Genomic DNA, 57671 nt, shown 5'->3' with positions numbered 1-57671 from the left:
AGCCTGGCCAGCGACGTGGCGATCATGTCAGGCAGCAGCGCTTGCGCACTTTCACCTTTCACATGTGCACGGTACAGCAGCCACTCGCCTTTATCGGTGGTCAGACGCTCAGCCTGATCGACGGTGATACCACAACCACGCGCCCAGCCTTCAGCCGCTTTGCTTGGCTTGCCTTCAGCATCAAACGCCTGAGCAATCGCCGGGCCACGTTTTTCAACTTCACGATCCGGCTGAGACGCCGCCAGGTTCGCCACTTTCAGCGCCAGACGACGCGGAGCAGCAAACCATTCAATTTTACCGTGTGCCAGGCCAGCGTTATCCAGCTCAGCAGTCACGTTCGCAGCAAAAGATTCAGCCAGGCTGCGCAGGGCTTTTGGTGGCAGCTCTTCGGTGCCAATTTCCACCAGGAAAGTTTTCTCAGACATGGCCGCCTCTTATTTGTTTCGGTTGCACATCGGGAAGCCAAGGGCTTCACGGGACGCATAGTACGCTTCTGCAACGGCTTTGGTCAGGGTACGAATACGCAGAATGTAGCGCTGACGTTCAGTCACGGAGATGGCTTTGCGGGCGTCCAGCAGGTTGAAGCTGTGGGCGGCCTTCAGAATACGCTCGTAAGCAGGCAGCGGCAGCGGAGACTCCAGCGCCAGCAACTGCTGCGCTTCTTTCTCGTACTGCTCGAAGCAGGTGAACAGGAAGTCCACATCCGCGTATTCGAAGTTATAAGTGGATTGCTCCACTTCGTTCTGATGGAACACGTCGCCGTAGGTGGTTTTACCCAGCGGGCCGTCGCTCCAGACCAGGTCGTAAACGCTGTCTACGCCCTGAATATACATGGCCAGACGTTCCAGACCGTAGGTGATTTCGCCGGTAATCGGTTTACATTCCAGACCGCCAACCTGCTGGAAGTAAGTGAACTGCGTCACTTCCATACCGTTCAGCCACACTTCCCAACCCAGACCCCAGGCACCGAGCGTTGGGTTCTCCCAGTTATCTTCCACGAAACGGATGTCGTGAATGGTTGGATCCATACCCAGCTCTTTCAGTGACCCGAGGTACAGTTCCTGAATGTTGTCTGGCGATGGCTTAATCACCACCTGGAACTGATAGTAATGCTGCAGACGGTTCGGGTTTTCGCCGTAACGGCCATCGGTCGGACGACGTGAAGGTTGCACATAAGCAGTCGCCATTGGCTCCGGCCCCAACGCGCGTAAGCTGGTCATTGGGTGTGAAGTGCCTGCGCCTACTTCCATGTCCAAAGGTTGAACAATGGTACAGCCCTGACGAGCCCAGTAATCCTGTAAGGTCAGGATCAGGCCCTGGAAGGTCTTGGTATCAAACTTTTGCATAGTATGTCGTGCTGGATACGTGTGGTTTTAAATGGAAGGGACCAGTATACCCGCTGCCTGCAAGATATACAGTACGAAACGGGTTTGTTTAGGGAAAATTGGGGAAATAAGCCACCACGCCAGGCAGCTGCCGGCGTCTGGCTGTTGATTAAGCGAGCGGCTTAGCGCATGGAGAGATGTAAAAACTGACCGTCTGCGTCAAACGAACAGACAAAGCCCTCTTTACGGGACGTATGGCCTTTCAGCTCATAACTCCCCTGGAATCGCTCAAATCCGGTGACATCAATGTTCTGCGCATCCGAGTTATAGCGGCGCGCAGCCTGATCCTTACAGAACTGCTCCATATTCAGGGAGCGTTCCGGGCTGATTTTTCCCTGCTGTGCTTTTTGCACGGGTGCAGAGGGTGGCGTACTGCATCCTGCCAGGATAAACAGCAGAAAGAGTGACGCCGCACGCTTCATCATCATTTTTATTACCGCCCTGTTCAGTGGCTGTTATTTTTAGTAGCAAAGCTTTTATAGATTATGCCCTGGCATTCTGCGAACCTCGCGGCTTTCAAACAAGGCTGCTCAATAAAACTCAGAATTTTCCAGAGAGAGGCTTCAATACAATCGCAGTCACACTGAATTTACAAGGGATGATGAGGAACTGATGTCGTCAAAAATTAGCTGGATTGATAATCTGCGAGGAATAGCGTGTCTGATGGTGGTCATGATCCACACGACGACCTGGTATGTCACCAATGCGCACAGTATCAGCCCTGTTAACTGGGATATAGCCAATATTCTTAACTCCGCGTCGCGGGTCAGTGTGCCGTTGTTCTTTATGATTTCCGGCTTTCTCTTTTTTGGCGATCGTAGCGCGCAACCGCGTCATTTTATCCGCATCGCCGCCTGCCTGGGCTTCTACAGCGCCGTGGCCTTGCTCTATATCACCCTGTTCACCTCGATTAACGCCGGGCTATCACTCAAATACCTTCTGCAAAAACCCGTCTTCTACCATCTGTGGTTTTTCTTCGCCATTATCGTTATCTATCTGGTTTCCCCACTGATTCAGGTGAAAACCGTGAGCGGGAAAATGCTGCTGGCGCTGATGGTGGTCATTGGCATCATAGCCAACCCGAATACGGTCTCGCAGAAAATTGATGGTTTTGAATGGTTACCGGTCAATCTCTATATCAACGGCGATACCTTTTACTACGTACTCTACGGCATGCTGGGGCGAGCTATCGGGATGATGGACACCCAAAAACGCGGCATGAACGGGCTATGTGCAGCGCTGTTTATCATCGGCGTGATCGTGATTTCGCGTGGGACGCTGCATGAACTGCAATGGCGCGGCAATTTTGCCGATACCTGGTACCTGTATTGCGGCCCGATGGTCTTCATCTGTGCCGTATCCCTGCTTACGCTCGTCAAAAACACCCTGAACGCACGCCCCCTTCCGGTGCTGAGCGTTATCTCCCGGCACTCGCTCGGAATATACGGTTTTCACGCGCTGGTGATCCACGCCCTGAGAACGAGAGGGGTCGAGTTCAAAAGCTGGCCGGTGCTGGATATCCTGTGGATTTTCACCGTCACGCTGATGGCGAGCCTGCTGCTGTCAATGCTGCTGCAGAAGGTCGACACCCGCCGCTTCGTCAGTTAACGCTGCGCTGTCGGGCACGATGATACTGGCGCGGGGAGGAAAACCCCGCAGCCAGTGAGGCCTGTTCCACGCCACGCCCTTGCAACAGCCACTGTTCAGCCACCGCCAGACGCAACTGCTCCAGATAGTCGCGAACGCTTATCCCTAAATGCGTCTGAAAAAGCCGCGTTAAATGGCGCGGGCTGACATGCGCCAGAGCGGCAATCTCGGGTAAAACCCAGGCTTTGTGCGGCTCGGTGGTAAGCGCGTCCTGCGCACGATGAATGGCCGGGTGAAGATGATTGCGGTAGCGTAACCATGGCGACAGCTGGGGATCGTCCCCGGAGCGACGAAACCAGACCACCATTTCGCGCGCCACGGCCAGCGCTTTTTCTGCGCCACACAGGCGGTTAATCATATGCAGCGCCAGGTCGATGCCCGAGGTGATGCCGGCGCTGGTCCAGATATTCTCATCCTGCACGAAGATCCGGTTTTCTTTGATGATTGCCGTCGGAGCCGCCGTACGCAAACGGCTTATAACGTCATGATGCGTTGTGCACTGCCGGTGGTTCAGCAAGCCCGATTTTGCCGCCAGCAACGCCCCTGAACAGACACACATGACGGTGATATCCTGACGATGAATTTTTGGCTGCAGGCGCATTAACCAGTGCTGGATCAGCTGCGCCTGCGGCGTTGAAAACTGAAAGCGGGAGTCGCTTACCCCCGGCAGTACCAGCAAACTGCCCTCAGGCAGGCTTTCCGGCAGCGGCTGAATACCGCCCATCATCAGACCAATCGACGTCGGAACCTCTGCCTGCGGACCAATGTAATGCAGGCGAAACGCGTCCCCGGCCAGCACAAAGGTCTCTGCCGGGCCCGTCATGTCTAATGACAGCACCCCGGGCAACATCACAAACCAGACGTCGATGCTCATTACAGTGACTCCAGCGTCTCCGCAACCGTTTTAATGTCGGCAAACCGCCCGGCCAGTACCGTCTCGGTACGATGACGCAGTTCCTCTGCGCTCAGGGTTATCCCCTTGTGCGTCATTGGAAACGTGAGCGTTGCCTCGCTAACAAAGGTCACAGCATAGCCCAGATCGGATGCCACCCGCGCAGTGGTTTCACAGCATTGTTCCGTGCGAATGCCGCACACGATGAGCTGATTAATGTCTCGCTCACGCAGCCAGCGGTCAAGCCCGGTATCCGTGAACGCATTATGGACGTGTTTCTGGAAGACCACGTCCGGCTGATGACGTAAAAAGGCCATCGGTTTGACATAGCCGCTTTGCAGTGTGAACGGACCGTCTTCATCTACATGGAAAATATCAACGACAGGAATGCCACGCGCCTGGCAGCCCTCAATCAGCCCCAGCATCGCCTGCTGAAAGGCAGGAATTTCGTCCTCCTGCCAGTAATGACGATGATGAAAAGACTGCTGAGTATCGATGTTGATTAATGCAGTACGTGACATGTTGAATCTCCTCGCCAGTGGGTATGACACCATACTGGCAAGGAAATGAAGGCCCGCACAGACCAAAAAAGGACAACCTCGTGCCTCTGACAGACAACCGTATTTACGACATCAGCGGCAGCAGCTGTTGGTAGATTTTGCGAAAGACCTCGCGTCTTTGCGCATAACGCGCATGACGTGCCGCGTCAGGCAGATGCGCCTGTTCCAGTTGAAGCTGCGGTAACAGCTGAGAAAGCGGCGTTTCCGGGTTCATGGCAATCTGTGCCAGTCGCGCTGCACCGAGCGCAGGCCCCACATCACCACCGGTACGAAAATCGAGCTGCAGTCCGCTGATATCAGACAGCATCTGGCGCCAGTAGCTGCTACGCGCACCGCCGCCAATCAGGGTGATACTCGCCGGCGTCACACCGCAGTCATGTACCACGTCCATTCCGTCCGCCAGGGCATATCCCACGCCTTCCAGAACGGCACGAGCCAGTTCCGCCGGGCCATGCTGATGGGTTAACCCAAAGAATACCCCTTTCGCTTCCGGGTTGTTATGCGGCGTGCGCTCGCCGGAAAGATAGGGTAAAAACCAGACGGTACCCGCACTTTCATCCGCCTGCTGTGCAGCAGCAATCAGTGCCGGAACATCAGCCATCCCGGTCAGTTTCGCGGCCCAGTCAAGGCAAGAGGCGGCGCTCAACATAACCGACATCAGATGCCATTTTCCCGGCAGCGCATGGCAGAAACTGTGAACGGCACTTTCAGGATTACTGCGATAACCCTCGCTGACCGCAAAATAGACGCCAGACGTTCCCAGCGAAAGCATCGCCTGCCCGGCGTCCACCATCCCGACCCCCACGGCACCCGCCGCGTTGTCACCGCCACCGGCCACCACCGGGACAGCAGGCATATTCCAGCGTTCTGCGACGGCAGGCTGTAAGGTACCCGTTATCTCACTGCCCTCATAGAGCGCTGGCATATGTTCGCGAGTCAGGTGGCAGGCATCGAGCATGGCCTCGCTCCAGTCACGTTTGGCCACGTCGAGCCACATCGTGCCGGCAGCGTCGGACATGTCGCTGGCGAAATCACCCGTCATGCGAAAACGCAGATAATCTTTTGGCAGTAAAACTTTCGCCACCTGACGGAAAATTTCCGGCTCATGGCGGTGTACCCACAGTAACTTTGGTGCGGTAAAACCGGGCATCATCAGGTTGCCGGTAATACTGCGGGAGGTGGGTACTCGCTCTTCAAGGAGTGCGCACTCTTCTGCACAGCGACCATCGTTCCAGAGAATGGCCGGTCGCAGAACGTGATGCTGACTGTCCAGTAACGTCGCGCCGTGCATTTGCCCGGCAATGCCGAGGGCTTTGACGTCACGCAGACTGTGCTGTTCACCTAGCGCTTTGATTGCACGATCCGTTGCCAGCCACCACTGCTCCGGATCCTGTTCCGACCATAGCGGATGCGGACGTGAGACCTGCAGCTTTTCTGTCTGCGTTGCTAACACGTCGCCCTGCTCGCTTAACAGGATGGCTTTCACACCCGATGTGCCAAGATCAATCCCGATATACATTCGGTGACTCCTTTAACAGAAATGCCCGGTGGCGCGACGCTTACCGGGCTTACGTGATTATCTACTCGCTGTTATTTATCAAACAGGTAGTGATTAACCAGGTTTTCCAGCAGCTCCTGATGCCCGCTCTGATGCTGCGGTGCCAGTTGATGTTGTTCAGCGTACTTCGCGACGTCCGCAAGCGATAACTGGCCTTTCAAAATTTGCTGACCCAGCTCACTGTTCCAGCCGCTATAACGCTTCGCGACACGTTTATCCAGTTCACCGTCTTCAATCATACGGGCGGCGACTTTGAGCGCCAGCGCCATGGTATCCATTGCGCCAATATGGCCATAGAACAGGTCGTATTTGTCGGTGCTCTGACGGCGCACTTTGGCATCGAAGTTCAGCCCGCCGGTGGTGAAACCACCCGCTTTGATAATTTCATACATCACCAGCGCATTCTCTTCCACGCTGTTCGGGAACTGGTCGGTATCCCAACCCAGTTGCGCATCGCCGCGGTTAGCATCAACAGAACCGAAGATACCCAGCGCGATAGCAGACGCAATCTCGTGATGGAAAGAGTGGCCGGCCAGCGTGGCATGGTTGGCTTCAATGTTAACTTTGATCTCTTTTTCCAGGCCGAACTGTTTCAGGAAGCCGTACACGGTAGCAACGTCGTAGTCGTACTGGTGCTTAGTAGGTTCCTGAGGCTTCGGTTCGATCAGCAGCGTACCGCGGAAACCGATTTTGTGTTTATGGTCGACCACCATCTGCATAAAGCGGCCAATCTGCTCGCGCTCCTGACGCAGGTCGGTGTTGAGCAGGGTTTCATAGCCTTCACGACCGCCCCACAGCACATAGTTTTCGCCGCCCAGCTGATGCGTGGCGTTCATTGCGGTAACCACCTGCGTTGCCGCCCAGCTAAACACTTCCGGATCAGGATTGGTTGCCGCACCCGCGCCATAGCGTGGGTTGGTAAAACAGTTGGCCGTGCCCCACAGCAGCTTCACGCCGCTTTGCTGCTGTTTAGCCGCCAGCACATCCACCATCTGCGCGAAATTGTTCAGATACTCTTTCAGTGAGGCGCCTTCCGGCGACACATCCACGTCATGGAAGCAGTAGTACGGCACGTTCAGCTTGTGGAAGAATTCAAAGGCGACATCGGCTTTACGCTTCGCCAACTCGATGGCCTCACCCGGCTGCTGCCATGGACGGTCAAAGGAACCCACGCCGAACATATCGGCTCCGTTCCAGCAGAAGGTATGCCAGTAACAGGCGGCAAAGCGCAAATGATCTTCCATGCGCTTACCCAGCACCAGCTCATCCGGGTTGTAGTGACGAAATGCTAAAGGATTGGTTGTTTTCGGGCCTTCGTAACGAACACGATCGAGTTGGTCGAAATAAGCTTGCATATTGAGCTCCATAATCAGGGTATGCGGCGAGTCGTTGATACAGGAGTAATAGTGAATAGACATTTTGGCTTGCTCAATTACGTTATTTCACACTGCTATTGAGAGAATGCACAACTGTGCGCTGGCTCGCAAAATAATGCGCAGGCAAACTATTTTTCGGTCCCTCTTCCATAATCAAATGTAATTAAGACGTTACGTATTTTAAAATTCGATCGCGGTCATAAATTCAGAAATAAACCAAATATCATAATGCGAAGATAAAAATCTGTAATTGCCAGCCCGCCTTTCCCCGTTAAAAATTTGCTGCGTCCCAGCAGTGAATGTTTCTTTTATCTCAGCAACACATACCCCTACAAAAAGGCCCTATAATTATGAAGATAAAGAACCTGTCCCTTACTCTCTGCACTACGCTCCTCCTTGCAAGCTTTGCCGGACATGCCAAGGAAGTCAAAATTGGCATGGCGATTGACGATCTGCGCCTTGAACGCTGGCAGAAAGATCGCGATATTTTTGTGAAAAAAGCGGAATCACTTGGCGCGAATGTGTTTGTGCAATCCGCGAACGGCAACGAAGAAACGCAAATGTCGCAAATTGAGAATATGATCAACCGCGGCGTCGATGTGCTGGTCATTATCCCTTATAACGGCCAGGTATTAAGTAACGTCGTTAAAGAAGCCAAACAAGAAGGCATAAAAGTCTTAGCCTATGACCGCATGATTAATAATGCGGATATCGATTATTATATTTCGTTCGACAATGAAAAAGTGGGTGAATTACAGGCTAAAAGCCTGATCGACAAAGTACCTCAGGGCAATTATTTCCTGATGGGCGGCTCGCCGGTTGATAACAACGCCAAGCTGTTCCGCGAAGGGCAAATGAAAGTCCTGAAGCCGTATATCGACAGCGGTAAGATTAAAGTGGTCGGCGATCAGTGGGCGGATGGCTGGCTGCCAGAAAACGCGCTGAAAATCATGGAAAACGCCTTAACCGCCAACAACAACAAAATCGATGCTGTCGTCGCATCCAACGATGCCACCGCAGGGGGCGCAATCCAGGCACTCAGCGCCCAGGGGCTGGCAGGAAAAGTGGCTATTTCGGGTCAGGATGCCGACCTCGCGGGCGTCAAACGCATCATGGCAGGCACACAAACCATGACCGTCTACAAACCGATTACCCAGCTTGCGAATACGGCGGCGGAAATTGCCGTGGAGCTGGGAAATGGTAAGCAACCTAAGGCAGACGCGACGCTGAATAACGGGCTTAAAGATGTTCCGGCTCGTCTGCTCACCCCCATTGAAGTCAATAAAGAGAACATTGACGCCACCGTCATTAAAGACGGTTTCCACAAGAAGAGTGAACTGTAATCCAGCGCGCCCCTGATCTGCGGGGGCGCATCGAGTTGTACTGTTCTTCCCTCGGGTCATGTGGAGCAGTTATGCCTTATTTACTTGAAATGAAAAGCATCACCAAGCGCTTTGGCGTGGTGAAAGCGGTCGACAACGTCAGTCTGCGGCTCAATCCCGGCGAAGTGGTCTCGCTGTGTGGCGAAAACGGATCGGGCAAATCGACGTTGATGAAAGTGTTGTGTGGGATCTACCCGCACGGCAGTTACGAAGGCGAAATTGTCTTTGCCGGTGAAGTGATTCAGGCGACACACATTCGCGATACCGAACGCAAAGGCATCGCCATCATCCACCAGGAGCTGGCGCTGGTGAAGCACCTCACCGTGCTGGAGAACATTTTTCTGGGGGCCGAAATTTCACGTCATGGCGTACTGGATTACGACACCATGACGCTACGCTGTGAAAAACTGCTGGCCCAGGTAAGTCTCGCGATCTCCCCGGATACGCGCGTCGGTGATCTTGGCCTCGGGCAACAACAGCTGGTTGAAATCGCCAAGGCGCTGAACAAACAGGTAAGGCTGCTGATCCTCGATGAGCCAACGGCCTCCCTCACCGAGCAGGAAACGGCCGTCCTGCTCAATATCATTCGCGATCTGCAAAACCACGGCATTGCGTGCATCTACATTTCGCACAAGCTCAATGAGGTAAAAGCCATTTCGGACACCATCTGTGTGATCCGCGACGGTCAGCACATCGGCACACGTGAAGCTGCCGGCATGAGTGAAGATGACATTATCACCATGATGGTGGGGCGCGAGCTCACGGCGCTCTATCCAAACGAACCGCACACCACGGGTGACGAAGTGTTACGCGTGGAAAACCTCACCGCGTGGCATCCCGTTAACCGCCACATCAAGCGCGTTAATGACGTCTCGTTTTCCCTTCACAGCGGCGAAATCCTCGGTATTGCGGGGTTAGTCGGGGCCGGGCGCACTGAAGCCGTCCAGTGCCTGTTTGGCGTGTGGCCGGGCCGCTGGGAAGGCCGTATTTTTATCGACGGACAGCCGGTAAAAATCGAAAACTGCCAGCAGGCGATTGCCCACGGTATTGCCATGGTACCGGAGGATCGCAAGAAAGATGGCATCGTCCCGGTCATGGCGGTGGGTAAAAACATCACGCTTGCCGCGCTCGATAGGTTCTCCGGTGCGCTGAGCAGCCTCGATGATGCTGCTGAGCAGCAGTGCATTCTCCAGTCGCTCGCCAGACTCAAGGTCAAAACATCCTCCCCGGAACTGGCCATTGGACGTCTGAGCGGGGGCAACCAGCAGAAGGCAATCCTGGCGCGCTGCCTGCTCCTCAACCCACGCATATTGATCCTGGACGAGCCGACGCGTGGGATCGATATCGGCGCCAAGTACGAAATCTACAAACTGATTAATCAGCTTGTACAGCAAGGGATTGCCGTCATTGTCATCTCGTCTGAGTTACCCGAAGTGCTCGGCCTGAGCGATCGCGTGCTGGTCATGCACGAGGGAAAACTGAAAGCCAATCTGATTAACCAGAACCTGACGCAGGAGCAGGTGATGGAAGCCGCTTTAAGGAGCGAACGTCATGTCGAAAAGCAATCCGTCTGATATTAAAGTCGCTGTTCCGACGCCCGGCGCGTTTGCCGGGCTAAAAGCGCTGAACCTGCAGGTTTTCGTGATGATCGCGGCGATTATTGCCATCATGTTGTTCTTTACCTGGATGACCGATGGCTCGTACTTAAGCGCGCGTAACGTCTCTAACCTGCTGCGTCAGACTGCCATTACCGGCATCCTCGCGGTGGGCATGGTATTCGTGATTATCTCGGCGGAAATCGACCTGTCGGTGGGGTCGATGATGGGTCTGCTTGGTGGCGTGGCGGCCATTTTTGACGTCTGGCTTGGCTGGCCACTGCCGCTGACCATTGCGGTTACGCTGGTGCTGGGCCTGCTGCTGGGCGCCTGGAACGGCTGGTGGGTTGCCTACCGTAAAGTCCCGTCGTTCATTGTCACGCTGGCGGGGATGCTGGCCTTCCGCGGGATCCTAATTGGCATCACCAACGGCACCACCGTCTCCCCTACCAGCGCAGCCATGTCACAAATTGGTCAGAGCTACCTCGCCGATAGCGTCGGCTTTACCTTCGGTGTGATTGGGTTGCTGGCGTTTGTGGCCTGGCAGTGGCGTGGGCGAATGCGCCGTCAGGCGTTGGGTCTGCCATCGCCAGCGTCAACGTCCACAGTCGGTCGCCAGGCACTCACTGCGGTCATTGTACTGGGCGCAATCTGGCTTCTGAACGACTATCGCGGTGTCCCGACGCCGGTATTGCTGCTGGCACTGTTGCTGCTGGCCGGGATGTTTATGGCCACGCGTACCGCGTTTGGCCGCCGTGTTTATGCCATCGGCGGCAACCTTGAGGCTGCTCGTCTTTCAGGGATCAACGTCGAGCGCACCAAACTCGCCGTCTTCGCCATTAACGGCCTGATGGTTGCTATCGCCGGGTTGATCCTCAGCTCGCGTCTGGGGGCGGGTTCTCCCTCGGCCGGGAACATCGCCGAGCTGGATGCTATCGCCGCCTGCGTCATTGGCGGCACCAGCCTCGCAGGCGGTGTCGGCAGCGTGGCAGGCGCGGTGATGGGGGCATTTATTATGGCTTCGTTGGATAACGGGATGAGTATGATGGACGTCCCGACGTTTTGGCAGTATATCGTCAAGGGGGCCATTCTTTTGCTGGCAGTCTGGATGGACTCTGCAACCAAGCGACGAGCCTGATAACAATATTGTGACTTATTTGGGAAGTTAGCCATGTTTGAAAAGCGTCACCGCATCACGTTGTTATTCAATGCCAACAAAGCCTACGACCGTCAGGTGGTGGAGGGCGTTGGTGAATATTTGCAGGCGTCGCAATCCGAGTGGGATATTTTTATCGAAGAAGATTTCCGAACCCGTCTCGAAAACATCAAAGAGTGGCTGGGCGATGGGGTCATCGCTGACTACGACGACCCCGTCATTGAGCAATTGCTGACTGACGTCGACGTTCCGATTGTTGGCGTCGGCGGGTCTTACCATGCGCCCGAGCACTATCCGCCGGTTCACTATATCGCCACCGATAACCATGCGCTGGTTGAGACCGCCTTCCTGCATTTGAAAGAGAAAGGCGTCCATCGCTTCGCGTTTTATGGTTTACCGTCAACCAGCGGCAAGCGCTGGGCAGTTGAGCGCGAACATGCTTTCTGCCAGCTTGTCGCGCAGGAGAAGTACCGCGGCGTGGTTTATCAGGGGCTGGAGACCGCGCCGGAAAACTGGCAGCACGCGCAAAACCGACTGGCGGACTGGCTGCAAACCCTGCCGCCGCAAACCGGCATCATTGCCGTCACGGATGCTCGTGCCCGCCACGTTTTGCAGGTCTGCGAACATTTACACATTCCGGTGCCGGAAAAACTGTGCGTCATTGGCATCGATAACGAGGAGCTGACGCGTTACCTCTCTCGCGTGGCGCTCTCGTCCGTTGCACAGGGTACGCGTCAGATGGGCTATCAGGCAGCGAAGTTACTGCATCGTCTGCTGGATAAAGAAGCGTTGCCGCTTCAGCGCTTACTGGTTCCCCCAGTCCGCGTAGTCGAACGCCGTTCAACGGATTACCGCTCCTTAAGCGACCCGGCAGTTATTCAGGCCATGCACTACATTCGCAACAACGCCTGCAAAGGGATTAAGGTCGATCAGGTGCTGGACTCGGTGGGCATTTCCCGTTCGAATCTGGAGAAGCGGTTTAAAGAGGAAGTGGGCGAAACCATTCATGCGGTCATCCACGCCGAGAAACTGGAGAAAGCACGCAGCCTGCTGATCTCCACCTCATTGTCGATCAACGAAATCTCACAGATGTGCGGTTACCCGTCGCTGCAATATTTTTATTCGGTGTTCCGAAAGGAGTATGAAAGTACGCCAAAAGAGTACCGGGAGCGTCACAGCGAAGTGATGATGTAGAAAAAAGAGAAAAAAAAAACGCCTTCCGATGGAAGGCGTTTTTTTGAATTACATATGTGCGGCGATTAAGCGCTGGTTATCCTGGTACATCGCGAACAGATAGTTGTTATAGCTCTGTCCCTTGGTCGAATAACCTTTCAGCTTGTGGATCATCGTGCTGGCCGTCACTTCCTGATCCGCTTTACGCAGCTGAGCGCGCGATTTACGGAACGATGAGTAGGCCGGATGCGTGTTCAGATTCACCACGTAGGCATTCACGGAATCTTTCACCGATTCAAACTGAGAATAGCCTTTCACCTTACCTGGTGCATTGTTACAACGCCCCTTGATACATTTCATACCAAACAGGTTGTTGTTATTACGCGCCAGTTTCGAGGTACCCCAGCCACTTTCTGCTGCAGCCATGGTCGCAACCATGCTCCCCGGGATAATGTCGACACGCTCTAAGAGAGAGTTCCACGGCACACGGCGCGTGTTACCGTTCCAGCTCACCTTGTAGCGTTTGGTGATATCTTTCAGACGCGCGCGTTCTGATGGCGACCAACGGCTGTCGTACTGTTTGGCAATCAACCAGTTACGATCCGCAGTAATCGCGGCGTTTTGACTTGTGATGTAAGGCATTACCGTCCGGAGAAACGCTTTTTTCCTTGGTGTTCCGGAAGGGTATTTTCGCAAATCAGGAAGTGAACTACTCTTTGCACTATTGCGAGAATACTCTTGTTTACTGCTAACCTTACTACTTGTCGTCTTTATTACGTGGGCTTTCTTACTCGTTGTATCCGTGTGCGTCTTCGCAAGCACCTCACCCGAAAATGCCATGGTGAGTAACATGAGTATCGCGGCCCCATATCGTCGAATGGGAGTCGATATCATTAGGTCTCCTGGTCGGATATAAACATTCCAACACCTTATTTTTTTCACAAATTTGAGAGCGGAATCTCAAATCATAACAAAAATAGACTGCAAGAGCACGTATAGAAATAGTCCAATTCCGAAACTATGTCACCTGAAACCTGCTCACATAAGCATCAATTATGAAAAATTGTGCGCGAACTCGCAGATAACTTCCTAATTTTGCGCGGGATCACTCATCCTCACGCGTCATCCTTGCAGAAAGCCCCGGGGGATGAGTTTTTACCCAACACCTGATGGCACACTGGTCAAAAATGCCGCGACAGGAAAATGGAATGAAACGCACCGCATTAGCTTTTCTGATGTTACCCGCACTGGCTCATGCTGACTGGTCATCACCGGGTTTCAACGCCTTGAGCGCCGAAGGTACCGGGATATTCACCAGCCAGGCAAAGCTTGCGAAGGGTACTCGCCCTCTTACGCTGAGTTTTGACAACACGTGCTGGCAGCCAACGGATGCAATAAAACTCAATGAGATGCTGTCGCTTAAAAAATGTGACGGCACGCCGCCGCAGTGGCGACTGTTCCGCGACGGCGAGTATCAGATACGTGTCGATACCCGCTCCGGTACGCCCACACTGATGCTGACTATTCAGAGCGCAGCGGAACCGTCGCTTGCAAACGTTACCCGCCAGTGTCCGAAGTGGGACGGTAAACCCCTGACGCTTGAAGTTGGCAACGATTTCCCGGAAGGATCGGTGGTCCGTGATTTCTACAGCAAACAGACTGCAACAGTGCAGAATGGGAAAATCACCCTGCAACCCGCCGCCAACAGCAACGGTCTGCTGCTGCTTGAACGCGCTGAGACCGACAAACCCGCGCCCTTTAGCTGGCAAAACGCCACCGTCTATTTCGTGCTGACTGACCGCTTTGTCAACGGCGATCCCTCTAACGATAACAGCTATGGACGCCACAAAGATGGCATGCAGGAGATCGGCACCTTCCACGGTGGCGATCTCAAGGGGCTTACAACCCGGCTCGATTATTTACAGCAGCTGGGCGTGAATGCGCTCTGGATAAGCTCCCCGCTGGAGCAGATCCACGGCTGGGTTGGCGGTGGCACCAAAGGTGACTTCCCCCACTACGCCTATCATGGCTACTACACCCAGGACTGGACCACGCTTGATGCCAACATGGGCACCGAAGATGATTTACGCCACCTTGTCGATGAAGCGCATAAACGCGGGATCCGCATCCTGTTTGATATCGTCATGAACCACACGGGTTACGCGACGCTCGCAGACATGCAGGCGTTCCAGTTCGGGGCCCTTTATCTGCAGGGTGATGAACTGAAAAAAACGCTGGGCGAGCACTGGACGGACTGGAAGCCGGGAGCAGGCCAAAGCTGGCACAGCTTCAACGATTACATCAACTTCAGCGACAAAGCCGCCTGGGAAAAATGGTGGGGTAAAAAGTGGATCCGCACCGACATTGGCGATTATGACAATCCCGGCTTCGACGATTTAACCCTGTCGCTGGCGTTCCTGCCGGACCTGAAAACGGAGTCGACGACCCCTTCCGGTTTACCTAATTTCTATCAACATAAACCCGATACCCACGCGAAGGCCATTTCGGGCTACACCCCGCGTGATTACCTGACCCACTGGCTCAGCCAGTGGGTACGTGACTATGGCATTGACGGTTTCCGTGTGGATACGGCAAAACACGTGGAACTCGAGGCCTGGCAGCAGTTGAAAGATCAGGCAAGCCAGGCGCTGGCAGCCTGGAAAGGCGCGAACCCCGACAAAAAACTCGACAATACCCCGTTCTGGATGACCGGCGAGTCATGGGGCCACGGCGTGATGCAAAGCGATTATTACCGCCACGGGTTTGACGCGATGATCAACTTTGATTATCAGGAGCAGGCAGCAAAAGCGGTCGGTTGTCTGGCGGACATCGACCTGACCTGGCAGCAGATGGCGGAAAAACTGCAAAGCTTCAATGTCCTGAGCTATCTCTCGTCGCATGACACACGCCTTTTCCGTGAAGGCGGCCAGCGTGCCGCAGAGCTGCTCCTGCTCGCCCCGGGCAGCGTACAAATTTACTACGGAGATGAATCCGAGCGGCCATTCGGACCGACAGGGTCCGATCCATTACAGGGCACCCGCTCGGATATGAACTGGCAGGACGTGACGGGCAAGCAGGCCTTAACTGTCGCCCACTGGCAGGTTCTGGGCCAGTTCCGCGCCCGTCATCCCGCAATAGGTGAAGGCAAACAAACCACGCTGTCGCTGAAAGAAGGCTACGGCTTCGTTCGCGAGCACAATGGCGATAAGGTCATGGTGGTGTGGGCGGGTAATCAATAACGACGCAAACCGGTTCCCTCTCCCCCTCCGGGAGAGGGATATTTCACCAGAACAATCCACTACCTAAATACCTTCCCACCACATAAAACAACAATCCCGACCGCATCTCTCGATTTGCACCAGCACGGTGCTAGCGTTATGGTTACCCACTTTCAAAATAAGCTCGACAGATCACCTGCTATGACGTTTTCACTTTTCGGCGACAAATTCACCCGCCATTCAGGCATTACTCGCCTGATGGAGGACCTCAACGACGGGCTGCGCACACCAGGCGCCATCATGCTCGGCGGCGGAAACCCGGCTCAAATCCCGGAGATGAACACCTATTTTCAGACGCTGCTGGCTCAGATGCTGGAAAGCGGGAAAGCAACCGATGCGCTTTGCAACTACGATGGCCCGCAGGGTAAAACCGAACTGCTGACACTGCTTGCTGAAATGCTGCGCAAAGAGCTGGGTTGGGATATCGAACCACAGAATATTGCACTGACAAACGGCAGTCAGAGCGCATTTTTCTACTTGTTTAATCTGTTCGCAGGCCGTCGCGCCGACGGCACCACCAAAAAAGTGCTGTTCCCGCTGGCGCCAGAGTACATCGGCTATGCCGATTCCGGCCTCGAAGAGGATCTGTTCGTCTCGGCGCGCCCGAATATTGAGCTGCTGCCAGAAGGCCAGTTCAAATATCATGTCGACTTTGAACATCTGCATATTGGTGAAGAGACGGGCATGATCTGCGTATCACGTCCAACCAACCCAACGGGCAACGTCATCACCGACGACGAACTGATGAAGCTGGATGCGCTGGCGAATCAGCACGACATCCCGCTGGTGATTGATAACGCTTATGGCGTGCCGTTCCCGGGGATCATCTTCAGCGAAGCACGTCCGCTGTGGAACCCTAACATCGTCCTGTGTATGAGTCTTTCCAAGCTGGGTCTGCCGGGCAGCCGTTGCGGGATCATCATCGCCAATGAAAAAATCATCACCGCCATTACCAACATGAACGGCATTATCAGCCTTTCCCCGGGGGGAATCGGCCCGGCGATGATGTGTGAAATGATCAAACGTAATGACCTGCTGCGCCTGTCGAACGAGGTTATCAAGCCGTTCTATTACCAGCGGGTACAGGAAACGATCGCCATTCTTCGCCGCTACTTACCGGAAGAACGCTGCCTGATCCACAAACCTGAAGGGGCAATTTTCCTGTGGCTGTGGTTTAAGGATCTGCCGATCACCACCGAGCTTCTCTACCAGCGCCTGAAAAAGCGCGGCGTGTTGATGGTGCCGGGTGATTACTTCTTCCCGGGTCTGGATAAGCCGTGGCCGCATACGCATCAGTGCATGCGCATGAACTACGTGCCCGATCCGGAAAAAATCGAAGCGGGCGTGAAAATTCTCGCCGAAGAGATTGAGTACGCCTGGCGCGAAGATAGCCAGTAACGCGTTACGCCAGATTATGCAGCCGTTCGGTGCGTAATCTGGCGGGGTCAACGCAGCGCAGCGCGTGGGTTGGGCACGCCTCCACACAGGCGGGTCCAGCCTCGCGATCTGCGCACAAATCACATTTCACCGCCTGAACGCGGTTCCCCACTCGCTGAACCTGCATTGCCCCAAACGGGCACGCTACCACACAACTTTTACAGCCAATACAGCGCGCCGGCTCCACCCGCCAGGCACCCGCGGTGTGGCGAATCGCCTGTGTCGGACAAACAGCGGCACAAGGGGCATCTTCACACTGATGACAGCCCACAGCCGTAGTGAATGCACCGCCTTTGACCACCCGAATGCGGGGCGTAAACGCGCCTGCAGAAAGCATTCCCTGATGCGACACCACGCAGGCCACTTCGCAGGTACGGCAGCCAATGCATTTTTCCGTATCAGCCAGGATAAATCGGTTCATCTGTCACGCTCCGCGCACGTTAAAACCCAGCTCTTTTGAGATAGCCTCTGCCGTTTCCCGCAGCGGTTTCAGCAGGTTTTTTTCACCAATTTGCTTCATGCGGGACGTCGAGAGCGAAATGGAGATCGCGTACGGCACGCGGCCATGAATATCAAACACCGGTACGGCAAGACAGGAGACGCCCAGCTCGTTCTCTTCTTTATCCATCGCCATGCTGTGCTCGCGGATTTCCGCCAGCTCGTCATACATCGCGCTCAGCTCGGTAATCGTGTTGCGCGTGAGCGGCTGGATCTGCTCATGATGGCTCTGCCAGTAGCTCGCCACATAGTCCTGATGACCAAACGCCATGTAGATTTTGCCCATCGCCGAACAATAAAGCGGCATATGCTGACCGATGTAAGCGCGCGTGCGCAGCATACCGGTTGTGGGCTCCAGCTTATAAATCAGAATGGCGTGATCGTCCTCGCGGCTTGAGAAGTTCACCGTCTCACCGGTGGCGATATTCAGCGTCTCAAGGTGCGGGGCCGCCACGTGAATGATATTCAGCGACGACAGCGCCTTTTGCCCGACGGCGATAAATTTGGTGGTCAGGCGGTAGCTGCCCGCCGCAGGCGCCGGGGTAACGTACCCGCACGACTGTAATCCCTGCAGTAAGCGGTGCACGGTGCTTTTATTCAGCCCTGCCAGTTCCGATAAATGGGCCAACGGACACCCGTTCGGGTAGTTGCTGAGGATCTCAATCAGCATCAGGCCGCGAAACAAGCTCTGGCTACCTGCTGGCCTCTCTTTTTCTTGCGTCATTTCGCTCTCTTTCGTGCTCATCCAATGGCTCCTTTTTATCGCGTCCTGATGGTAGCGCAAAGTGTGGTTCAGTTCACGATCTCAACAGAAAAAACACAACCAGTTGATTTTAATCGATTTTGAAAATCATGAATGTCGTTGATCTGGCAAAATTTGATCGCTATATTTGAAATCAGATTTCGCATAGTGAAATTTAGCGATAAAAAAGCACTCACACTTGCCCCGACAAAAACAGGAGAACAGGGATGAAAGTGACCTTTGAAGAGTTAAAAGCGGCGTTCAGGCGGGTCCTGGTCGATCGCGGCGTAAAAGCGGACACCGCCGACGCCTGCGCGGAGATGTTTGCCCGCACCACGGAATCGGGCGTCTATTCACACGGGGTTAACCGCTTCCCTCGTTTCATTCAGCAGCTTGATGCCGGCGACATCATTCCTGATGCCCAGCCAACACGGGTGACCTCGCTGGGTGCCATCGAACAGTGGGATGCCCGACGTTCGATTGGCAACCTGACGGCGAAAAAGATGATGGATCGCGCCACCGAACTGGCCGCCGACCACGGTATCGGCCTTGTGGCACTGCGAAACGCCAACCACTGGATGCGCGGCGGCAGCTACGGCTGGCAGGCTGCAGAGAAGGGGTACATCGGGATCTGCTGGACTAACTCCATTGCCGTCATGCCAGCCTGGGGCTCGAAAGCGTGCTGCATCGGCACTAACCCCCTGATCGTGGCGATTCCGTCTACGCCGATCACAATGGTCGATATGTCGATGTCAATGTTCTCCTACGGCATGCTGGAAGTGAATCGCCTGGCCGGACGCACGTTGCCGGTGGATGGGGGCTTTGATGATGAAGGGCACCTCACCAGAGAACCTGGCGTGATCGAGAAAAACCGCCGCATTCTGCCGATGGGCTACTGGAAAGGATCGGGCTTATCCATCGTCCTCGACATGATCGCAACCCTGCTCTCCAACGGATCCTCCGTTGCGGAAGTGACCCAGGACAACAGCGACGAATATGGCGTGTCACAAATCTTTATCGCCATCGAGGTCGATCGTTTGATCGACGGACCCACCCGCGATGCCAAACTGCAGCGCATCATGGACTTTATAATCAACGCCGAGCGGGCTGATGACAACGTTGCGGTTCGACTGCCGGGTCATGAATTCACACGTCTGCTCGAAGAGAACCGCCGCAACGGCATCACCATTGACGACAGCGTGTGGGCGAAAATACAGTCTCTGTAAGGAGTGGGCCATGATTTTAGGACATATTTCGCAGCCAAATCCGTGTCGCCTGCCGCGGGCGATAGAGAAAGCACTCGATTTTCTGCGCACCACGGATTTCACGGCGCTGGCACCTGGCGTGGTGGACATTGACGGACGTAACATCTTTGCTCAGGTGCTCGACCTCACCACCCGGACGTGGGATGAGAACCGTCCCGAAGTGCACCGTCGCTATCTGGACATTCAGTTTCTGGCATGGGGTGAAGAGAAAATCGGTGTCGCCATTGATACCGGCAATAACGAAATAAGCGAATCACTGCTGGAACAGCGGGATATTATTTTTTATCACGGCAGCGAAAATGAATCATTTATAGAAATGACGCCCGGCACGTACGCCATATTTTTTCCGCAGGATGTTCACCGTCCTGCCTGCATTAAAAATAAGGCATCGGCAATTCGTAAAATTGTGGTGAAAGTAGCAATCAGCGAAATAGATTAATTTTCTGAACTCTATTGGGAATGCGAAATGACTAACACCGGTTTTATAATTGGTGCGTACCCCTGCGCACCCTCGTTTCACCAGCAAGGGGAACAAGAAGAGCAGGACTTCTGGCGAGAGCTTTCTGACACGCCAGATATTCGCGGGCTGGAGCAACCGTGTCTTGAGGATCTCCATCCGTTGGGTGACGCATGGCTGTTCCGCCATACGCCGGGGGACTGGCAAATAGTGGTTACCGCGGTGATGGAAACCATGCGCCGCCGCGGCACAAATGGCGCGTTTGGCCTGGCCTCTGCCGATGAAGAACAGCGCAAAGCCTGCGTTGACTATTACCGCCATCTGCTGCGAAAGATTGATGCCATCAATACTCGCTTTCCAGGCAAAATTATTGCCCTGGAGATGCAAGCCGCGCCGCAGGCGGGAAACCCGTCTGTTGAACAAGCTACCGCTGCGTTTTCCCGTTCTGTACGTGAAATCACCTCATGGGACTGGTCATGCGACCTGGTGCTTGAACACTGCGATGCCATGACCGGCCCCGCGCCACGCAAGGGTTTTTTGCCCTTAGCGCAGGTGCTTGAGGTGGTGAAAGAAACGGATATCAACGTATGCATTAACTGGGCGCGGTCGGCTATCGAAGGACGCAATACCGCGCTGCCGCCTGAACATGTTAAAGCCGCACTTGAGGCCGGGAAGCTGGGCGCGCTGATGTTCTCCGGGACCTCCGTTCGCGGGGCCTACGGCGAATGGCAGGATCTGCACGCGCCATTTTCCCCGTTCTGTGCCGACAGTTTAATGACCACCGACCAGGTAAAAGCACTTTTTACTGCGGCGAGCGCCGCAACATTGAAATTCTCCGGTATTAAATTACTGGAAATAAATGCTAATGCTAACGTCAGCCATCGCATCGCTATTTTGCGCGACGGCATTAGTGAAATGAAAAAAGCAACGCAATAACAATAAAAATCTTATTCCGGTTACATTCACTGAGATATTAAATATGAATATTTCTACTCATGCTCTACAAGCGGATATTCCGCGCCAGCGCTGGTTAAGAATCATTCCGCCTATTCTTATCGCCTGTATTATTTCATATATGGACCGCGTGAATATCGCATTTGCGATGCCAGGCGGTATGGATGAAGAGTTAGGTATCTCTGCCACCATGGCAGGCCTGGCGGGTGGGATCTTCTTTATCGGTTATCTGTTCCTGCAGGTGCCCGGCGGCAAGATTGCCGTGCATGGCAGCGGTAAGAAGTTTATTGGCTGGTCACTGGTTGCCTGGGCGGTGATTTCGGTCCTGACCGGCGTTGTGACCAACCAGTATCAACTGCTGGCACTGCGCTTCTTACTCGGTGTGGCAGAAGGCGGGATGCTGCCTGTGGTGCTCACGATGATCAGTAACTGGTTCCCGGACGCCGAACGCGGCCGCGCCAATGCGATTGTCATCATGTTTGTTCCCATTGCGGGGATCATCACCGCGCCCCTGTCGGGCTGGATTATCACCGCACTTGACTGGCGCTGGCTGTTCATCATTGAAGGGCTGATGTCCATTGTGGTGCTGGTGCTCTGGGTGTTCACCGTCTACGACCGCCCTCAGGAGGCTCGCTGGATCTCCGAGGCCGAGAAAAATTATCTGATACAAACGCTGGCCGCAGAATAGCAGGCTATTGCCGGAAAAGCGGTGAAAAATGCCTCACTGAGTGCGGTTCTGTCCGACAAAACCATGTGGCAGCTGATTGCCCTGAACTTCTTCTACCAGACCGGGATTTACGGTTACACCCTCTGGCTGCCGACCATTCTCAAAGAGCTGACGCATACCAGCATCGGCCAGGTGGGAATGCTCGCCATCCTGCCTTATGTCGGCGCCATTGCGGGCATGTTCCTGTTCTCCTCACTGTCTGACCGTACCGGCAAGCGCAAGCTGTTCGTCTCCCTGCCGCTGATTGGCTTCGCGCTCTGCATGTTCCTCTCTGTGGCGTTGAAAGAGAACATCTGGCTGGCCTATGCCGCGCTGGTGGGCTGTGGCTTCTTCCTGCAGTCCGCTGCGGGTGTGTTCTGGACGATTCCGGCGCGCCTGTTCAGCGCAGAGATGGCCGGTGGCGCTCGCGGCGTGATTAACGCCCTGGGTAACCTCGGTGGGTTCTGCGGCCCTTACGCGGTGGGCGTGCTGATTACCCTCTACAGCAAAGATGCCGGGGTGTACTGCCTCGCGGTTTCACTGGCGCTGGCCTCGCTGCTCGCCCTGATGCTACCGGCGAAATGCGATGCCGGAGCGGAACCCAACCCCGGCGTGAACCCGCATAAGCACGCAGCCTGATCCCCCCGCCCTCTCCTGAAGAGAGGGCGTAAGACAAGAGAGTCAACGATGAGTGAAAAAGAGCCCTTCTGGCTGGGTATCGATTGTGGCGGAACGTATCTGAAAGCCGGTCTGTACACCAGCCAGGGCCAGGAAGTCTGTATTGAGCGCCGCTCGGTTGCCACACTCAGCCCACACGCAGGCCACGCTGAGCGGGATATGCACCAACTCTGGCAGCAGTGCCACGCCACCGTCGCCCTGCTGCTTAAAAAGGCCGGCATCGGCGGCGCACAAATCAAAGGCGTCGGGATATCGGCTCAGGGTAAAGGACTGTTTTTACTGGACAAGTATGACCAGCCGCTCGGCAACGCCATGCTCTCCTCTGACCGCCGGGCGCTGGAGATTGTACAGCGCTGGCAGCAGGACGGTATTCCTGAAAAGCTTTATCCGCATACGCGCCAGACGTTATGGACGGGGCATCCCGCCTCCCTCCTGCGCTGGGTGAAAGAGAATGAACCACACCGTTATCAGCAGATTGGCTGTGTGATGATGGCGCACGACTACCTGCGCTGGTGCCTCACCGGCGTTAAAGGGTGTGAAGAGAGCAACATCTCTGAATCCAATCTCTACAACATGAACACCGGGCAGTACGACCCGCAGCTCACACGCTGGCTCGGCATCGATGAAATTGACGGCGCACTGCCGCCGATCGTCGGTTCAGCAGAAATGTGCGGGGAAATCACCGCTCAGGCCGCCGCCCTGACCGGTCTCGCAGCGGGTACACCCGTTGTGGGGGGGCTGTTTGATGTGGTTTCCACCGCGATCTGCGCCGGGTTACATGACGACAGCACGCTCAACGCCGTGATGGGCACCTGGGCTGTCACCAGCGGGATCGCCAACGGTATAGGCCATAACGAGCCGTATCCCTATGTGTATGGGCGCTACGTTCATCCGCAGCACTACATCGTTCACGAAGCCAGCCCCACCTCGTCCGGTAACCTCGAATGGCTGACCACACAGTGGGGCGACATGTCATTCGATGCGATCAACCAGTCCGTTGCCAGCCTGCCGAAAGCCGGAAGCGATCTGCTCTTCCTGCCGTTCCTCTATGGCAGCAACGCCGGGCTGGAGATGACCTGCGGGTTTTACGGCATGCAGGCCCTGCACACCCGCGCGCATCTGTTGCAGGCGGTCTATGAAGGTGTGGTCTTCAGCCACATGACCCATCTTAACCGCATGCTAGCGCGCTTCACGCACGTGCAGGCATTGCGCGTAACCGGCGGCCCTGCCCATTCGGATGTGTGGATGCAAATGCTCGCGGACGTCAGCGGTCTGGCAATAGAACTGCCACAGGTCGAAGAGACCGGCTGTTCCGGCGCGGCGCTGGCCGCGCTGGTGGGTACCGGCGTTTATCCCGATTTCCGCACCGCGCAGCAGGCTGTCAGACATCACATTCGCGTCATCACACCCGACAAGCATGCCCATGCGGCCTACCAGCGCAAGTATCAGCGCTACCAGCTACTGATTTCAGCACTACAGGGCTATCACGCCCATGTTAAGGAGCACGACCTATGAGCCGACCATTACTGCAGCTGGCGCTCGACCATACCTCACTTCAGGCCGCACAGCGCGACGTCGAGCGGCTTGCGGATCACGTCGATATTATCGAAGCAGGCACCATTTTGTGTCTCACCGAAGGGCTTAATGCCGTGCGCGCACTGCGCCAGCAGTGTCCGAAAAAAACGATCGTGGCTGACTGGAAAGTGGCCGATGCCGGAGAAACGCTGGCTGAACAGGCGTTTGGCGCAGGCGCGAACTGGATGACCATCATCTGCGCCGCACCGCTGGCAACCGTCGAGAAGGGTCACGAGGTGGCTCTGCGCTGCGGCGGGGAAATTCAGATGGAGCTGTTTGGTCACTGGACGCTGGATGATGCGCGAGAATGGCACCGTATCGGGGTCACACAGGCCATTTATCACCGTGGGCGCGACGCACAGGCCAGCGGCCAGCAGTGGGGCGAGGCGGATCTCGCCAGCATGAAAGCCCTCTCGGATATCGGCCTGCAGCTCTCGATCACCGGCGGCATTACCCCCGCCGACCTGCCGCTGTTTAAGCAGATCAATGTGAAAGCGTTTATTGCCGGACGGGCACTGACAGGCACTGCTAACCCACCGCAGGTGGCCCATGCATTCCATTCACACATCCGCGACATCTGGGGGGAGTAACCATGCGTCAGCATCCGTTAGGTATCTACGAAAAAGCGCTGCCGAAAGCGCTCACCTGGCCAGAGCGCCTGGTGCTGGCAAAAAGCTGCGGATTTGATTTTGTCGAGATGTCGATCGATGAAACTGATGAGCGTTTGTCCCGCCTTGAATGGAACACCGCGCAGCGCGCCTCTCTGGTTGAGGCGATGCTGGAAACCGGGGTCGCGATCCCGTCGATGTGTCTGTCTGCCCACCGCCGTTTCCCGTTTGGTAGCCGGGACGAGACCGTCCGCGAGCGCGCCCGCGCCATCATGACCAAAGCCATCCGTCTGGCGCGCGATCTCGGTATTCGCACCATCCAGCTTGCCGGGTATGACGTCTATTACGAAGAACATGACGAAGGTACCCGGCAACGCTTTGCCGAAGGGCTGGCATGGGCCGTGGAGCAGGCCGCCGCCGCGCAGGTCATGCTGGCAGTGGAGATCATGGATACCGCGTTTATGAACTCCATCAGCAAATGGAAAAAGTGGGACGAAATGCTCGCTTCGCCATGGTTCAGCGTTTATCCGGACGTCGGCAACCTGAGCGCATGGGGTAACGATGTGGCCGCCGAGCTGACGCTGGGCATCGATCGCATCGCCGCCATCCACCTGAAAGATACCCAGCCCGTGACTGAACAAAGCCCCGGACAGTTTCGTGACGTACCGTTCGGTGAGGGGTGCGTTGATTTCGTGGGCATATTTAACACGCTGAATCAGCTCAATTATCGCGGCGCATTTCTGATTGAAATGTGGACCGAAAAAGCCAAAGAGCCGGTACTGGAAATCATCCAGGCACGCCGCTGGATTGAAGCCCGGATGCAGGAAGGAGGGATGACATGTTAGAACAACTCAAAGCCGAGGTCCTGGCGGCAAACCTGGCGCTGCCCGCCCACCAGCTGGTGACTTTCACCTGGGGCAACGTCAGTGCGGTGGATCGTGAACGCGGCCTGATGGTGATTAAACCCTCCGGCGTGGAGTATGACGTGATGTCCGCAGAGGATATGGTGGTGGTGGACATTGCCACGGGCCAGGTGGTCGAGGGGGTTAAGAAACCCTCTTCCGACACGCCAACCCACCTGGCGCTGTATCGCCGTTACCCTGAAATTGGCGGCATTGTGCATACCCATTCCCGCCACGCCACTGTCTGGGCGCAGGCAGGGCAGGATTTACCGGCATGGGGTACCACGCACGCTGACTATTTTTATGGTGCGATCCCCTGCACGCGGTTGATGACCCCGGCTGAAATTGCGGGTGAATACGAATACCAGACCGGTGAAGTGATCATCAAAACCTTTGAGGAGCGCGACGTAAACCCGATGCAAATCCCGGCGGTGCTGGTCCATTCTCACGGCCCGTTCACCTGGGGAAAAAATGCGGCCGATGCGGTACATAACGCTGTGGTGCTGGAAGAGTGCGCCTTTATGGGGCTGTTTTCACGCCAGCTTGCGCCACAACTACCGACGATGCAGCAGGAACTGCTCGATAAACATTACCTGCGCAAGCATGGAGCAAATGCCTACTACGGGCAGTGATCACCCGGAATTAATATGCTCCTTACAGTACCGCCGTTTCCAGACGGCGGGCGTTAAGCCGGTATGCTTTGAAAATATCTGCCGGAAATACCCGACATCATTAAAACCGCAGCGGGTTGCCACTTCGGTCAGGGACGCGGAGTCGTTCAGCAACAGTTTTTCTGCCGCCCTGACGCGCTGGCGATGGATCGCTTCCGTCAGGGTTAAGTGAAAGGTCCGGCGAAATACGCGTCCCAGATAATCGGCATTGCAGTGCAAGGCTTTTGCCAGTTGCGATGTGGAAAGCGGCAGATGAAACTGCGTGCGAATAAGCTGTTTTGCCTTCCATGCCATGGCCGCGCCGGCTTCATCGGCTCTGTCTTCATAACCTGAGGAGATCGACACTTGCTGTAAAATCAGCAGCAAAATCATTTCCAGCGCCACGCTTCGCTGTAATTTTTCCTGCTCACTCAGGAATTGCCGGAATAGCGCAATCACATATTGAGCATCGCGCACGCAGCAATGTTGTTCAATGGCCACCGGAAAAGCATGTGGCAAAGGCGACGATTGCCCTTCGACCTCAAAATGCAGCCAGTAGAACCGCAGGTCCGCCGGGAAATCTTCTGTCCCCACGTGTCGACGCGCCGGCCAGAGCAGTAAGCTCTCTCCCGCTTTCACCTCAAAGAGCGTGTTTTCTTCCTGGATCGTTAATGTCCCTTTTTCGACGAAGATAATCTCCCACGAGGTTAATTTGCGCGCCGGATGCCGGCCCACGCCCCGGGAAATAAAGAGCCCACCATTTTGCACTTTAATCGGAAGCGCTATGGATAATTCAAGCATGGATATTCACCATTCCGCTCTGATTGCCATTAATATTCATCTTATGCTTTGATTATTAATGAATATCTTCCTGCCTTCCCGATCGAAATCACAAATTTTTCATCAGGTCGGAATCGTCACCTTTTTATACTTTTCCCTTCCCTTGTTGGCCTGAGCGTTCGGTGCAGAATGAATGGGGTACCTTGCATAAATACGATAAAAATCGATTACCGAGGAGTTACCTCATGACTTCCACACCGATTACAGAATCACAGGTCGTACAAGGGGCAATGGATGACCGCCTGTCAGTCCGCGAGAAAATTGGCTACGGCCTGGGTGACGCGGGTGGCACGGTCATTACCTGCCTGATCATGAATTTTCTTACCTTCTTCTACACCGACGTTTTTGGTCTGACGCCTGCGCTCGTTGGCACGCTGTTTATTGCCCTGCGCGTGTTTGATGCCATTTCCGATCCGGTGATGGGGGTGATTGCCGACCGAACACAAAGCCGTTGGGGGCGTTTTCGCCCGTGGCAGCTGTGGGTGGCGCTTCCTGTCGGGGTTATCGGTGTACTGACCTTCACCGTGCCTGACGCCAGCATGGGGGTGAAAATCGCCTGGGCGTTTGGTACCTATCTGCTGTTGTCAGTGGGCTATACCGCCATCAACGTGCCCTACTGCGCGCTGATCAACACCATGACCACCCGCCACAGCGAGGTCATCTCCTGCCAGTCATGGCGCTTTGTGCTGTGCGGTGTGGCGGGCTTTTTGGTCTCTGTTGGCCTGCCGTGGCTGGTCGCAGCGCTGGGCGAGGGCAACGCCGCGCGAGGTTATCAGCTCGGCGTTGGGGTGTTGTGCGCCATCGCCGTGGTGATGTTCCTCTGCTGCTTCTTCTGGGTGCGTGAGCGCGTCCCGCTGGCGCTGATGGGCAAATTCACCTTACGCGAGCATTTGGCCGGCCTGCGCAACAACGATCAGCTCCTGCTGATGCTGGTGATGTCATTCCTGCTGATCAACGTCTTCAACATTCGTGGCGGCGGCTACATGTACTTCATCACCTACGTGCTCCAGGGCAGTACCGCTTATACCTCGCTGTTCTTCACGATGGTGACCTTTGCCGCCATTCTCGGCGCGGTGATCGTGAATCCCCTTTCTCGCCGGATTGATACCGTCAAACTCTATTACTACACCAACCTCGTGCTGGCCGCGCTCGCGGCGGGAATGTGGTTTCTGCCAGGCGGTCCGGCTCATCAGATGCTCTGGCTGATCGTTATTCTGAGTAACGGTGTCATTCTCGGTTTTACCCTGCCCCTGCACTTCTCGCTGATGGCATTTGCAGATGACTATGGTGAGTGGAAAAACGGGGTACGTTCATCTGGCATGAACTTCGCTTTCAATCTGTTTTTCATCAAGCTCGCCTGGGCGTCCAGCGCCGGGATCATCAGCCTGGTGTTTATCGCCGTCGCCTACCAGCCGGGCGCGGGCAACCAGACGCCAGCCTCGTTACAGGGAATTACTGCGATGGAGACACTGCTCCCCGCCCTTTTCCACCTGCTGCTGGCGGTCTCAATCCGCTGGTGCAGACTCAACAATCCCATGATGTCGCGCATTGCCACCGATCTGCGCCAGCGTCACGTATCGTCCTGAGGAGAATGACATGTCCATAATGGAAGCCGACCTGCACACACTGAACATCAACGACCCGTTTCTCGGCCAGTATCAGCGGCTGGTGCGTGATGTGGTGATCCCCTACCAGTGGGATGCGCTAAACGATCGCGTTACCGAAGCCGAACCGAGTCACGCCATCACCAACTTCCGCATTGCGGCTGGGCTGGAACAGGGGGAGTTCTATGGAATGGTGTTTCAGGACAGCGACGTGGCGAAATGGCTGGAAGCCGTCGCGTGGTCGTTGTGCCAGAAGCCCGACCCGGAACGTGAAAAAACCGCCGATGAGGTGATTGAGCTGATTGCGGCGGCGCAGTGCGACGATGGCTATCTCAACACCTACTTCACGGTGAAAGCACCCGGTGAGCGCTGGACGAATCTCGCCGAATGCCACGAACTGTACTGTGCCGGACATATGATTGAAGCTGGCGTGGCCTATTTTCAGGGAACCGGAAAACGCCGTCTGCTGGAGGTGGTATGCAAACTGGCGGACCATATCGATCGGGTCTTTGGCCCCGGCGAGGAACAGCTTCACGGTTATCCGGGCCATCCGGAAATTGAGCTGGCGCTGATGCGGCTTTACGACGTCACTCAGGAACCGCGTTACCTGGCCCTTGTGAAATATTTTATCGACACGCGCGGCACGCAGCCTCATTTCTACGATATCGAATATGAGAAACGGGGCCGGACATCGTACTGGAACACGTACGGCCCGGCGTGGATGGTCAAGGACAAAGCCTATAGCCAGGCGCATCAACCGCTTGCCGAACAACACACCGCCATCGGCCACGCGGTTCGATTTGTCTATCTGATGGCGGGTATGGCGCATCTTGCTCGCCTGAGTCATGACGAGGGTAAACGCCAGGACTGCCTGCGGCTGTGGAATAACATGGCCCAGCGACAGCTCTATATTACCGGCGGGATCGGCTCGCAAAGCAGTGGCGAAGCCTTCAGCAGCGATTACGATTTGCCTAACGATACGGTATATGCCGAAAGCTGCGCCTCCATTGGCCTGATGATGTTTGCCCGCCGGATGCTGGAGATGGAAGCGGACAGCCAGTACGCCGACGTGATGGAGCGAGCCTTATACAACACGGTACTGGGCGGCATGGCGCTGGACGGTAAACATTTCTTCTATGTGAACCCGCTGGAGGTACACCCTAAAACACTGGCATTTAATCATGTCTACGACCACGTTAAGCCGGTTCGCCAGCGCTGGTTCGGCTGCGCCTGTTGCCCGCCCAATATCGCCCGCGTGCTCACTTCGCTGGGCCACTATCTCTATACCGTTCGTCAGAACGCGCTCTTTATCAACCTCTATGTGGGGAACGACGTCGCCATACCGGTAGATGAGGGCACCTTACAGCTACGGATTAGCGGTAATTATCCATGGCAGGAAGAGGTCAACATCGAGATCACCTCACCTCCACACGCTGGCGCTACGTTTACCGGACTGGTGCGCAAGCCCGGCCGTGTCACTGAACGGCGAAAGGGTCACGGGTGATGTCTCCCGGGGGTATCTGTACCTCACCCGCCGCTGGCAGGAGGGAGATACCCTTACGCTGACCTTACCCATGCCGGTCCGCCGCGTGTACGGTAACCCGCTGGTACGCCAGCAGGCCGGCAAAGTCGCGCTGCAGCGTGGCCCGCTGGTCTACTGCCTGGAAGAGGCCGACAATGGCGCGAACCTGCATAACCTCTCCCTGCCTGAGCAGAGCGAATTTCGGGTCTTTGAAGGAAAAGGGATCTTTGCGCACAAGATACTGATTCAGGCGGAGGGCATCGCGCGTCACGCTGATGAGAAAGGCACGCAGGCACTGTGGCAGTATGATCGCCCCCCGGTGCAGCGCCAGCCCCGGACGTTGACCTTTATTCCGTGGTTCAGCTGGGCAAACCGGGGAGAAGGGGAAATGCGGATTTGGGTGGATGAGGCCTGAAGGCATCTGTCCTGTCAGCCTCACCCCAACCCACTCCCACAGGCGCGGGAGATAAAAACCGAGGCCGGGTAAGGCAATCGCCACCCGGCTTTAGATCAGAAACGCCAGGACATGCCGGTCATCAGCGCGAAGCTGTCTTCGCGGTCGATCATCGGACTGTTCTTCACGTCGTCAGGTAACACGGTATAGACCGCGCTGGCGTTGATGAACAGATTCTGGGTTAACTGATATTTAGCCGCGAGACCCACATACGGCGTCCAGCTATCACCTGCGGTGTATTCATTGAGGCCTGAGCGGCGAGACTCATTGCCGGATACGCCGTAGTAGTAATCGTTATAGCTTTCGTCGCTGTAGAAAATACCTACCGATGGCGTCAGCGTCAGACGTTCCATCCGAACCGGACGGAAGTATGAGATTTCACCGATCACGCCGCCGCTCTCATCCATCGCATCACCCGAGACCGCCACTTTCAGCGAGCCCCAGTGTTCATGGCGGTAGTACGCCCCGCCGAGAAACGCTGATGCTTTACGCTCATCGAGGTGTTTCATCTGAGCGTCGTCGTTATCTTCAGGATCAAATCGCAGTGGCATCCACGATGCGGTCATGCTGAATTCATTTTTTTCGTCTTTCCACAGGATCCATCCGCCGGTGGTCTGGCGAATATAAAACCGGTCGCCTTCATAGCTAATTAACGGTACCGCTGTGGTATTTTCGTTATATCCTTTATAAGGCGACTCATTAAATACAGCCCCCGCCCCAAGTGAAAAGTCACCAGCCATTGCAGATGATGTTGCAAATAACGTGGCTGCGATGAGTAAATTGTATTTAATAGTCATTACATGTAATCCATTTAGACGCCAAACAAGCGAGGCGAATAATAATGGTTACAAATTTGCCAATGCAACGCTGCAGTTTATATAATATTATATATAAAAACATATAAATGGGTGCGCATGATGAATAAGTTCCAGCTAAAGCCACGCGAGTTAAAAATTATTTCCGTCATCGCAGCCACCCACAGTATTGGCGATGCCGCCGCCCTGCTGGGCATGGCACAGGCTAACGTCAGTAAATACCTTTCTGACTTTGAAACGCGTGTCGGTCTTAAGGTATTTGAGCGCACGACCCGTCAGCTTGCGCTAACCCAGTTTGGCGAAGCGTTACTCCCCTACATTGACGCCACGCTGGATAAAAATAGCCAGCTCATTAATTTCATTGCTGATTATAAGCATGAGAAGCGCGGAAAAGTGACCATTTACGCCCCAACGGGTATCGTGATGTATCTGGCGCGACACGTGATCCATCAGATTGAGGACATCGGTGATATCCGCATCTCGTTAAAAACATACAACCTGGATCGTAATGAATATTCCGAAGGGGTCTCGTTCCCCGATGATTGCGATATTCTCATTACCTATGCTCAGCCGAAAGATGAAGGTCTGGTCGCCAGTGTGTTAACGAAATATTCCGTCACGGCATTTGCCACAGAAGAGTATTTGAAAAACCACCCTTTAACCGGACCTGAAGATTTAATGAATCACTCCTGTATTTTAATAGACTCGATGCTGGTGGATGAGGCGAACATCTGGCGTTTTCGCGTCCACGGTAGTGAGACCGTATATGATTACAGAGTGACCGGAAATTATATTTGCGACAATACACAGACGGCGCTGGAACTGGCACGAAATAATCTCGGTATTGTTTTTGCGCCGAAAGAAAGCCTGAAAAAAGAGCTTAAGAGTGGTTCGCTGGTTCCCTGCTTCCCCCATCAGGAAGAGTGGTGGCTCGACCTGACGGCGATATTCCGCAAACGTGAATACCAACCCTGGCGCGTGCAGTACATTCTGGACGGCGTACTGAACTGCCTGCGTCAGCAAATTGCTCAGGCTGCCCAGGGGCAACCTGAGCTGGAGGGTTAGAACAGCCCCAGTGGTTTATCGGAATAACTCACCAGCAGGCATTTCGTCTGCTGGTAATGCTCCAGCATCATCTTGTGGGTTTCACGCCCGATGCCCGACTGCTTATAGCCCCCAAAAGCCGCGTGCGCCGGATAAGCATGGTAGCAGTTGGTCCACACGCGCCCGGCCTGAATGCCCCGCCCCATTTTATAAGCCAGATTACCGTTGCGGCTCCAGACGCCAGCCCCGAGGCCATACGGCGTATCGTTAGCAATCTCCAGCGCCTCTTCCATCGTTTTGAAGGTGGTGACGGCCAGCACCGGTCCGAAAATTTCCTCCTGGAAGACGCGCATGTTGTTTTTGCCGAACAGGATCGTCGGCTCCAGGTAATACCCGTCCTGCAGATCGCCGCCCAGCATTTTACGCCGACCGCCGGTCAGGACATCCGCCCCTTCTTTCTTGCCGATATCAATGTAGTTGAGGATAGTGTCCATCTGCCCGTGCGAGACCTGCGCGCCCATCTGGGTCACGTTATCAAGCGGGTTACCGCTGCGGATAGACTCGACGCGGCGAATGGCTCGCTCCATAAAGCGCTCATAGATAGACTCCTGCACCAGCGCGCGGCTTGGGCAGGTACAGACTTCACCCTGGTTAAAAGCAAACAACGCAAAGCCTTCCAGGGCTTTATCGAAGAAGGCATCCTCTTCCTCCATGACGTCGGCGAAGAAAATGTTCGGCGATTTACCGCCCAGCTCCAGGGTCACTGGAATGATGTTCTGGGTCGCGTACTGCATGATCTGCTGACCCACTTCCGTCGACCCGGTAAACGCGACTTTGGCGATCCGTTTTGAGGTCGCCAGATATTCCCCTATCTCACCCCCCGCCCCGTTCACCACGTTAATTACGCCTGGCGGGAGAAGGTCGCCAATGACTTCCATCAGCAGCAGGACTGACAGCGGGGTCAGGCGGGCCGGTTTGAGCACAATGCAGTTACCCGCCGCCAGCGCGGGCGCCATTTTCCAGCTCGCCATCAGCAACGGGAAGTTCCACGGAATGATCTGCCCCACCACGCCCAGCGGTTCGTGGAAGTGGTACGCCACGGTGTCGCTGTCTACCTCGCTAATTCCGCCCTCCTGAGCGCGAATACAGGAGGCAAAATAGCGGAAGTGGTCAATGGCCAGCGGCACGTCTGCCGCCATCGTTTCACGGATTGGCTTGCCGTTATCCCAGGTTTCCGCCGTAGCCAGCAGCTCCAGATTCTGTTCCATCCGGTCAGCGATTTTGAACAATATCGCCGCTCTGTCCTGAACAGAGGTATGCCCCCATTTGTCTTTGGCTTTGTGCGCGGCTTCCAGCGCCAGATCGATATCCCCCTTGCCGGAGCTGGCTATCTCACACAGCGGCTGGCCGGTAACGGGCGTCAGATTGGAATAGTATTCGCCGCCGACGGGTGCAACCCAGTCGCCGCCGATAAAGTTTTCATAACGGGGCTTCAGCTTGAGGGGAAAACCATACTCGCCAGGCTGGATACGCGATGAGGGAGGATTGTTTGTCATGACCGTCTCCTTGCTGTTGGTGTACAACAAGGGTAGTTCCGGCTGGCGATTTTCTCGCCAGCCGGTAACGGTGTTTACGACGGGGGTCACGGAGTTTCAGGAAATAATAACGAATCCCGCAATAAATGATCGTTGCCACGACGACGGGTAAAGCCGATGCGGTTGAAATATTCCAGGATCTGGATCGCCAGCTTGCGCCCGACGTTCAGCCGATCGCGGAAATCTGCTGCGCAGGTCGTGCCTCGCGCCTGATCCAGCTCGCGGATCAGGTTTGCAAACGCCACAATACGATCGTTACGGTAATAACGATCTTTTACGATCGCGACGATTAATCCCTGCTGCGCCGCATGGCGCAACACCTGGCGCATCACCTGTTCGTCGGTATTCGTTTCACGTGCGAGATCGCGAACCCACCACGGCTCGTCGCCAAACAGCGGGGCCACTTTCTGCCATATCGCCTCTTGCCCGGCGTTGAACCCGGCTTTGTGATCCGGCAGATGCAGCCAGCCATGGTGGCTTTTTATCAGCCCACTTTCGCGCATGTTTTCAATCAGCAGCAGCACCAGCGCATCGTTTTCCATCGGCAACGCCATGCGTCGCAGGCGTTCACGTCCCGGGCCGGGTTCATCCTGATGCTGTTCATGGTAAGTGGCGAGCGTGGTCAGTACCTTGCGCTGCCAGCATGCTGCGACCGGGGCATTCAGTAAATTGTTACCCGCCTGAATAAAGCCGGGCTCCTGGGTCAGCAGGCGTAATCCTTCCGCGCTGAGCTGACGAGCCCATGCGAAATCGCTCAGATTGACGGCACCGCGCTCAAGATGAACAAGCAACGCGGCTTTATCATCCGCGGCCTGCGCCAGCGCTCCCAGCCATTGCAGATACTCCGGCTTGCGCTTGCCGCGACGCGGCGGGTTGAGCGTGACCACCCGCGCCCCGGCCAGCGTCTCCCGGGCCGAAATGTCACGCAGTACCAGACGGTCATTATCCGCGAGCCACAGTGGCGAATCGAAAACCAGTTCGGCAAGGTCGTTTTCCAGCAGTGACACGCGCCCGGTGATATGGCTGGCCGCGTGGTGGATATGCAGCGGCTGCCATTGGGTCAGCGGCACATGCGTCTGCAGGGCGACGATCGCCCGCTCAGAAGGCTCTGGCGGTACACCGGCCAGCAGCCAGTCGCCACGGTTAAGCTTCTCTTTTTCCGCATCGCCCGCAATATTGAGCGCGATCCGTTGCCCGGCATGGGCATGCTCTACGGGCTGGTTCTGCGCATGCAAACCGCGCACACGCATCGGGGCGTTGGCACCCGTGAGCCATAAGGTATCGCCCACGTTCACTTCACCGCTCAGCGCGGTACCGGTGACCACCAGCCCCGCGCCTTTAACGGTAAAGGCCCGGTCGATCGCCAGACGGAAACGATGATGGCTGGCATGCTCGCGTGAAGTAAGCTGCTGCAAATGGTGGCGAAGTTCGTCAATACCGCGCCCTTCTGTCGCCACGGTGACGAACAATGGCGCATCGGCAAATCCATACTCCCGCAAGGTCGCCTGCACGGTTTCACGCACCGCGTTGAGTCGCGCCTCATCGACGCGGTCAGCTTTGGTCAGCGCAACGGTCAGCTGCGGGTTGCCCGTCAGCTGTAAAATTGCCAGATGTTCACGCGTTTGCGCCATCACGCCGTCATCACAGGCCACCACCAGCAGAGCATGATCGATGCCACCGACGCCCGCCAGCATGTTAGAAAGAAACTTCTCGTGTCCCGGTACATCAATAAAACCCAGCACCCGGCCATCAGGCTGAGGCCAGTAGGCATAGCCCAGATCGATGGTCATGCCGCGTTTTTTCTCTTCCGGCAGACGATCGGCATTCACCCCGGTCAGGGCCTGTAATAAGGTGGTTTTTCCGTGGTCGACGTGACCGGCGGTGGCAATAATCATTTCAACAGCATCTCCAGAAATCGCGCTTCATCTTCAAGACAGCGTAGATCCAGCCACATTCGGCCATCGTAAATGCGCCCGATAACCGGTGCTGGCAAGGCACGCCAGCGCGCCGACAAAGCGTCAAGCTGGCTGCCGCGTCCGTCACGGGGTGTAAATGTGAGCGCCGCGCTGGGCAGCCTGTCCACCGGCAGTGAACCGCTGCCGATCTGCGACTGACAAGCTTCAAGGCGCACGTCAAAATCGGGGTAGTGCGGCGCAACGTGTGGCAATAGCAGTTCACCCTGGGCGCGAATTGAGGCGGCATCACGGGCCAGCAGGCGCAGCGTGGGCAGACGTTCAGCCAGTTTTTCCGGGTGGAGATAAAGGCGCAGCGTCGCTTCCAGCGCAGCAAGCGTCATTTTATCGGCTCGCAGTGCACGTTTGAGCGGGTGCTGCTGCAGCTTCGCAATAAGCGCACGTTTACCCACGATAATCCCCGCCTGCGGGCCGCCAAGCAGTTTGTCGCCGGAGAAACTCACGAGACTGACGCCCGCCGCAATCATCTCCTGCGGCATGGGCTCTTTTGGCAGACCGTACTGGCTCAGATCGACCAGCGAACCGCTACCGAGGTCGGCCACCACCGGCACACCCAGCTCACGGCCCAGCTCCGCCAGCTCCGCCTCTTCAACGGTTTTGGTGAATCCGGCTATCTGGTAATTACTGGTGTGGACCTTCATCAGCAGCCCGGTATTTTCATTCACTGCCGCGCGATAATCTTTTGCATGCGTGCGGTTGGTGGTGCCCACTTCATGCAGGGTACAGCCCGCCTGGCGCATAACATCCGGAATGCGAAACGCACCGCCAATCTCGACCAGCTCGCCACGGGAAACCACCACCTCTTTACCGCTGGCGGTCGCTGCCAGCATTAACAGTACCGCCGCCGCGTTGTTATTCACGATGCAGGCATCTTCCGCGCCGGTCAGCTCGCAGAGCAGGTCCGCCAGCGCCCGATCGCGATGTCCGCGCCCTGCGCCGTCCAGATCGTACTCAAGCGTCACGGGGGAACGCATGGCCTGCACGACCGCAGCGACGGCCTCTTCTGCCTGTTGAGCGCGACCAAGGTTGGTGTGCAGCACGGTTCCCGTCAGGTTGATGACCGGGCGTAACGCGCTTTGTGCTTTCTCCTCGAGTCTCAGCTCCACTTCCAGCCCCCACGCCGCACACCAGTCCGGCAATGCATTTTCTGTCTGAATATGGCTGCGGGCTTCGTCCTGAAGCAGACGTAATATTTCAACCGTCGCGGTATGGCCGAACCGCGCAACGGCAGCATGCACGCGCGGCTCGCGAAGAAGACGGTCGGTTGCAGGGATCTGGCTGTACAGGGAGTGATGAGTTGTCATGAAAGCGCCTGGCGAGTAAATATCATCCCCCCTCCCGACGGGAGAGGGAGTCAACATAAGAAGGGATTGTACCGCCTCCTGCTGCGAAGTGTTATAACCCGCATCAAGCCTTTGGCGGTTCGGTACGGGCAAAGCTCTCGCGCTGAAAGAGTGTTTCTGCAAGCTTCACCAGCAACGGACGGTCGACGCACCAGCCGGGGGAAACGCGGCGGAAATTGAGATAACCGATGGCGCAGGCAATGGCTATCGTCGCCAGGTTCAGACTATCGGGTTGAATTTTTCCCTCCCGGATAAGCTGTTCGCACCAGTCCAGGCTGCGGCTGATTTTTTCACGCTGGCGTAACAGTTCCGTTTCAGACTGCTGGGCGGCGGGTCTTGCCTGCTCGCGTACGGACGTTAACGCCGCATCCATAATACCGTCGGCCAGCGCTTCAATTTGCTTCATTGCCAGCGCCGCGTTTGGATCGGCCGGTAACATCGCCGGGGCCACGCCGAGCAGCTCGATGTACTCCGCAATAATGGGGGAATCAAACCAGTACTGGCCTTCGTCTGTTACCAGCGCCGGCACTTTTCCCAGCGGGTTGTACTGCGCCACACCGTTTTCAGCGTGATAAGGCTGTTCATTGACGAACTCGAATTCAATCCCTTTCTCCAGCAGGAGAATCGAGATTTTTCGCACGAAGGGACTGGTGTAGCTGCCGATAAGTTTCATTGCCTGATCCTTGATGCCGAAAAAAGTCAGTATGGATCAAGCGATGAAAAAAGGGCAGGTATGCGTGTCGCATTCCTGCCCTGAAGGGGTTAGTGATCGAGATAGAGGTAGTGCATCCAGCTGGTCATACGCAGCAGCACCTTACGCATTACCGAGACGTGAGCAAAGTGATCCGAATAGACCGCCACCTGAGCATAAATGCCGTCGGGCAGCGCATCGACATCAGCATTCGGCTCCAGCTCGATAGTGCCTAATACGCCATCGGTGCCAGGGATCACGGTCAGCGACTGCAGCGCACCCTGCGCCTGGTATGACCCCCCCGGCACCACCGGCAGAATACTGGTGAGCTTGCCGGAGAAGACCTGGCCCGGCAGCGCGTTGAAGACCACTTCCGCTTCGTCGCCCGGCTTCAGACGCAGCAGCGAGTTCTGACGGAACTGGGCCACAATCTGGCGTTTCTGTTCAGGAATAAAGACCATGACCGGGCGCAGCGGCAGCGCGGCAGCATAGGTCCCCGGACGAATCAGCACCTGCGTGATATAGCCATTGCTCGGCGCACGCACCACGGTCTGATCCAGGTTGTATTTCGCTTCAGCAAGCTGAGCACGCAGGGAAGCAACCTGGGATTGCTCACCGTTGACCATACTGTCTAACTGACTTTGTATTTGCGTCTGTTCAGCCACCGAGCCTTTTACCAGCGCATCCTGCGCCAGATAGTTTTGCCGTGCGTTGTCGATATCGCTTTCAGAGAACGGGTTAACCTTTGCCCGGCTGCCTTTCAGGTAGCGCTGGTAATCTTTATACAGGCGGTCACGTTCAGCGGACACGCGCGTGGTATTGGCGACCGCTTCCGCAAGCTGCGCTTTGAGATTGTCGATATTGTGCGTGGCGGTGACCAGGTCGGCCTGCAGTCTGTCGACGCGCGCCTGATAGCGGCCCGGATCAAGTTTAAATAACACTTCGCCTTTTTTAATTAGCTGGTTATTTTTATCGGTAACTTCACTCACTACCCCAGTAACCTGCGGCGTAATCGGAATGGAAATAACCGCTTTTTGCGCCGTAAAGGTATAGGGATGGTTATAGTTCATCAACAGGATAAGCCCGGCGACAATAAACACCCCACCTAATGTTGCGGTCGCGAGGGTCCACTGGTTTACCGGAATACGGAATATTTTAAAAATGGCCCAGGCAAAGGCCACATAGGTCAAAATAATCAGCAGATCCATGATTAGTGCTCCAGCGTGTTCTTGTCAGCCGTGGGAGGTACTGCTGCCAGTTTTTGTTCTAATTCGGCCACACGTTTAGTCAGAGCATCCATACCCGGGACCTCATCAGGTTTTGAGATGTGGTTCTGCATCCCCCAGCCGCGATCTTCGCGGTACAACGTGGCCCAAATCCACAGGAACGGCCAAATCGCATGGAGCGTAAACAGGCTAATCCATCCCGCCGTATGAATGGCATCCGCATGGGGATGATTCCGTTTTTTGGCCATATTATAAGGAATATCATGGATGGCGATGATTCCGTAAAAAAGAACCAGAAATACAAAAATCAATACGCCCAGCGCAAAATAGTTGAGAAACATATTCTCCTCACTTAAACAACGTCAACTCATTAAATTAATAAAACGGTACGCAACCTAATTAATTTTTTATAAATACGAGGTGTACTTATATTTCAGAGCCGGGGAGTATCGTTTTTTATAATATCTCCATGCAAGTTTATAAGCGTGTCAAAATATATCCTGAATAATAATAGACTTAACCTTACAATATGAGCGTAACGTACCTTATTGCTTTTCGCCATACCACACATGAAAAGTCATTTTTTAGCTTTATGTGTGACTTCATGACATCCTGGCGTTGAATCGCCAGGCAGAATTTGTCGCCGATCACATCCGGAGAATTCTGCATAAAAATTTTTTGTGAAATTAATCACAATCCAGAAACAAACTCACGACAATCAAGTGTGATTCACATCACAGAAGTGGGTGGTTTTTGCGTTATTTATCGCCATCGTATTTTTTTTATCCACCATTTTTGTGACGAAGATCACTTCATTCATGTCTGCACCCCCTACATTTACGTGATTCATATCACACAAATTTCCGTCGTCTGGACAGTTGAACGATTCAGTGCCAGATTTCACAGCATCAGAACAGGGCCCGGCTACCTCTGCCGCCTCATTAACAATAAACCTCGGGCCGCAAGCCTAAGCGTAAACAGAAGAAGGGGTGTTTTATGTCATCCGATTTCAAGATCAAAGTTCAAAGCTTTGGTCGTTTTCTCAGCAATATGGTGATGCCAAATATCGGCGCGTTTATCGCGTGGGGTATCATCACTGCGTTGTTCATCCCGACAGGGTGGTTGCCTAACGAAACGCTGGCGAAACTTGTTGGCCCAATGATTACCTATCTGCTGCCGCTGCTTATCGGGTTTACCGGGGGTCGTCTGGTGGGTGGAGATCGTGGTGGCGTTGTGGGTGCCATCACGACGATGGGGGTTATCGTCGGTGCGGATATGCCGATGTTCCTCGGTGCAATGATTGCGGGCCCTCTGGGCGGCTGGGCAATTAAGAAATTCGACGTCTGGGTTGATGGCAAGATCAAATCCGGCTTCGAAATGCTGGTGAACAACTTCTCTGCGGGCATCATCGGTATGATCCTCGCGATTCTGGCGTTCCTCGGTATTGGCCCTGCGGTTGAAGTGCTGTCCAAAGTTCTGGCGGCAGGCGTTAACTTCATGGTTGCGCACGACATGCTGCCGCTGGCGTCTATCTTTGTTGAACCGGCGAAAATCCTGTTCCTCAACAACGCCATTAACCACGGTATCTTCTCACCGCTGGGTATTCAGCAGTCTCATGACCTCGGCAAGTCCATCTTCTTCCTGATTGAAGCCAACCCGGGTCCGGGCATGGGTGTTCTGCTGGCGTACATGTTCTTTGGTCGCGGCAGTGCGAAACAGTCTGCGGGCGGTGCGGCTATCATCCACTTCCTGGGCGGTATCCACGAAATTTACTTCCCTTACGTGCTGATGAACCCACGTCTGATCCTGGCCGTTATCCTCGGCGGTATGACGGGCGTGTTCACCCTGAGCGTGCTGGGCGGTGGTCTGGTTTCTCCGGCCTCTCCAGGCTCCATCCTGGCGGTCCTGGCGATGACCCCGAAAGGTGCCTATTTCGCTAACATCGCAGCCATCTGTGCGGCAATGGCCGTCTCCTTCGTGGTCTCTTCTATCCTGCTGAAAACCAGCAAAGTGAAAGAAGATGACGATATCGAAGCGGCAACCCGTCGTATGCATGACATGAAAGCCGAATCAAAAGGCGCCACGCCGCTGGCGGCGGGCGATGTCTCTAACGACCTGAGCCACGTACGTAAAATCATCGTGGCCTGTGACGCGGGTATGGGTTCCAGCGCCATGGGTGCCGGCGTGCTGCGTAAGAAAGTGCAGGATGCGGGTCTGACCAACATCTCCGTCACCAACAGCGCCATCAACAGCCTGCCTGCAGATGTTGACCTGGTGATTACGCACCGCGATCTGACCGAACGTGCGATGCGTCAGGTTCCTCAGGCACAGCACATTTCGCTGACCAACTTCCTGGACAGCGGCCTGTACACCAACCTGACCGAACGCCTGGTGGCCGCGCAGCGTCATGAAGATAACGAAGTCAAAGTCCGCGACAGCCTGAAAGACAGCTTTGACGCGAACGACAGCCACCTGTTCCGCCTGGGCGCAGAAAACATCTTCCTGGGCCGCACGGCGTCCAACAAGGAAGAGGCGATTCGCTTTGCCGGTGAACAGCTGGTGAAAGGCGGCTACGTGCAGCCTGAATACGTTGACGCGATGCTGGAGCGTGAAAAGCTGACCCCAACCTATCTGGGTGAATCCATTGCGGTTCCACACGGTACGGTTGAAGCGAAAGACCGCGTACTGAAAACCGGCGTGGTGTTCTGCCAGTATCCGGATGGTGTACGCTTCGGTGAAGAAGAAGACGACATCGCCCGCCTGGTGATTGGTATCGCCGCTCGAAACAACGAGCACATCCAGGTGATTACCAGCCTGACCAACGCGCTGGATGACGACTCTGTCATTGAACGTCTGGCCAACACCACCAGCGTGGAAGAAGTGCTGGCGCTGTTGAACAAGTAACGGAACCTCTTCCCTCTCCCCCTGTGGGGAGAGGGTTAGGGTGAGGGCAAAGCCTCACCCCAGCCCTCTCGGGTAAAAACATTGATTAAGGTTAATACTATGAAAGCATTACATTTTGGCGCAGGTAATATCGGTCGTGGCTTTATCGGTAAACTGCTGGCAGACGCAGGCATTACGCTGACATTCGCCGATGTGAATCAGGTAGTCCTGGATGCCCTGAATGCCCGTCATAGCTATCAGGTACACGTGGTAGGCGAAAACGAGCAGGTTGAGACGGTGTCTGGCGTTAATGCGGTAAGCAGCATTGGCGAAGACGTTATCGACCTCATCGCCAGTGTCGATCTGGTGACCACGGCCGTTGGCCCGGTGGTGCTTGAGCGCATTGCCCCTGCGGTGGCGAAAGGCCTGGCAAAACGTAAAGCGCAGGGCATCGACACACCGCTGAACATCATCGCCTGTGAAAACATGGTGCGCGGCACCACGCAGCTGAAAGGCCATGTGCTCGCCGCCGTCGCGGACGAAGATAAAGCCTGGGTGGAAGCGCACATCGGCTTTGTGGATTCCGCCGTTGACCGTATCGTTCCGCCATCAGAATCCGCCACCCACGATCCGCTGGAAGTGACCGTGGAAACCTTCAGCGAGTGGATCGTCGATAAAACCCAGTTTAAAGGCGCGCTGCCAACCATTCCGGGGATGGAATTAACCGATAACCTGATGGCCTTTGTCGAACGTAAACTCTTCACGCTGAACACCGGGCATGCTATAACCGCGTACCTCGGAAAATTGGCCGGTCATCAGACCATTCGTGACGCGATCCTCGATGAGAGCATCCGTGCGGTGGTTAAAGGGGCAATGGAAGAGAGCGGCGCGGTGCTGATCAAACGCTACGGTTTTGATGCTGAGAAACATGCAGCATACATCCAGAAAATCCTCGGTCGTTTTGAAAACCCGTATCTGAAAGATGACGTTGAGCGCGTAGGCCGTCAGCCACTGCGTAAACTGAGCGCGGGCGATCGCCTGATTAAACCGCTGCTGGGCACGCTGGAGTATGGTCTTGCGCACGCCAACCTGGTGAAAGGGATTGCCGCCGCGATGCATTACCGCAGCGAGCAGGATCCACAGGCGCAGGAGCTGGCTCAGCTGATTAACGATAAAGGCCCGCAGGGTGCGCTGGCGCAGATCTCTGGTCTGGATGCCAACAGCGACGTGGTTGTGGAGGCGGTGAACGCTTACAACGCAATCAAATGATGCAGAGTGCGGCGCAGGATAGCCTGCGCCCAAATAACAGATTGTCAGATATGCAGGCAATAATGGAACAAACCCAGGCCTTTGAAAATCGTGTGCTTGAGCGTCTGAATGCTGGCAAAACCGTACGAAGTTTCCTGATTGCCGCCGTCGAGTTGCTAACCGAGGCGGTGAATATTCTGGTACTTCAGGTGTTTCGCAAAGACGACTACGCGGTAAAATATGCTGTAGAACCGTTACTGGACGGAGACGGACCGCTGGGCGATTTATCGGTACGTCTGAAGTTGATTTATGGTCTTGGCGTGTTGAACCGACAAGAGTATGAAGATGCCGAGCTGCTGATGGCGCTGCGCGAAGAGTTAAATCATGACGGTAATGAGTACACCTTTACCGATGATGAGATCCTTGGCCCCTTCGGCGAGCTACACTGCGTCTCCGCGCTTCCCCCTGCTCCCCATTTTGATAACAGTGACCCTGAGCTGTACGCGATGCAAAAGCTGCGTTATCAACAGGTTGTCCGTTCCACAATGGTCCTTTCCCTGACTGAGCTGATTTCCCGAATCAGCTTAAAAAAAGCGTTTCAGAAGTAAGCCTGCTCACATTGGTGTATCCTTCCCTGTAAATTCCCCGTTTTCAGAGTTATTTGTCATGAAAGAAGTCGAAAAGAACGAAATTAAACGCCTGAGCGACCGCCTGGATCTGATCCGCCACCAGATGGCTGGTCTCTCACTGGTTGAGTCCGCCGAGAAGTATGCCGAGCTGGAGAAAGAGAGTGAGAAGCTTGAAGCGGAAATCGAGCGTCTGCGCGAAGTCAAAGGCCAGAAGCTGAGCAACGAAGCCCAAAAGCTGTTGAGCATGCCGCACCGTCGCGCCATCACTAAAAAAGAGCAGGCCGACATGGGCAAGCTGAAGAAAAGCGTCCGTGGCCTGGTGGTGGTTCATCCCATGACCGAGCTTGGTCGCGAAATGGGTCTGAAAGAGATGACGGGTTTTTGTAAGACCGCGTTTTGATCGTCCCCTGCCCTCTCTCCCAGGCGAGAGGGCGAAAACCATACCGCGTCGCCCCCCTCACCGCTTAAAATTGGCCCAACCAATCTCCCGGTAATCACTTTCCTGGTTCACAATTCCACTAATCCCCCTCACAAAATCATTGCCGACTCATAACAACTGGTTAACCATTTATTGTCATTCACCCTACAACACAATATTGGCAGGACCACTTTTACACAGTTTGTGACGCAGAGATGAGCGGAGACTCACCCGCTACGCAGACTGTCTGGTCCTCAGGAGACCTGCATGAGCCTCTGGCAACAAAACTACGATCCGGCTGGCAATATCTGGCTGTCGAGCCTGATCGCATCGCTTCCGATCCTGTTCTTCTTCTTTGCGCTGATTAAGCTCAAGCTGAAGGGATACCTGGCCGCGACGTACACCGTTGCCATTGCGCTGATGGTGGCACTGTTCTTCTATAAAATGCCGGTCGATCGCGCGCTGGCCTCCGTCGTCTATGGTTTCTTCTACGGCCTGTGGCCGATTGCGTGGATTATCATCGCGGCGGTCTTTGTCTACAAAATCTCGGTGAAAACCGGGCAATTCGACATTATCCGCTCATCGATACTTTCCATTACTCCGGACCAGCGTCTGCAGATGCTGATTGTCGGTTTCTCCTTCGGGGCTTTTCTGGAAGGGGCGGCCGGGTTTGGCGCACCGGTTGCCATCACCGCGGCGCTGTTAGTCGGGCTGGGGTTCAACCCGCTTTACGCTGCAGGTCTTTGTCTGATCGTTAACACCGCGCCGGTGGCGTTTGGTGCGATGGGGATCCCGATTCTGGTCGCCGGGCAGGTCACCGGTCTGGACAGCTTTGAAATTGGCCAGATGGTTGGCCGTCAGCTGCCGTTCCTGACCATCATTGTGCTGTTCTGGATCATGGCGATTATGGATGGCTGGCGCGGCGTGAAAGAGACATGGCCTGCGGTGGTCGTCGCTGGCGGCTCGTTTGCCATTGCCCAGTATCTCAGCTCGAATTTCCTCGGCCCCGAATTGCCGGACATTATCTCTTCACTGGTGTCGCTGGTCTGCCTGACGCTGTTCCTGAAACGCTGGCAGCCGGTACGCATCTTCCGTTTCGCCGATATGGGTGCTTCACACGTCGATCAAACCCTGGCACGTACCGGTTATACCGCGGGACAAATCATTCGCGCATGGTCTCCGTTCCTGTTCCTGACCGCCACGGTTACGCTCTGGAGTATTCCACCGTTTAAGGCCCTGTTCGCACCTGGCGGCGCACTGTATGAGATGGTCATTAACATCTCCGTGCCGTTCCTCGACAAGATGGTCGCCCGCATGCCGCCCGTGGTGCACGCCGCCACGCCGTATGCCGCGGTGTATAAATTTGACTGGTTCTCAGCAACCGGCACCGCAATCCTGTTTGCCGCTATCCTGTCTGTGGTGTGGTTACGCATGAAGCCAGCGGCTGCAGTACAGACTTTTGCGGCTACCATTAAGGAGCTGATGCTGCCGATCTACTCCATCGGCATGGTGCTGGCGTTCGCGTTTATCTCGAACTATTCCGGCCTGTCATCGACACTGGCGCTTGCGCTGGCGCATACCGGCCACGCCTTCACGTTCTTCTCGCCGTTCCTCGGCTGGCTGGGGGTGTTCCTGACCGGTTCAGATACCTCATCTAACGCCCTGTTTGCGGCCCTGCAGGCGACGGCAGCCCAGCAGATTGGCGTGTCGGACATCCTTCTGGTGGCCGCCAATACTACCGGCGGCGTGACCGGCAAGATGATCTCACCGCAATCCATCGCCATTGCCTGTGCGGCGGTGGGACTGGTCGGTAAAGAGTCGGACCTGTTCCGCTTTACCGTGAAACACAGCCTGATATTCACCTGTATGGTCGGGATGATCACGACCCTGCAGGCCTATGTCTTAACCTGGATGATCCCATGATAGTCATGCCCAGACGCCTGTCCGACGAGATTGCCTCTCGCGTACGGGCGCTGATTGAAGAACAACAGCTGGAAGCGGGCATGAAATTGCCCGCCGAGCGCCAGCTCGCCGCCCAACTCGGTGTATCTCGTAACTCACTGCGTGAGGCGCTGGCGACGCTGGTCAGCGAAGGGGTACTGGTAAGCCGTCGGGGCGGCGGCACCTTTGTCCGCTGGCAGCACGATGACTGGTCCGAGCAAAACATCGTGCAGCCGCTTAAAACGTTGATGGAAAACGACCCGGACTACAGCTTCGACATCATTGAAGCGCGGCACGCCATCGAAACCAGTACCGCCTGGCATGCGGCCATGCGGGCCACTGAAGCCGACAAAGAGAAGCTCAAAGCCTGCTTTGACGCCACCCAAAGCAGCGACCCGGACATCGCCTCGCAGGCGGACGTGCGGTTTCATCTGGCGATTGCCGAAGCGTCACACAACGTCGTTCTGCTCCAGACCATGCGCGGTTTCTTCGACCTGCTGCAATCCTCCGTGAAGCAGAGCCGCCAGCGTATGTATCTGGTCCCGCCGGTATTTGCCCAACTGACAGAACAGCACGAAGCGGTACTCAACGCCATTCTGGCCGGAGATGCTGAGGCCGCGCGCAAAGCGATGATGGCGCATCTGGGGTTCGTGCACACCACCATAAAACGATTCGATGAAGATCAGGCCCGACAGGCGCGTATTACCCGTCTGCCTGGCGACAGTGATATTTCCAGGGAGAACAAAGCATGATTATTTCAGCAGCCAGTGACTATCGCGCCGCAGCGCAGCGCATTTTGCCGCCGTTCCTGTTCCACTATATCGACGGTGGGGCATATGCCGAATACACCCTGCGCCGCAACGTGGAAGATCTGTCGGAAGTGGCGCTGCGCCAGCGCGTGCTGAAAGATATGTCTGAGCTGAGCCTTGAGACAACGCTGTTTAACGAAACGCTTTCCATGCCAGTGGCCCTTGCGCCAGTCGGTTTGTGCGGCATGTACGCCCGCCGGGGTGAAGTCCAGGCGGCAGGGGCAGCGGATGCCAAAGGTATTCCGTTTACCCTCTCCACCGTCTCCGTCTGCCCGATTGAAGAAGTGGCCCCGACCCTCCAGCGTCCGATGTGGTTCCAGCTGTACGTCCTGCGCGATCGCGGCTTTATGCGCAACGCGCTGGAGCGTGCCAAAGCCGCGGGCTGTTCAACGCTGGTCTTTACCGTTGATATGCCGACGCCTGGCGCCCGTTACCGTGATGCCCACTCCGGGATGAGCGGCCCAAATGCTGCCCTGCGTCGCTACTGGCAGGCAGTAACGCACCCGCAATGGGCCTGGGATGTCGGTGTGAATGGTCGCCCGCACGATCTGGGGAATATCTCGGCCTATCTCGGTAAACCCACCGGGCTGGAAGATTACATCGGCTGGCTGGCGAATAATTTCGATCCGTCCATCTCGTGGAAAGACCTGGAGTGGATCCGCGAATTCTGGGACGGCCCAATGGTGATCAAAGGGATCCTCGACCCGGAAGATGCCCGCGATGCCGTGCGCTTTGGCGCTGACGGTATTGTGGTCTCTAACCACGGCGGACGTCAGCTTGACGGGGTACTCTCTTCCGCACGCGCACTGCCGGCGATTGCCGATGCGGTGAAAGGTGATATCGCTATCCTCGCCGACAGCGGTATCCGCAACGGGCTTGACGTGGTGCGTATGATTGCCCTTGGCGCAGACAGCGTATTGCTCGGACGCGCATATCTTTATGCACTGGCTACGGCTGGTCAGGCAGGGGTGGCGAATCTGCTCAACCTGATCGAAAAAGAGATGAAAGTGGCGATGACGTTGACCGGTGCAAAAACGATTCGCGAAATCAGCAAGGACTCCCTGGTGCAGGAGTTGGGTAAATTACCCGCAGCACTGGCACCGCTTGCCCAGGGTGACGCAGCCTGACGCCCGTCTGATTCCCCTTCCCCTCTCCTCGCGTCCGAACTCCCCTCGGGCGCTTTTTTTTGTCAAAAATAACATCTAGGTAACATATTGGATAAGAAAATTTGACATACCTGTGCCGCACGCAATTGTATAGACAAGCAAATACAAGAACACAAAAACACCATAACATCAGAGGGGAGCGTATGAGATATTCAGGTCAGGTGGATATTCAGCAGGTGATCGACGACAGTCCCTTTTCCGGGTTTCACTGGGTGCTCATCGTGCTGGGCTTTCTGGTGCTGGCGATCGATGGTTTCGATACCGCAGCAATGGGCTACATTGCGCCCACGCTGTCGGCAGAATGGGGCATACACAAACAGGATCTGGGACCGGTACTGAGCGCAGCACTGCTCGGGCTGTCGCTGGGAGCGCTGGTCGCAGGCCCGGTATCGGACCGGATAGGCCGCAAGCGCGTACTGGTCTTTTCTTGTCTGTTCTTCGGCCTTTCAAGCCTGGGGACGACCTGGGCGCAAAGCCTTAACACCCTGTCGCTATGGCGGTTTCTGACGGGCCTGGGGCTGGGTGCCGCCATGCCGAACGCCATCACCCTCATCTCAGAGTTTGCCCCTCAGCGCTGTCGCGCCATGGCGATTAATACCATGTACTGCGGCTTCCCGCTGGGCGCGGCCGGCGGTGGGGCGATATCGTCCTGGCTTATCCCGCATCATGGCTGGCGAAGCGTACTGCTGACCGGCGCGATAGCACCGCTGATATTAACGCTGCTGCTGATGCTGTTTTTACCGGAATCGGTAAAGTACCTGGTGCAGCGCGGGAAAGACGTGATGCAGATCCGCCGTATCGCCAGCCGTTTCGCCCGCACGACCCTCGATGGCGTCACCGGTTTCTTCCTCGCAGAGGATCGGGTCGCCGCCAAAAAAGGGAGCGTAGCACAGCTGTTTTCACAGCCCTGGCTGCCCGGCACCCTGATGCTATGGGTAACCTATTTTATGGGGCTGGTGATTTATTACGTCCTGCTTAGCTGGATGCCGACGCTGATGCTGGGGATGGGCTATCCCCTCGCGGAATCCGCATGGCTCACCTCGCTGTTCACCTTCGGCGGTACCGCAGGCATCCTTCTCGCGGGCTGGATGATGGATCGCTGGGAGGCACACAAAGTGGTCGCAGGTGGCTTTGTCCTGACCATGCTGCTCATTCTGGCGCTCGGCATTGAACATAACCATATCGCCCTGTTTGGCGGCTTGATTTTCCTGATGGGGATCGCGATGAACGGCGCGCAATCGGGAATGCAGACGCTGGCAGCCACCTTTTATCCTACCGAGTGTCGCGCAACGGGCATTGCCTGGATGCAGGGCATTGGCCGCTTTGGTGGCGTGGCGGGCACCATGACCAGCGCGCAGCTTCTCTCCATGCAGTGGCAGGCAGACAGCATTTTGATGATCCTTAGCCTGCCCGCCCTGCTGGCGGCCGCGGCAACCTTCTACAAAATGCTCCGTTGCCGCTCGCAGGATCTCGGCGTCGCATAAGCGGCCCGGTTTCTGCTATTCTGCCCCCGCAATTAAGGGGGCAGCATGCTTAACATCGTTTTATTCGAACCAGAAATTCCGCCGAATACCGGCAATATTATCCGCCTGTGCGCCAACACCGGTTTTCGTCTGCATATCATCGAGCCGATGGGTTTTACGTGGGACGACAAACGTCTGCGCCGCGCGGGGCTGGATTATCATGAATTTACGGCCGTGGTTCGCCATCATGATTACGCCGCGTTTCTGGAAAGCGAAAACCCACAGCGCATGTTCGCCCTGACCACCAAAGGCACGCCGGCACATAGCGCCGTGCGCTATCAGGACGGTGATTATCTGATGTTTGGCCCGGAAACGCGCGGCCTGCCGGCCACCATTCTTGATGCCCTGCCCGCTGAGCAGAAGATTCGTATTCCGATGATGCCGGACAGCCGCAGCATGAACCTGTCAAATGCGGTGTCGGTGGTGGTGTATGAAGCATGGCGCCAGCTGGGATACCCGGGCGCCATTCTCAGACGTTAAATACCGTCACCATACTCAAACGTATGGTGAATACCGTTGAAGTGCTGATCCATATCCATCGACGGTTTGTCGCTGTCTGGTTTACCGACAATACGTGCCGGTACGCCAGCGGCAGTCGTGTGCGGCGGAACAGGCTGCAGAACAACCGAACCGGCGCCAATCTTCGCACCACGACCCACTTCGATGTTGCCGAGGATCTTGGCGCCCGCGCCAATCATCACCCCTTCACGGATTTTCGGATGGCGATCCCCGCTGGTTTTACCGGTACCGCCTAACGTGACCGACTGCAGAATCGAAACGTCATCTTCAATCACCGCGGTTTCACCGACGACAATGCCGGTGGCGTGGTCAAGCATGATCCCGCGGCCAATTTTCGCTGCCGGGTGAATATCCACCTGGAAGGTCACGGAAACCTGGTTTTGCAGGAAGATAGCCAGCGCGCGGCGGCCTTCATTCCACAGCCAGTGGCCGATGCGATACGCCTGCAAGGCATGAAAGCCCTTCAGATACAGCAACGGCGTAGAGTATTTGTCCACCGCCGGGTCACGCGTGCGCACGGCCTGGATATCACAGGCAGCAGAAGCGATCATTTCAGGGTCAGCGGCATAGGCCTCTTCCACCACTTCACGAATGGCGATAGCGGGCATAATCGAGGAAGCCAGTTTATTGGCGAGCATATAGCTCAGGGCGCTGCCGAGGTTTTCGTGCTTGAGTAGCGTCGCATGATAGAAACTGGCCAGCATTGGCTCGCAGTCAGCCAAAGCCCGGGCTTCAGCTTTAATATTGTTCCAGACGATATCCAGTTCTTCACACGGCATTGCTTACTCCAGACGACATGTTAATGACCGGCCAGTTCTGTGCTGGCCGGGTCATAGTGCTAACAAGAATCCCTGCGACTAGTTACTGCTGCGCTCATCCTTGCGCGAACGACCTAATAAGGTCAATGCTGCCTCGCGCGCATTTTTTCCGCAATACAATACCTGATAAATTTCCTCGGTTATTGGCATTTCGACACCAAAACGGTGCGCCAATTCGCGAACTTCTTTGGTATTGCGATAGCCTTCAACCACCTGGCCAATCTTCTCCTGCGCGCCTTTCACATCCATGCCCTCACCGAGCATCATGCCAAAGCGGCGGTTACGGGACTGGTTGTCGGTACAGGTCAGCACCAGATCGCCCAGGCCCGCCATGCCCATGAAGGTGGTCGGATCGGCACCCAGTGCTGCGCCAAGGCGGGACATCTCGGTTAAGCCGCGCGTAATCAGTGCGGTACGTGCGTTGGCACCAAAGCCAATCCCGTCGGACATTCCGGCGCCGATCGCAATCACGTTCTTCACCGCACCGCCCAGCTGTACGCCGATAAAATCGGGGTTGCTGTAAACGCGGAAGCTTTTACCGCAGTGCAGCAGATGCTGAAGATCGTCGGAGAAGGCCTGATCGGTTGATGCCAGCGAGATCGCCGTCGGCAGGCCAGCGGCCAGCTCTTTAGCAAACGTCGGCCCCGAGATAACCGCCAGCGGGATGTCATCACCCAGCGCTTCGCGGGCGACATCCTGCAACAGGCGTCCGGTTTCGGCTTCCAGCCCTTTGGTGGCCCATACAATGCGCGCATCAGGACGCATCAGCGGCTTGATCTGGCGCAGCACTTCGCCAAACACATGGCTCGGCACCACAATCAGAATGTTGCGGCTGGCCGCCAGCGCGGTCGCAAGGTCACTTTCAAGGTGCAGGGAGTCTGGGAACGGAACGTCCGGGAGGAACGCCACGTTGCAACGGTCCCGTTGCAGCGTCGCGATATGTTTTGGGTCGTGGCCCCAGAGAACCACTTCGTGACCATTTCTTGCCAGCGTGATGGCAAGAGCGGTGCCGTATGAGCCGGCACCGATCACAGTCATTGACGCATTAAGAGTGCTCATCAGGCATCCTGATGTTGTTCAGTACCTTCGCCAGCTTGCTGCTGCAGATAGTTCATGAACAGCGCATCAAAGTTAACTGGCGCAAGGTTCAGTTGCGGGAATGTACCGCGAGAAACCAGGCTGGTGATGCATTCGCGAGCATACGGGAACAGAATGTTCGGGCAGTATGCACCCAGGCAGTGCGCCATCTGGTTGCCTTCGATGCCGCCGATGGAGAAGATGCCGCCCTGCTGAACTTCACACAGGAATGCAGTCTCTTCGCCCAGAGAGGCAGTAACAGTCACACGCAGTACGACTTCATACACGTCATCCGCCAGTTGGGTAGATGCGGTATCAAGATCAAGTTTAACCTCTGGCTGCCAATCTTTCTGGAAAACGTGTGGCGCATTTGGCGCTTCGAAAGAGACATCCTTGGTGTAGATACGCTGGATCTGGAAAGTCATTTCGGTGTTGTTTTGTTCTGACATGGAAAAACCCTTTTTAATTGTCCTAAAGTCTCTTAGCTCAGCAGCGGATCGAGTCCACCACGGGCATCGAGCGCATACAAGTCATCACAGCCGCCAATGTGCTGCGCATCAATAAAAATCTGCGGAACCGTCGTACGACCACTACGTTGGATCATCTCTTCGCGTTTAATCGCGTCACCGTCAATCGGCAGTTCTTTGAACGCTACGCCTTTGCTGTTCAGAAGCGCTTTTGCACGGTGGCAGAACGGGCACGTTGCTTTGGTGTAGATCTCGATATTGGCCATTACTGAACTCCTTATTTACCGCGAACCAAAGGAAGATTTTCCCCGCTCCAGCCGGAAATACCTTCTTTCAGAACCGTTACGTTTTCGAAGCCTGCTTTATGCAGCGCGCTGGCAGATTCCTGCGCCTGCATACCGGTCGCGTCAACAACGATAATCGGCTGGGCTTTATGTTTCTCAAGCTCGCCAACGTTGTTCGCTTTGATTTCAGCAGGTAACAGGTTGATAGCACCAGCAATGTGACCTTTACGGAAATCGTCACGCTGACGCAGATCGACCACGACGGCATCTTCTTTGTTAATCAGACGCGTCGCTTCACCACGGGTGATAACCTTAATCTTAGACGTCAGGCCTTTAAATGTGGTGAACAGCACAGCAGCCAGCAGGCCAATCCACGCGATGCTCAGAACCGGATGGCGGCTAACGAATTGCATAATTTCTTGCATGGAGGGTAACTACTCCGACTTAGTGATTAAAAAAACCAGGACAGGAGTATACCTGTGCGTTGTGGCAAATACAGCCAGCGACCATAACCTAATCCATTTTCTGAGGCCTGCCACCTAAAAAATTGCCTCAAAAGCGTCCGCTAAGCACCTTGCCCCTGCGCTTTCTTTGATCTTCTGCGGCTATTTGATCGATTCAGCTGTAGTAAAATTACGCAAATTTTGACTCTTGAGCATGAGGTTGTCGCAATGTCGGTTTCTAAAAAACCTATGGTACTGGTGATTCTGGATGGCTATGGCTATCGTGAAGATCAACAGGATAACGCCATTTTCAACGCCAAAACGCCGGTGATGGACGCGTTGTGGGCAAAACGTCCCCACACCCTGATTGATGCGTCCGGGCTGGAAGTGGGTCTGCCAGATCGTCAGATGGGCAACTCCGAAGTTGGCCACGTAAACCTGGGTGCAGGTCGTATCGTGTATCAGGACCTGACGCGTCTGGACGTTGAAATCAAAGAACGTACCTTCTTCAACAATCCAGTACTTTGCGGCGCGGTGGACAGAGCCGTGGCGGCCGGTAAAGCAGTTCATATCATGGGTCTGCTCTCCGCCGGTGGCGTACACAGCCACGAAGATCACATCATGGCGATGGTTGAACTGGCGGCTGAGCGCGGCGCAGAAAAAATCTATCTGCACGCTTTCCTGGACGGTCGTGATACGCCACCACGCAGCGCAAAAGGTTCACTGGCCTCCTTCGAAAACAAATTCGCCGCGCTTGGCAAAGGACGTGTGGCCTCCATCATCGGGCGCTACTACGCAATGGACCGCGACAACCGTTGGGATCGCGTTGAACAGGCCTATGACCTGATGACGCTGGCAAAAGGTGAATTCCAGTTCGCGACCGCGGTGGAAGGTCTGGAAGCCGCTTACGCGCGTGATGAAAACGATGAATTCGTGAAAGCAACCGTCATTCGTGCTGAAGGCCAGGCTGATGCCGCCATGGAAGACGGCGATGCGCTGATCTTCATGAACTTCCGTGCTGACCGCGCGCGTGAAATCACCCGTGCGTTCGTGAACAGTGATTTCGACGGTTTCACCCGTAAGAAAGTGGTGAAGATCGACTTTATTCAGCTGACCGAATACGCCGCTGACATCAATGCGCCATGCGCTTATCCACCCGCTTCACTGGCCAATACCTTCGGTGAGTGGATGGCGAAGAACGACAAGACACAGCTGCGTATCTCCGAAACCGAGAAATATGCCCACGTCACCTTCTTCTTTAACGGCGGTGTTGAAGAGCCGTTCAAAGGCGAAGATCGCATTCTGATTAATTCACCCAAAGTGGCTACCTACGATCTGCAGCCAGAAATGAGCTCTGCCGAGCTGACTGAAAAACTGGTTGCGGCAATCGAAAGCGGCAAATACGACACCATCATCTGTAACTACCCGAACGGCGACATGGTGGGTCATACCGGCGTGATGGAAGCCGCCGTAAAAGCGGTTGAAGCGCTGGATCACTGTGTTGAGCAGGTCGCGAAAGCGGTTGAATCCGTTGGTGGCCAGCTGCTGATCACCGCTGACCACGGTAACGCAGAACAGATGCGCGACCCGGCAACCGGCCAGGCGCACACGGCTCACACCAACCTGCCTGTTCCGCTGATTTATGTGGGTGATAAATCACTGAAAGCAGTGGAAGGCGGCAAGCTTTCCGACATCGCGCCAACCATGTTGTCGCTGATGGGCATGGAGATCCCTGAAGAGATGACTGGTAAGCCGCTGTTCATCGTGGAATAATCGCTCCCCATGAGGGGAAAGGCGATTTTTTCAATCACATGGGTCGTGAAGCCGCTTAGGTTATCAGTCAGACCACTGCTTTGCGCCAGCGCACTCAGCGCTGGCGTATTGCTGTGCGCCGCATCCGCCCACGCGGATGACCGTGACCAGCTGAAATCCATACAGGCCGATATCGCCGCGAAAGAGCGTGCGGTACGCCAGCAACAGCAGCAACGCTCTGCTCTGCTCGCTCAGCTTAAGCAGCAGGAAGAAGCCATCTCCGCTGCCGCACGTAAATTACGTGAAACGCAAAACACCCTCGCCCAGTTGAATAAACAGATCGACGAAATGAACGCGTCGATTGCCAAACTGGAACGCCAGCGTGATGCCCAGGAACGCAACCTTGCCGCACAGCTTGATGCTGCTTTCCGCCAGGGTGAGCACACGGGCCTTCAGTTGATCCTCAGCGGTGAAGAGAGCCAGCGCGGTCAGCGTCTGCAGGCCTACTTTGGTTATCTGAACCAGGCGCGTCAGGAGACTATCGCGCAGCTGAAACAGACGCGCGAAGAGGTCACCACGCAAAAAGCCGAGCTCGAAGAGAAGCAGAGCCAGCAACAGACGCTGCTCTACGAACAGCAGGCGCAACAAGCGAAGCTCGAGCAGGCCCGCAACGAGCGCAAGAAAACCCTTTCCGGTCTCGAATCCTCTATTCAGCAAGGCCAAAGCCAGCTGAGCGAAATGCGCGCCAACGAATCGAAACTGCGTAACAGCATCGCCCGCGCGGAAGCGGCGGCGAAAGCGCGCGCCGAAAAAGAGGCCCGCGAAGCGCAGGCCGTACGCGACAAGCAGCAGGAAGCCTCACGCAAAGGTACGACCTACAAGCCAAGCGAAAGTGAACGCTCCCTGATGTCACGTACCGGCGGTTTAGGCTCCCCTCGTGGTCAGGCTTACTGGCCCGTGCGCGGTACAATTCTGCATCGCTATGGCGAACAGCTGCAGGGTGAACTACGTTGGAAAGGGATAGTTATCGGTGCGTCAGAAGGTAGCGAAGTAAAAGCCATCGCCGATGGCCGTGTGATTCTGGCCGACTGGCTGCAGGGTTACGGGCTTGTGGTAGTGGTGGAACACGGTAAAGGCGATATGAGCCTTTACGGCTACAACCAGAGCGCACTGGTCAGCGTTGGTACTCAGGTGCGCGCCGGCCAACCCATCGCCCTCGTGGGCAGCAGTGGCGGTCAGGGCCGCCCGTCACTCTATTTCGAAATTCGTCGCCAGGGTCAGGCGGTCAATCCACAGCCGTGGTTGGGAAGATAAGTTTTGCTTCAATTTCGTCGAATTGTTCTCTCCTTCGCCAGTGCACTGGCGCTGGCAGCACCGGTCTACGCTGGCAAACTCGCGATAGTGATTGATGACTTCGGTTATCGTCCGCACACCGAGAATCAGGTGCTGGCTATGCCGGCCGCCATCTCTGTCGCCGTCCTCCCGAATGCGCCGCACGCGCGTGAAATGGCGATCAAAGCGCATAACAGCGGCCATCAGGTTCTCATCCATCTGCCGATGGCACCGCTCAGCAAGCAGCCGCTGGAAAAAGATACTTTGCGCCCTGATATGAGCAGCGATGAGATCGATCGCATCATTCGCGATGCTTACAATAAAGTGCCGTACGCCGTCGGGCTGAACAACCACATGGGCAGCGCGATGACCTCCAGCCTGTACGGGATGCTCAAAGTGATGCAGTCGCTGGAGCGCTATAACCTCTATTTCCTCGACAGCATGACCATCGGCAACAGCCAGGCGATGCGTGCCGCGCAGGGTACAGGCGTGAAGGTAATAAAGCGCAAGGTGTTCCTCGATGACACCCAGAACGACGCGGATATCCGCGGGCAGTTCAATCGCGCCGTACAGCTAGCACGACGCAATGGCTCGGCTATTGCTATCGGCCACCCCCACCCGTCTACCGTTCGCGTTCTGCAGCAGATGCTGCCGACATTGCCCTCTGATATTACGCTGGTTCGTCCTGGCGATCTGCTGAATGAGCCACAGGTTGATACGTCGCGTCCTGGCAATGCACAGCCACCGGTAACGCAGCCGCGCAATCCATTCAGGGGTGTAA

At 55.6% G+C, this 57671-nt stretch carries 51 protein-coding genes and 2 pseudogenes (1 of these 53 only partly in view); 30 read left to right on the top strand and 23 right to left on the bottom strand.

Features of this window, described 5'->3' with window-relative positions; all coding sequences use genetic code 11:
* The 3 genes from glyS to JTA15_RS18620 all read right to left on the bottom strand — a co-directional run.
* Window positions 1-425, bottom strand: the 5' portion of a protein-coding gene (gene glyS / locus JTA15_RS18630; protein WP_014168126.1) for a glycine--tRNA ligase subunit beta. 1645 nt of this gene lie to the left of the window's left edge; 425 of the gene's 2070 nt are visible here — the first part of the coding sequence; the start codon lies at window positions 423-425; its stop codon lies beyond the left edge, outside the window.
* Between the two features lie 9 nt (window positions 426-434).
* Entirely contained in the window at window positions 435-1346 is a 912-nt protein-coding gene (gene glyQ, locus JTA15_RS18625) for a glycine--tRNA ligase subunit alpha (protein WP_014168125.1), read from the bottom strand.
* 161 nt (window positions 1347-1507) lie between these two features.
* Entirely contained in the window at window positions 1508-1813 is a 306-nt protein-coding gene (locus tag JTA15_RS18620) for a YsaB family lipoprotein (RefSeq protein WP_014168124.1), read from the bottom strand.
* A gap of 184 nt (window positions 1814-1997) precedes the next feature.
* Here JTA15_RS18620 and JTA15_RS18615 point away from each other — a divergent pair, with 184 nt between their 5' ends.
* Window positions 1998-2993: an acyltransferase gene (locus tag JTA15_RS18615; RefSeq protein ID WP_219372587.1), complete on the top strand. Its 996-nt coding sequence runs from the start codon at window positions 1998-2000 to the stop codon at window positions 2991-2993.
* Here the strand turns inward: JTA15_RS18615 and JTA15_RS18610 are convergent.
* From JTA15_RS18610 to xylA, 4 genes are all read right to left on the bottom strand, one after another.
* On the bottom strand, window positions 2986-3906 hold the full coding sequence (locus JTA15_RS18610) for a GlxA family transcriptional regulator (protein WP_020882644.1): 921 nt from the start codon (window positions 3904-3906) through the stop codon (window positions 2986-2988). The two genes, JTA15_RS18615 and JTA15_RS18610, sit on opposite strands and share 8 nt — an antisense overlap.
* Window positions 3906-4445: an isochorismatase family protein gene (locus JTA15_RS18605; protein WP_020882645.1), complete on the bottom strand. Its 540-nt coding sequence runs from the start codon at window positions 4443-4445 to the stop codon at window positions 3906-3908. Before JTA15_RS18605 ends, JTA15_RS18610 begins: the two co-directional genes overlap by 1 nt.
* A 103-nt stretch (window positions 4446-4548) precedes the next feature.
* Window positions 4549-6003 carry a xylulokinase gene (gene xylB / locus JTA15_RS18600; protein WP_219372586.1) on the bottom strand — a complete coding sequence of 485 codons (1455 nt, stop codon included), beginning with the start codon at window positions 6001-6003 and terminating at the stop codon, window positions 4549-4551.
* 71 nt (window positions 6004-6074) lie between these two features.
* Window positions 6075-7397 (bottom strand): xylose isomerase, encoded by a 1323-nt coding sequence (xylA, locus tag JTA15_RS18595; protein WP_086462926.1) that lies wholly within the window; start codon window positions 7395-7397, stop codon window positions 6075-6077.
* A gap of 371 nt (window positions 7398-7768) precedes the next feature.
* Here xylA and xylF point away from each other — a divergent pair, with 371 nt between their 5' ends.
* The 4 genes from xylF (at window position 7769) to xylR (ending at window position 12745) form a co-directional block, all read left to right on the top strand.
* On the top strand, window positions 7769-8761 hold the full coding sequence (gene xylF, locus JTA15_RS18590; RefSeq protein ID WP_020882647.1) for a D-xylose ABC transporter substrate-binding protein: 993 nt from the start codon (window positions 7769-7771) through the stop codon (window positions 8759-8761).
* 71 nt (window positions 8762-8832) lie between these two features.
* The gene (locus tag JTA15_RS18585) at window positions 8833-10374 is read left to right on the top strand and encodes a xylose ABC transporter ATP-binding protein (RefSeq protein ID WP_219372585.1); all 1542 of its coding nucleotides are present in this window, start codon (window positions 8833-8835) and stop codon (window positions 10372-10374) included.
* Window positions 10352-11533, top strand: a complete 1182-nt coding sequence (gene xylH / locus JTA15_RS18580; protein ID WP_219372584.1) for a xylose ABC transporter permease XylH — start codon at window positions 10352-10354, stop codon at window positions 11531-11533. The genes JTA15_RS18585 and xylH overlap by 23 nt, the downstream gene beginning before the upstream one ends.
* A gap of 33 nt (window positions 11534-11566) precedes the next feature.
* Entirely contained in the window at window positions 11567-12745 is a 1179-nt protein-coding gene (gene xylR / locus JTA15_RS18575) for a D-xylose utilization transcriptional activator XylR (RefSeq protein WP_020882649.1), read from the top strand.
* A gap of 48 nt (window positions 12746-12793) precedes the next feature.
* Here the strand turns inward: xylR and JTA15_RS18570 are convergent, their stop codons facing one another.
* On the bottom strand, window positions 12794-13618 hold the full coding sequence (locus JTA15_RS18570) for a protein bax (RefSeq protein WP_020882650.1): 825 nt from the start codon (window positions 13616-13618) through the stop codon (window positions 12794-12796).
* Window positions 13619-13932: 314 nt separating this feature from the next.
* Here JTA15_RS18570 and JTA15_RS18565 point away from each other — a divergent pair, with 314 nt between their 5' ends.
* Complete coding sequence (locus JTA15_RS18565; RefSeq protein ID WP_219372583.1) at window positions 13933-15963, top strand: alpha-amylase; 2031 nt, start codon at window positions 13933-13935, stop codon at window positions 15961-15963.
* Between the two features lie 180 nt (window positions 15964-16143).
* Window positions 16144-17400, top strand: a complete 1257-nt coding sequence (avtA, locus tag JTA15_RS18560) for a valine--pyruvate transaminase (protein WP_020882652.1) — start codon at window positions 16144-16146, stop codon at window positions 17398-17400.
* 4 nt (window positions 17401-17404) lie between these two features.
* Here avtA and JTA15_RS18555 read toward each other — a convergent pair whose 3' ends face one another.
* Both JTA15_RS18555 and yiaJ read right to left on the bottom strand, forming a co-directional pair.
* Window positions 17405-17860, bottom strand: coding sequence for a 4Fe-4S binding protein (locus tag JTA15_RS18555; protein WP_219372582.1), 456 nt, complete (start codon window positions 17858-17860; stop codon window positions 17405-17407).
* Window positions 17861-17863: 3 nt separating this feature from the next.
* Window positions 17864-18682, bottom strand: coding sequence for an IclR family transcriptional regulator YiaJ (gene yiaJ, locus JTA15_RS18550; RefSeq protein ID WP_219372581.1), 819 nt, complete (start codon window positions 18680-18682; stop codon window positions 17864-17866).
* 224 nt (window positions 18683-18906) lie between these two features.
* On the opposite strand from yiaJ, the gene yiaK reads away from it, so the two are divergent.
* From yiaK to araD, 8 genes and pseudogenes are all read left to right on the top strand, one after another.
* Entirely contained in the window at window positions 18907-19905 is a 999-nt protein-coding gene (yiaK, locus tag JTA15_RS18545; RefSeq protein WP_014168108.1) for a 3-dehydro-L-gulonate 2-dehydrogenase, read from the top strand.
* A gap of 10 nt (window positions 19906-19915) precedes the next feature.
* A complete protein-coding gene (locus JTA15_RS18540) occupies window positions 19916-20383 on the top strand; it encodes a YhcH/YjgK/YiaL family protein (RefSeq protein ID WP_025206436.1) in 468 nt (155 codons plus the stop codon).
* A 27-nt stretch (window positions 20384-20410) separates the two neighbouring features.
* The gene (locus JTA15_RS18535; protein ID WP_181239920.1) at window positions 20411-21337 is read left to right on the top strand and encodes a DUF4862 family protein; all 927 of its coding nucleotides are present in this window, start codon (window positions 20411-20413) and stop codon (window positions 21335-21337) included.
* A 43-nt stretch (window positions 21338-21380) separates the two neighbouring features.
* Window positions 21381-22700 (top strand): annotated as a pseudogene (locus tag JTA15_RS18530) (MFS transporter).
* Between the two features lie 48 nt (window positions 22701-22748).
* Entirely contained in the window at window positions 22749-24254 is a 1506-nt protein-coding gene (locus JTA15_RS18525) for an FGGY-family carbohydrate kinase (protein ID WP_121340324.1), read from the top strand.
* Window positions 24251-24904, top strand: a complete 654-nt coding sequence (gene ulaD, locus JTA15_RS18520) for a 3-keto-L-gulonate-6-phosphate decarboxylase UlaD (protein ID WP_219372580.1) — start codon at window positions 24251-24253, stop codon at window positions 24902-24904. Before JTA15_RS18525 ends, ulaD begins: the two co-directional genes overlap by 4 nt.
* A gap of 2 nt (window positions 24905-24906) precedes the next feature.
* A complete protein-coding gene (locus JTA15_RS18515; RefSeq protein ID WP_014168102.1) occupies window positions 24907-25767 on the top strand; it encodes an L-ribulose-5-phosphate 3-epimerase in 861 nt (286 codons plus the stop codon).
* Complete coding sequence (araD, locus tag JTA15_RS18510; protein WP_014168101.1) at window positions 25761-26456, top strand: L-ribulose-5-phosphate 4-epimerase; 696 nt, start codon at window positions 25761-25763, stop codon at window positions 26454-26456. Before JTA15_RS18515 ends, araD begins: the two co-directional genes overlap by 7 nt.
* Here the strand turns inward: araD and JTA15_RS18505 are convergent, their stop codons facing one another.
* Window positions 26457-27275 carry a helix-turn-helix domain-containing protein gene (locus JTA15_RS18505; protein WP_020882659.1) on the bottom strand — a complete coding sequence of 273 codons (819 nt, stop codon included), beginning with the start codon at window positions 27273-27275 and terminating at the stop codon, window positions 26457-26459.
* A gap of 224 nt (window positions 27276-27499) precedes the next feature.
* On the opposite strand from JTA15_RS18505, the gene JTA15_RS18500 reads away from it, so the two are divergent.
* Complete coding sequence (locus tag JTA15_RS18500) at window positions 27500-28900, top strand: MFS transporter (RefSeq protein ID WP_020882660.1); 1401 nt, start codon at window positions 27500-27502, stop codon at window positions 28898-28900.
* A gap of 10 nt (window positions 28901-28910) precedes the next feature.
* A pseudogene (locus JTA15_RS18495) lies at window positions 28911-30855 on the top strand (glycoside hydrolase family 127 protein).
* A gap of 95 nt (window positions 30856-30950) precedes the next feature.
* Here the strand turns inward: JTA15_RS18495 and JTA15_RS18490 are convergent.
* Window positions 30951-31691 (bottom strand): MipA/OmpV family protein, encoded by a 741-nt coding sequence (locus tag JTA15_RS18490; RefSeq protein ID WP_014168097.1) that lies wholly within the window; start codon window positions 31689-31691, stop codon window positions 30951-30953.
* A gap of 117 nt (window positions 31692-31808) precedes the next feature.
* On the opposite strand from JTA15_RS18490, the gene JTA15_RS18485 reads away from it, so the two are divergent.
* Window positions 31809-32774 (top strand): LysR family transcriptional regulator, encoded by a 966-nt coding sequence (locus JTA15_RS18485; protein ID WP_219372579.1) that lies wholly within the window; start codon window positions 31809-31811, stop codon window positions 32772-32774.
* Here JTA15_RS18485 and JTA15_RS18480 read toward each other — a convergent pair.
* The 6 genes from JTA15_RS18480 to JTA15_RS18455 form a co-directional block, all read right to left on the bottom strand.
* Entirely contained in the window at window positions 32771-34309 is a 1539-nt protein-coding gene (locus JTA15_RS18480) for an aldehyde dehydrogenase family protein (protein ID WP_219372578.1), read from the bottom strand. The two genes, JTA15_RS18485 and JTA15_RS18480, sit on opposite strands and share 4 nt — an antisense overlap.
* Window positions 34310-34395: 86 nt before the next feature.
* A complete protein-coding gene (gene selB, locus JTA15_RS18475; protein WP_047355983.1) occupies window positions 34396-36243 on the bottom strand; it encodes a selenocysteine-specific translation elongation factor in 1848 nt (615 codons plus the stop codon).
* On the bottom strand, window positions 36240-37625 hold the full coding sequence (selA, locus tag JTA15_RS18470; protein ID WP_020882665.1) for an L-seryl-tRNA(Sec) selenium transferase: 1386 nt from the start codon (window positions 37623-37625) through the stop codon (window positions 36240-36242). The genes selB and selA overlap by 4 nt, the downstream gene beginning before the upstream one ends.
* A 103-nt stretch (window positions 37626-37728) precedes the next feature.
* The gene (locus tag JTA15_RS18465) at window positions 37729-38337 is read right to left on the bottom strand and encodes a glutathione S-transferase (RefSeq protein WP_032679336.1); all 609 of its coding nucleotides are present in this window, start codon (window positions 38335-38337) and stop codon (window positions 37729-37731) included.
* An 89-nt stretch (window positions 38338-38426) separates the two neighbouring features.
* Complete coding sequence (locus JTA15_RS18460) at window positions 38427-39563, bottom strand: HlyD family secretion protein (protein WP_014168091.1); 1137 nt, start codon at window positions 39561-39563, stop codon at window positions 38427-38429.
* A 2-nt stretch (window positions 39564-39565) separates the two neighbouring features.
* A complete protein-coding gene (locus JTA15_RS18455) occupies window positions 39566-39922 on the bottom strand; it encodes a DUF3302 domain-containing protein (RefSeq protein ID WP_014168090.1) in 357 nt (118 codons plus the stop codon).
* Between the two features lie 655 nt (window positions 39923-40577).
* Between JTA15_RS18455 and JTA15_RS18450 the strand changes: the two genes are divergently transcribed.
* The 9 genes from JTA15_RS18450 to trmL all read left to right on the top strand — a co-directional run bounded on the left by JTA15_RS18450 (window position 40578) and on the right by trmL (window position 50678).
* Window positions 40578-42485, top strand: coding sequence for a PTS mannitol transporter subunit IICBA (locus JTA15_RS18450; RefSeq protein WP_138013389.1), 1908 nt, complete (start codon window positions 40578-40580; stop codon window positions 42483-42485).
* Between the two features lie 99 nt (window positions 42486-42584).
* Window positions 42585-43733 carry a mannitol-1-phosphate 5-dehydrogenase gene (gene mtlD, locus JTA15_RS18445; protein WP_025206445.1) on the top strand — a complete coding sequence of 383 codons (1149 nt, stop codon included), beginning with the start codon at window positions 42585-42587 and terminating at the stop codon, window positions 43731-43733.
* The gene (gene mtlR / locus JTA15_RS18440; RefSeq protein ID WP_192879999.1) at window positions 43733-44320 is read left to right on the top strand and encodes a mannitol operon repressor MtlR; all 588 of its coding nucleotides are present in this window, start codon (window positions 43733-43735) and stop codon (window positions 44318-44320) included. The genes mtlD and mtlR overlap by 1 nt, the downstream gene beginning before the upstream one ends.
* A 58-nt stretch (window positions 44321-44378) precedes the next feature.
* Window positions 44379-44741, top strand: a complete 363-nt coding sequence (locus JTA15_RS18435; protein WP_014168086.1) for a YibL family ribosome-associated protein — start codon at window positions 44379-44381, stop codon at window positions 44739-44741.
* 285 nt (window positions 44742-45026) lie between these two features.
* Complete coding sequence (gene lldP, locus JTA15_RS18430; protein WP_181239912.1) at window positions 45027-46682, top strand: L-lactate permease; 1656 nt, start codon at window positions 45027-45029, stop codon at window positions 46680-46682.
* Window positions 46679-47452: a transcriptional regulator LldR gene (gene lldR, locus JTA15_RS18425; RefSeq protein WP_014168084.1), complete on the top strand. Its 774-nt coding sequence runs from the start codon at window positions 46679-46681 to the stop codon at window positions 47450-47452. Before lldP ends, lldR begins: the two co-directional genes overlap by 4 nt.
* Complete coding sequence (gene lldD / locus JTA15_RS18420; protein ID WP_014168083.1) at window positions 47449-48636, top strand: FMN-dependent L-lactate dehydrogenase LldD; 1188 nt, start codon at window positions 47449-47451, stop codon at window positions 48634-48636. The genes lldR and lldD overlap by 4 nt, the downstream gene beginning before the upstream one ends.
* 182 nt (window positions 48637-48818) lie before the next feature.
* Window positions 48819-50159: an aromatic acid/H+ symport family MFS transporter gene (locus tag JTA15_RS18415; RefSeq protein WP_181239911.1), complete on the top strand. Its 1341-nt coding sequence runs from the start codon at window positions 48819-48821 to the stop codon at window positions 50157-50159.
* Between the two features lie 45 nt (window positions 50160-50204).
* Window positions 50205-50678, top strand: a complete 474-nt coding sequence (trmL, locus tag JTA15_RS18410; RefSeq protein WP_181239910.1) for a tRNA (uridine(34)/cytosine(34)/5-carboxymethylaminomethyluridine(34)-2'-O)-methyltransferase TrmL — start codon at window positions 50205-50207, stop codon at window positions 50676-50678.
* On the opposite strand, the gene cysE is transcribed toward trmL, so the two are convergent.
* The 5 genes from cysE to JTA15_RS18385 form a co-directional block, all read right to left on the bottom strand.
* Complete coding sequence (gene cysE / locus JTA15_RS18405; protein ID WP_008502718.1) at window positions 50675-51496, bottom strand: serine O-acetyltransferase; 822 nt, start codon at window positions 51494-51496, stop codon at window positions 50675-50677. The two genes, trmL and cysE, sit on opposite strands and share 4 nt — an antisense overlap.
* A 78-nt stretch (window positions 51497-51574) precedes the next feature.
* Complete coding sequence (gene gpsA / locus JTA15_RS18400; protein WP_014168080.1) at window positions 51575-52594, bottom strand: NAD(P)H-dependent glycerol-3-phosphate dehydrogenase; 1020 nt, start codon at window positions 52592-52594, stop codon at window positions 51575-51577.
* Window positions 52594-53061: a protein-export chaperone SecB gene (gene secB / locus JTA15_RS18395; protein WP_014168079.1), complete on the bottom strand. Its 468-nt coding sequence runs from the start codon at window positions 53059-53061 to the stop codon at window positions 52594-52596. The genes gpsA and secB overlap by 1 nt, the downstream gene beginning before the upstream one ends.
* 32 nt (window positions 53062-53093) lie before the next feature.
* Window positions 53094-53345 (bottom strand): glutaredoxin 3, encoded by a 252-nt coding sequence (grxC, locus tag JTA15_RS18390; protein WP_014168078.1) that lies wholly within the window; start codon window positions 53343-53345, stop codon window positions 53094-53096.
* 11 nt (window positions 53346-53356) lie between these two features.
* Complete coding sequence (locus JTA15_RS18385) at window positions 53357-53788, bottom strand: rhodanese-like domain-containing protein (RefSeq protein WP_014168077.1); 432 nt, start codon at window positions 53786-53788, stop codon at window positions 53357-53359.
* 246 nt (window positions 53789-54034) lie between these two features.
* On the opposite strand from JTA15_RS18385, the gene gpmM reads away from it, so the two are divergent.
* The 3 genes from gpmM to JTA15_RS18370 form a co-directional block, all read left to right on the top strand.
* Window positions 54035-55579: a 2,3-bisphosphoglycerate-independent phosphoglycerate mutase gene (gene gpmM / locus JTA15_RS18380; RefSeq protein ID WP_020882671.1), complete on the top strand. Its 1545-nt coding sequence runs from the start codon at window positions 54035-54037 to the stop codon at window positions 55577-55579.
* A gap of 33 nt (window positions 55580-55612) precedes the next feature.
* Entirely contained in the window at window positions 55613-56872 is a 1260-nt protein-coding gene (gene envC / locus JTA15_RS18375) for a murein hydrolase activator EnvC (RefSeq protein WP_025206449.1), read from the top strand.
* Between the two features lie 3 nt (window positions 56873-56875).
* Window positions 56876-57671: divergent polysaccharide deacetylase family protein (locus tag JTA15_RS18370; protein WP_219372577.1), on the top strand; the 796-nt coding region annotated here is incomplete at its 3' end.

This window comes from Enterobacter sp. BIDMC 29 (assembly GCF_019378755.1).
GTDB lineage: Bacteria > Pseudomonadota > Gammaproteobacteria > Enterobacterales > Enterobacteriaceae > Enterobacter > Enterobacter ludwigii.
Note: the sequence above shows the minus strand (reverse complement) of the source record. Positions and strands in the feature narration are given on the sequence as shown.

What these genes read in the sequence shown, in the direction of transcription:
- glyQ (WP_014168125.1), bottom strand. Translation starts at nt 1,346, where the DNA reads ATGCAAAAGTTTGATACCAAGACCTTCCAGGGCCTGATCCTGACCTTA.
- JTA15_RS18620 (WP_014168124.1), bottom strand. Translation starts at nt 1,813, where the DNA reads ATGATGATGAAGCGTGCGGCGTCACTCTTTCTGCTGTTTATCCTGGCA.
- JTA15_RS18615 (WP_219372587.1), top strand. Translation starts at nt 1,998, where the DNA reads ATGTCGTCAAAAATTAGCTGGATTGATAATCTGCGAGGAATAGCGTGT.
- JTA15_RS18610 (WP_020882644.1), bottom strand. Translation starts at nt 3,906, where the DNA reads ATGAGCATCGACGTCTGGTTTGTGATGTTGCCCGGGGTGCTGTCATTA.
- JTA15_RS18605 (WP_020882645.1), bottom strand. Translation starts at nt 4,445, where the DNA reads ATGTCACGTACTGCATTAATCAACATCGATACTCAGCAGTCTTTTCAT.
- xylB (WP_219372586.1), bottom strand. Translation starts at nt 6,003, where the DNA reads ATGTATATCGGGATTGATCTTGGCACATCGGGTGTGAAAGCCATCCTG.
- xylA (WP_086462926.1), bottom strand. Translation starts at nt 7,397, where the DNA reads ATGCAAGCTTATTTCGACCAACTCGATCGTGTTCGTTACGAAGGCCCG.
- xylF (WP_020882647.1), top strand. Translation starts at nt 7,769, where the DNA reads ATGAAGATAAAGAACCTGTCCCTTACTCTCTGCACTACGCTCCTCCTT.
- JTA15_RS18585 (WP_219372585.1), top strand. Translation starts at nt 8,833, where the DNA reads ATGCCTTATTTACTTGAAATGAAAAGCATCACCAAGCGCTTTGGCGTG.
- xylH (WP_219372584.1), top strand. Translation starts at nt 10,352, where the DNA reads ATGTCGAAAAGCAATCCGTCTGATATTAAAGTCGCTGTTCCGACGCCC.
- xylR (WP_020882649.1), top strand. Translation starts at nt 11,567, where the DNA reads ATGTTTGAAAAGCGTCACCGCATCACGTTGTTATTCAATGCCAACAAA.
- JTA15_RS18570 (WP_020882650.1), bottom strand. Translation starts at nt 13,618, where the DNA reads ATGATATCGACTCCCATTCGACGATATGGGGCCGCGATACTCATGTTA.
- JTA15_RS18565 (WP_219372583.1), top strand. Translation starts at nt 13,933, where the DNA reads ATGAAACGCACCGCATTAGCTTTTCTGATGTTACCCGCACTGGCTCAT.
- avtA (WP_020882652.1), top strand. Translation starts at nt 16,144, where the DNA reads ATGACGTTTTCACTTTTCGGCGACAAATTCACCCGCCATTCAGGCATT.
- JTA15_RS18555 (WP_219372582.1), bottom strand. Translation starts at nt 17,860, where the DNA reads ATGAACCGATTTATCCTGGCTGATACGGAAAAATGCATTGGCTGCCGT.
- yiaJ (WP_219372581.1), bottom strand. Translation starts at nt 18,682, where the DNA reads ATGAGCACGAAAGAGAGCGAAATGACGCAAGAAAAAGAGAGGCCAGCA.
- yiaK (WP_014168108.1), top strand. Translation starts at nt 18,907, where the DNA reads ATGAAAGTGACCTTTGAAGAGTTAAAAGCGGCGTTCAGGCGGGTCCTG.
- JTA15_RS18540 (WP_025206436.1), top strand. Translation starts at nt 19,916, where the DNA reads ATGATTTTAGGACATATTTCGCAGCCAAATCCGTGTCGCCTGCCGCGG.
- JTA15_RS18535 (WP_181239920.1), top strand. Translation starts at nt 20,411, where the DNA reads ATGACTAACACCGGTTTTATAATTGGTGCGTACCCCTGCGCACCCTCG.
- JTA15_RS18525 (WP_121340324.1), top strand. Translation starts at nt 22,749, where the DNA reads ATGAGTGAAAAAGAGCCCTTCTGGCTGGGTATCGATTGTGGCGGAACG.
- ulaD (WP_219372580.1), top strand. Translation starts at nt 24,251, where the DNA reads ATGAGCCGACCATTACTGCAGCTGGCGCTCGACCATACCTCACTTCAG.
- JTA15_RS18515 (WP_014168102.1), top strand. Translation starts at nt 24,907, where the DNA reads ATGCGTCAGCATCCGTTAGGTATCTACGAAAAAGCGCTGCCGAAAGCG.
- araD (WP_014168101.1), top strand. Translation starts at nt 25,761, where the DNA reads ATGTTAGAACAACTCAAAGCCGAGGTCCTGGCGGCAAACCTGGCGCTG.
- JTA15_RS18505 (WP_020882659.1), bottom strand. Translation starts at nt 27,275, where the DNA reads ATGCTTGAATTATCCATAGCGCTTCCGATTAAAGTGCAAAATGGTGGG.
- JTA15_RS18500 (WP_020882660.1), top strand. Translation starts at nt 27,500, where the DNA reads ATGACTTCCACACCGATTACAGAATCACAGGTCGTACAAGGGGCAATG.
- JTA15_RS18490 (WP_014168097.1), bottom strand. Translation starts at nt 31,691, where the DNA reads ATGACTATTAAATACAATTTACTCATCGCAGCCACGTTATTTGCAACA.
- JTA15_RS18485 (WP_219372579.1), top strand. Translation starts at nt 31,809, where the DNA reads ATGATGAATAAGTTCCAGCTAAAGCCACGCGAGTTAAAAATTATTTCC.
- JTA15_RS18480 (WP_219372578.1), bottom strand. Translation starts at nt 34,309, where the DNA reads ATGACAAACAATCCTCCCTCATCGCGTATCCAGCCTGGCGAGTATGGT.
- selB (WP_047355983.1), bottom strand. Translation starts at nt 36,243, where the DNA reads ATGATTATTGCCACCGCCGGTCACGTCGACCACGGAAAAACCACCTTA.
- selA (WP_020882665.1), bottom strand. Translation starts at nt 37,625, where the DNA reads ATGACAACTCATCACTCCCTGTACAGCCAGATCCCTGCAACCGACCGT.
- JTA15_RS18465 (WP_032679336.1), bottom strand. Translation starts at nt 38,337, where the DNA reads ATGAAACTTATCGGCAGCTACACCAGTCCCTTCGTGCGAAAAATCTCG.
- JTA15_RS18460 (WP_014168091.1), bottom strand. Translation starts at nt 39,563, where the DNA reads ATGGATCTGCTGATTATTTTGACCTATGTGGCCTTTGCCTGGGCCATT.
- JTA15_RS18455 (WP_014168090.1), bottom strand. Translation starts at nt 39,922, where the DNA reads ATGTTTCTCAACTATTTTGCGCTGGGCGTATTGATTTTTGTATTTCTG.
- JTA15_RS18450 (WP_138013389.1), top strand. Translation starts at nt 40,578, where the DNA reads ATGTCATCCGATTTCAAGATCAAAGTTCAAAGCTTTGGTCGTTTTCTC.
- mtlD (WP_025206445.1), top strand. Translation starts at nt 42,585, where the DNA reads ATGAAAGCATTACATTTTGGCGCAGGTAATATCGGTCGTGGCTTTATC.
- mtlR (WP_192879999.1), top strand. Translation starts at nt 43,733, where the DNA reads ATGCAGAGTGCGGCGCAGGATAGCCTGCGCCCAAATAACAGATTGTCA.
- JTA15_RS18435 (WP_014168086.1), top strand. Translation starts at nt 44,379, where the DNA reads ATGAAAGAAGTCGAAAAGAACGAAATTAAACGCCTGAGCGACCGCCTG.
- lldP (WP_181239912.1), top strand. Translation starts at nt 45,027, where the DNA reads ATGAGCCTCTGGCAACAAAACTACGATCCGGCTGGCAATATCTGGCTG.
- lldR (WP_014168084.1), top strand. Translation starts at nt 46,679, where the DNA reads ATGATAGTCATGCCCAGACGCCTGTCCGACGAGATTGCCTCTCGCGTA.
- lldD (WP_014168083.1), top strand. Translation starts at nt 47,449, where the DNA reads ATGATTATTTCAGCAGCCAGTGACTATCGCGCCGCAGCGCAGCGCATT.
- JTA15_RS18415 (WP_181239911.1), top strand. Translation starts at nt 48,819, where the DNA reads ATGAGATATTCAGGTCAGGTGGATATTCAGCAGGTGATCGACGACAGT.
- trmL (WP_181239910.1), top strand. Translation starts at nt 50,205, where the DNA reads ATGCTTAACATCGTTTTATTCGAACCAGAAATTCCGCCGAATACCGGC.
- cysE (WP_008502718.1), bottom strand. Translation starts at nt 51,496, where the DNA reads ATGCCGTGTGAAGAACTGGATATCGTCTGGAACAATATTAAAGCTGAA.
- gpsA (WP_014168080.1), bottom strand. Translation starts at nt 52,594, where the DNA reads ATGAGCACTCTTAATGCGTCAATGACTGTGATCGGTGCCGGCTCATAC.
- secB (WP_014168079.1), bottom strand. Translation starts at nt 53,061, where the DNA reads ATGTCAGAACAAAACAACACCGAAATGACTTTCCAGATCCAGCGTATC.
- grxC (WP_014168078.1), bottom strand. Translation starts at nt 53,345, where the DNA reads ATGGCCAATATCGAGATCTACACCAAAGCAACGTGCCCGTTCTGCCAC.
- JTA15_RS18385 (WP_014168077.1), bottom strand. Translation starts at nt 53,788, where the DNA reads ATGCAAGAAATTATGCAATTCGTTAGCCGCCATCCGGTTCTGAGCATC.
- gpmM (WP_020882671.1), top strand. Translation starts at nt 54,035, where the DNA reads ATGTCGGTTTCTAAAAAACCTATGGTACTGGTGATTCTGGATGGCTAT.